55 protein-coding genes, 1 tRNA gene and 1 pseudogene (1 of these 57 running past the window's edge) are annotated in these 57,671 nt (G+C 40.8%); 8 read left to right on the top strand and 49 right to left on the bottom strand.

Annotated elements, in window-relative coordinates; all coding sequences use genetic code 11:
- Nucleotides 1-111: 111 nt before the first annotated feature.
- Genes upp through LKD41_RS12350 form a run of 3 tightly spaced genes read right to left on the bottom strand, consistent with a single transcriptional unit; the run spans nucleotide 112 to nucleotide 2,262 of the window.
- The gene (upp, locus tag LKD41_RS12340; RefSeq protein WP_227701356.1) at nucleotides 112-741 is read right to left on the bottom strand and encodes a uracil phosphoribosyltransferase; all 630 of its coding nucleotides are present in this window, start codon (nucleotides 739-741) and stop codon (nucleotides 112-114) included.
- Between the two features lies 1 nt (nucleotide 742).
- Nucleotides 743-1,201: an arsenate reductase/protein-tyrosine-phosphatase family protein gene (locus tag LKD41_RS12345; protein ID WP_022242834.1), complete on the bottom strand. Its 459-nt coding sequence runs from the start codon at nucleotides 1,199-1,201 to the stop codon at nucleotides 743-745.
- An 11-nt stretch (nucleotides 1,202-1,212) separates the two neighbouring features.
- Nucleotides 1,213-2,262, bottom strand: a complete 1,050-nt coding sequence (locus LKD41_RS12350; RefSeq protein ID WP_227701357.1) for an L-threonylcarbamoyladenylate synthase — start codon at nucleotides 2,260-2,262, stop codon at nucleotides 1,213-1,215.
- 172 nt (nucleotides 2,263-2,434) lie between these two features.
- Here LKD41_RS12350 and LKD41_RS12355 point away from each other — a divergent pair, with 172 nt between their 5' ends.
- Entirely contained in the window at nucleotides 2,435-3,475 is a 1,041-nt protein-coding gene (locus tag LKD41_RS12355; RefSeq protein ID WP_227701358.1) for an aldose epimerase family protein, read from the top strand.
- 87 nt (nucleotides 3,476-3,562) lie between these two features.
- Here the strand turns inward: LKD41_RS12355 and LKD41_RS12360 are convergent, their stop codons facing one another.
- The 4 genes from LKD41_RS12360 to LKD41_RS12375 form a co-directional block, all read right to left on the bottom strand.
- Nucleotides 3,563-4,321 carry an N-acetylmuramoyl-L-alanine amidase gene (locus LKD41_RS12360; protein WP_227701359.1) on the bottom strand — a complete coding sequence of 253 codons (759 nt, stop codon included), beginning with the start codon at nucleotides 4,319-4,321 and terminating at the stop codon, nucleotides 3,563-3,565.
- A 151-nt stretch (nucleotides 4,322-4,472) separates the two neighbouring features.
- Nucleotides 4,473-6,290, bottom strand: coding sequence for a glycosyl hydrolase family 18 protein (locus LKD41_RS12365; RefSeq protein WP_227701360.1), 1,818 nt, complete (start codon nucleotides 6,288-6,290; stop codon nucleotides 4,473-4,475).
- Between the two features lie 358 nt (nucleotides 6,291-6,648).
- Complete coding sequence (locus LKD41_RS12370) at nucleotides 6,649-7,209, bottom strand: hypothetical protein (RefSeq protein WP_117698869.1); 561 nt, start codon at nucleotides 7,207-7,209, stop codon at nucleotides 6,649-6,651.
- A 6-nt stretch (nucleotides 7,210-7,215) separates the two neighbouring features.
- Nucleotides 7,216-8,499, bottom strand: a complete 1,284-nt coding sequence (locus LKD41_RS12375; protein WP_227701361.1) for a serine/threonine protein kinase — start codon at nucleotides 8,497-8,499, stop codon at nucleotides 7,216-7,218.
- 227 nt (nucleotides 8,500-8,726) lie between these two features.
- Between LKD41_RS12375 and LKD41_RS12380 the strand changes: the two genes are divergently transcribed.
- Nucleotides 8,727-9,509, top strand: a complete 783-nt coding sequence (locus LKD41_RS12380; RefSeq protein ID WP_227701362.1) for an adaptor protein MecA — start codon at nucleotides 8,727-8,729, stop codon at nucleotides 9,507-9,509.
- Between the two features lie 90 nt (nucleotides 9,510-9,599).
- On the opposite strand, the gene LKD41_RS12385 is transcribed toward LKD41_RS12380, so the two are convergent.
- Nucleotides 9,600-9,809 (bottom strand): DUF1858 domain-containing protein, encoded by a 210-nt coding sequence (locus LKD41_RS12385; protein WP_022242565.1) that lies wholly within the window; start codon nucleotides 9,807-9,809, stop codon nucleotides 9,600-9,602.
- Nucleotides 9,810-10,027: 218 nt separating this feature from the next.
- Between LKD41_RS12385 and LKD41_RS12390 the strand changes: the two genes are divergently transcribed.
- Nucleotides 10,028-10,198 carry a DUF362 domain-containing protein gene (locus LKD41_RS12390; protein WP_022242564.1) on the top strand — a complete coding sequence of 57 codons (171 nt, stop codon included), beginning with the start codon at nucleotides 10,028-10,030 and terminating at the stop codon, nucleotides 10,196-10,198.
- 108 nt (nucleotides 10,199-10,306) lie between these two features.
- On the opposite strand, the gene LKD41_RS12395 is transcribed toward LKD41_RS12390, so the two are convergent.
- Both LKD41_RS12395 and LKD41_RS12400 read right to left on the bottom strand, forming a co-directional pair.
- Complete coding sequence (locus LKD41_RS12395; RefSeq protein ID WP_022242563.1) at nucleotides 10,307-10,888, bottom strand: MerR family transcriptional regulator; 582 nt, start codon at nucleotides 10,886-10,888, stop codon at nucleotides 10,307-10,309.
- Nucleotides 10,889-11,000: 112 nt separating this feature from the next.
- A complete protein-coding gene (locus LKD41_RS12400) occupies nucleotides 11,001-11,777 on the bottom strand; it encodes a hypothetical protein (protein ID WP_227701363.1) in 777 nt (258 codons plus the stop codon).
- A gap of 416 nt (nucleotides 11,778-12,193) precedes the next feature.
- On the opposite strand from LKD41_RS12400, the gene LKD41_RS12405 reads away from it, so the two are divergent.
- Nucleotides 12,194-12,559: a zinc ribbon domain-containing protein gene (locus LKD41_RS12405; RefSeq protein ID WP_118639457.1), complete on the top strand. Its 366-nt coding sequence runs from the start codon at nucleotides 12,194-12,196 to the stop codon at nucleotides 12,557-12,559.
- Nucleotides 12,560-12,689: 130 nt separating this feature from the next.
- On the opposite strand, the gene LKD41_RS12410 is transcribed toward LKD41_RS12405, so the two are convergent.
- The 22 genes from LKD41_RS12410 to LKD41_RS12515 all read right to left on the bottom strand — a co-directional run bounded on the left by LKD41_RS12410 (nucleotide 12,690) and on the right by LKD41_RS12515 (nucleotide 36,815).
- Nucleotides 12,690-13,505: a Fic family protein gene (locus LKD41_RS12410; RefSeq protein WP_227701364.1), complete on the bottom strand. Its 816-nt coding sequence runs from the start codon at nucleotides 13,503-13,505 to the stop codon at nucleotides 12,690-12,692.
- A gap of 152 nt (nucleotides 13,506-13,657) precedes the next feature.
- On the bottom strand, nucleotides 13,658-14,989 hold the full coding sequence (dnaB, locus tag LKD41_RS12415; RefSeq protein ID WP_117699176.1) for a replicative DNA helicase: 1,332 nt from the start codon (nucleotides 14,987-14,989) through the stop codon (nucleotides 13,658-13,660).
- A gap of 16 nt (nucleotides 14,990-15,005) precedes the next feature.
- Nucleotides 15,006-15,452, bottom strand: a complete 447-nt coding sequence (gene rplI, locus LKD41_RS12420; RefSeq protein ID WP_117699175.1) for a 50S ribosomal protein L9 — start codon at nucleotides 15,450-15,452, stop codon at nucleotides 15,006-15,008.
- Entirely contained in the window at nucleotides 15,449-17,500 is a 2,052-nt protein-coding gene (locus LKD41_RS12425) for a DHH family phosphoesterase (protein ID WP_022242557.1), read from the bottom strand. The genes rplI and LKD41_RS12425 overlap by 4 nt, the downstream gene beginning before the upstream one ends.
- A 90-nt stretch (nucleotides 17,501-17,590) precedes the next feature.
- Nucleotides 17,591-18,670: a J domain-containing protein gene (locus LKD41_RS12430; RefSeq protein WP_227701365.1), complete on the bottom strand. Its 1,080-nt coding sequence runs from the start codon at nucleotides 18,668-18,670 to the stop codon at nucleotides 17,591-17,593.
- 5 nt (nucleotides 18,671-18,675) lie between these two features.
- Nucleotides 18,676-20,070, bottom strand: a complete 1,395-nt coding sequence (locus LKD41_RS12435) for an alanine/glycine:cation symporter family protein (RefSeq protein WP_227701366.1) — start codon at nucleotides 20,068-20,070, stop codon at nucleotides 18,676-18,678.
- Between the two features lie 164 nt (nucleotides 20,071-20,234).
- Nucleotides 20,235-21,068 carry a polysaccharide deacetylase family protein gene (locus LKD41_RS12440; protein WP_227701367.1) on the bottom strand — a complete coding sequence of 278 codons (834 nt, stop codon included), beginning with the start codon at nucleotides 21,066-21,068 and terminating at the stop codon, nucleotides 20,235-20,237.
- Nucleotides 21,065-21,706, bottom strand: a complete 642-nt coding sequence (pgmB, locus tag LKD41_RS12445) for a beta-phosphoglucomutase (protein WP_227701368.1) — start codon at nucleotides 21,704-21,706, stop codon at nucleotides 21,065-21,067. The genes LKD41_RS12440 and pgmB overlap by 4 nt, the downstream gene beginning before the upstream one ends.
- 1 nt (nucleotide 21,707) lies before the next feature.
- Entirely contained in the window at nucleotides 21,708-22,529 is an 822-nt protein-coding gene (locus LKD41_RS12450) for an alpha/beta hydrolase (protein ID WP_227701369.1), read from the bottom strand.
- Nucleotides 22,530-22,555: 26 nt separating this feature from the next.
- On the bottom strand, nucleotides 22,556-24,865 hold the full coding sequence (locus LKD41_RS12455) for a glycoside hydrolase family 65 protein (RefSeq protein WP_227701370.1): 2,310 nt from the start codon (nucleotides 24,863-24,865) through the stop codon (nucleotides 22,556-22,558).
- A gap of 15 nt (nucleotides 24,866-24,880) precedes the next feature.
- Nucleotides 24,881-25,729, bottom strand: coding sequence for a carbohydrate ABC transporter permease (locus tag LKD41_RS12460; protein WP_022242550.1), 849 nt, complete (start codon nucleotides 25,727-25,729; stop codon nucleotides 24,881-24,883).
- Nucleotides 25,729-26,598 carry a carbohydrate ABC transporter permease gene (locus tag LKD41_RS12465; RefSeq protein ID WP_022242549.1) on the bottom strand — a complete coding sequence of 290 codons (870 nt, stop codon included), beginning with the start codon at nucleotides 26,596-26,598 and terminating at the stop codon, nucleotides 25,729-25,731. The genes LKD41_RS12460 and LKD41_RS12465 overlap by 1 nt, the downstream gene beginning before the upstream one ends.
- Before the next feature lie 65 nt (nucleotides 26,599-26,663).
- A complete protein-coding gene (locus LKD41_RS12470) occupies nucleotides 26,664-27,926 on the bottom strand; it encodes an ABC transporter substrate-binding protein (protein ID WP_022242548.1) in 1,263 nt (420 codons plus the stop codon).
- 327 nt (nucleotides 27,927-28,253) lie between these two features.
- Entirely contained in the window at nucleotides 28,254-29,210 is a 957-nt protein-coding gene (locus LKD41_RS12475) for a LacI family DNA-binding transcriptional regulator (RefSeq protein ID WP_022242547.1), read from the bottom strand.
- 214 nt (nucleotides 29,211-29,424) lie between these two features.
- Entirely contained in the window at nucleotides 29,425-30,720 is a 1,296-nt protein-coding gene (locus LKD41_RS12480) for an MFS transporter (RefSeq protein ID WP_227701371.1), read from the bottom strand.
- Between the two features lie 10 nt (nucleotides 30,721-30,730).
- Complete coding sequence (locus LKD41_RS12485) at nucleotides 30,731-31,516, bottom strand: zinc dependent phospholipase C family protein (RefSeq protein WP_022242545.1); 786 nt, start codon at nucleotides 31,514-31,516, stop codon at nucleotides 30,731-30,733.
- 290 nt (nucleotides 31,517-31,806) lie between these two features.
- The gene (locus LKD41_RS12490) at nucleotides 31,807-33,081 is read right to left on the bottom strand and encodes a LuxR C-terminal-related transcriptional regulator (RefSeq protein WP_227701372.1); all 1,275 of its coding nucleotides are present in this window, start codon (nucleotides 33,079-33,081) and stop codon (nucleotides 31,807-31,809) included.
- A gap of 251 nt (nucleotides 33,082-33,332) precedes the next feature.
- On the bottom strand, nucleotides 33,333-33,644 hold the full coding sequence (locus LKD41_RS12495) for a hypothetical protein (RefSeq protein ID WP_022242543.1): 312 nt from the start codon (nucleotides 33,642-33,644) through the stop codon (nucleotides 33,333-33,335).
- The gene (locus LKD41_RS12500) at nucleotides 33,644-34,042 is read right to left on the bottom strand and encodes a hypothetical protein (RefSeq protein WP_227701373.1); all 399 of its coding nucleotides are present in this window, start codon (nucleotides 34,040-34,042) and stop codon (nucleotides 33,644-33,646) included. Before LKD41_RS12500 ends, LKD41_RS12495 begins: the two co-directional genes overlap by 1 nt.
- Nucleotides 34,043-34,099: 57 nt before the next feature.
- Nucleotides 34,100-35,206, bottom strand: coding sequence for a lysylphosphatidylglycerol synthase transmembrane domain-containing protein (locus tag LKD41_RS12505; protein WP_227701374.1), 1,107 nt, complete (start codon nucleotides 35,204-35,206; stop codon nucleotides 34,100-34,102).
- A complete protein-coding gene (locus LKD41_RS12510) occupies nucleotides 35,148-35,699 on the bottom strand; it encodes a hypothetical protein (protein ID WP_227701375.1) in 552 nt (183 codons plus the stop codon). Before LKD41_RS12510 ends, LKD41_RS12505 begins: the two co-directional genes overlap by 59 nt.
- A gap of 90 nt (nucleotides 35,700-35,789) precedes the next feature.
- Nucleotides 35,790-36,815: a glycosyltransferase family 2 protein gene (locus LKD41_RS12515; RefSeq protein WP_227701376.1), complete on the bottom strand. Its 1,026-nt coding sequence runs from the start codon at nucleotides 36,813-36,815 to the stop codon at nucleotides 35,790-35,792.
- A 659-nt stretch (nucleotides 36,816-37,474) separates the two neighbouring features.
- Between LKD41_RS12515 and tyrS the strand changes: the two genes are divergently transcribed.
- On the top strand, nucleotides 37,475-38,701 hold the full coding sequence (tyrS, locus tag LKD41_RS12520; RefSeq protein ID WP_227701377.1) for a tyrosine--tRNA ligase: 1,227 nt from the start codon (nucleotides 37,475-37,477) through the stop codon (nucleotides 38,699-38,701).
- Between the two features lie 104 nt (nucleotides 38,702-38,805).
- Here the strand turns inward: tyrS and LKD41_RS12525 are convergent, their stop codons facing one another.
- The 13 genes from LKD41_RS12525 to LKD41_RS12585 form a co-directional block, all read right to left on the bottom strand.
- Complete coding sequence (locus tag LKD41_RS12525) at nucleotides 38,806-39,729, bottom strand: Rpn family recombination-promoting nuclease/putative transposase (protein ID WP_227701378.1); 924 nt, start codon at nucleotides 39,727-39,729, stop codon at nucleotides 38,806-38,808.
- A gap of 257 nt (nucleotides 39,730-39,986) precedes the next feature.
- Nucleotides 39,987-40,778 carry a putative ABC transporter permease gene (locus tag LKD41_RS12530; protein ID WP_227701379.1) on the bottom strand — a complete coding sequence of 264 codons (792 nt, stop codon included), beginning with the start codon at nucleotides 40,776-40,778 and terminating at the stop codon, nucleotides 39,987-39,989.
- Entirely contained in the window at nucleotides 40,772-41,242 is a 471-nt protein-coding gene (locus LKD41_RS12535; protein ID WP_227701380.1) for a phosphohydrolase, read from the bottom strand. The genes LKD41_RS12530 and LKD41_RS12535 overlap by 7 nt, the downstream gene beginning before the upstream one ends.
- 151 nt (nucleotides 41,243-41,393) lie before the next feature.
- Nucleotides 41,394-41,636 carry a hypothetical protein gene (locus tag LKD41_RS12540; protein WP_334302636.1) on the bottom strand — a complete coding sequence of 81 codons (243 nt, stop codon included), beginning with the start codon at nucleotides 41,634-41,636 and terminating at the stop codon, nucleotides 41,394-41,396.
- Nucleotides 41,637-41,822: 186 nt separating this feature from the next.
- A complete protein-coding gene (locus LKD41_RS12545; protein ID WP_227701381.1) occupies nucleotides 41,823-43,058 on the bottom strand; it encodes a hypothetical protein in 1,236 nt (411 codons plus the stop codon).
- A complete protein-coding gene (locus tag LKD41_RS12550; protein WP_022242534.1) occupies nucleotides 43,048-43,530 on the bottom strand; it encodes an RNA polymerase sigma factor in 483 nt (160 codons plus the stop codon). Before LKD41_RS12550 ends, LKD41_RS12545 begins: the two co-directional genes overlap by 11 nt.
- A 147-nt stretch (nucleotides 43,531-43,677) precedes the next feature.
- A complete protein-coding gene (locus LKD41_RS12555; protein WP_227701382.1) occupies nucleotides 43,678-44,646 on the bottom strand; it encodes a PfkB family carbohydrate kinase in 969 nt (322 codons plus the stop codon).
- Nucleotides 44,647-44,768: 122 nt separating this feature from the next.
- Entirely contained in the window at nucleotides 44,769-46,250 is a 1,482-nt protein-coding gene (locus tag LKD41_RS12560; RefSeq protein ID WP_227701383.1) for a glycoside hydrolase family 32 protein, read from the bottom strand.
- A 24-nt stretch (nucleotides 46,251-46,274) separates the two neighbouring features.
- Nucleotides 46,275-47,381 carry a glycoside hydrolase family 172 protein gene (locus tag LKD41_RS12565; protein WP_416390269.1) on the bottom strand — a complete coding sequence of 369 codons (1,107 nt, stop codon included), beginning with the start codon at nucleotides 47,379-47,381 and terminating at the stop codon, nucleotides 46,275-46,277.
- 20 nt (nucleotides 47,382-47,401) lie between these two features.
- Complete coding sequence (locus LKD41_RS12570; protein ID WP_227701384.1) at nucleotides 47,402-48,229, bottom strand: carbohydrate ABC transporter permease; 828 nt, start codon at nucleotides 48,227-48,229, stop codon at nucleotides 47,402-47,404.
- The gene (locus tag LKD41_RS12575) at nucleotides 48,226-49,158 is read right to left on the bottom strand and encodes a carbohydrate ABC transporter permease (protein WP_118544500.1); all 933 of its coding nucleotides are present in this window, start codon (nucleotides 49,156-49,158) and stop codon (nucleotides 48,226-48,228) included. The genes LKD41_RS12570 and LKD41_RS12575 overlap by 4 nt, the downstream gene beginning before the upstream one ends.
- A gap of 87 nt (nucleotides 49,159-49,245) precedes the next feature.
- Entirely contained in the window at nucleotides 49,246-50,535 is a 1,290-nt protein-coding gene (locus LKD41_RS12580) for an ABC transporter substrate-binding protein (protein WP_118542398.1), read from the bottom strand.
- A 1-nt stretch (nucleotide 50,536) separates the two neighbouring features.
- Entirely contained in the window at nucleotides 50,537-51,997 is a 1,461-nt protein-coding gene (locus LKD41_RS12585; RefSeq protein WP_022242527.1) for a glycoside hydrolase family 32 protein, read from the bottom strand.
- Between the two features lie 259 nt (nucleotides 51,998-52,256).
- Here LKD41_RS12585 and LKD41_RS12590 point away from each other — a divergent pair, with 259 nt between their 5' ends.
- Both LKD41_RS12590 and LKD41_RS16070 read left to right on the top strand, forming a co-directional pair.
- Nucleotides 52,257-53,306, top strand: coding sequence for a LacI family DNA-binding transcriptional regulator (locus tag LKD41_RS12590; RefSeq protein WP_227701385.1), 1,050 nt, complete (start codon nucleotides 52,257-52,259; stop codon nucleotides 53,304-53,306).
- Between the two features lie 26 nt (nucleotides 53,307-53,332).
- Nucleotides 53,333-53,599: pseudogene (locus LKD41_RS16070) on the top strand (DUF624 domain-containing protein); the annotation flags it as partial.
- 125 nt (nucleotides 53,600-53,724) lie between these two features.
- On the opposite strand, the gene LKD41_RS12600 reads toward LKD41_RS16070, so the two are convergent.
- Nucleotides 53,725-53,925 (bottom strand): hypothetical protein, encoded by a 201-nt coding sequence (locus LKD41_RS12600; protein WP_227701390.1) that lies wholly within the window; start codon nucleotides 53,923-53,925, stop codon nucleotides 53,725-53,727.
- 48 nt (nucleotides 53,926-53,973) lie between these two features.
- A tRNA-Cys gene (locus LKD41_RS12605) sits at nucleotides 53,974-54,044 on the bottom strand.
- A gap of 200 nt (nucleotides 54,045-54,244) precedes the next feature.
- On the opposite strand from LKD41_RS12605, the gene LKD41_RS12610 reads away from it, so the two are divergent.
- Nucleotides 54,245-54,835, top strand: coding sequence for a hypothetical protein (locus tag LKD41_RS12610; protein ID WP_022242524.1), 591 nt, complete (start codon nucleotides 54,245-54,247; stop codon nucleotides 54,833-54,835).
- Nucleotides 54,836-54,911: 76 nt separating this feature from the next.
- Here the strand turns inward: LKD41_RS12610 and LKD41_RS12615 are convergent, their stop codons facing one another.
- On the bottom strand, nucleotides 54,912-56,294 hold the full coding sequence (locus LKD41_RS12615) for an NCS2 family permease (protein ID WP_022242523.1): 1,383 nt from the start codon (nucleotides 56,292-56,294) through the stop codon (nucleotides 54,912-54,914).
- 26 nt (nucleotides 56,295-56,320) lie between these two features.
- A protein-coding gene (locus LKD41_RS12620; protein WP_227701386.1) for an adenine deaminase C-terminal domain-containing protein crosses the window boundary here: on the bottom strand, nucleotides 56,321-57,671 show its 3' portion. 356 nt of this gene lie beyond the right edge of the window; only the last 1,351 of its 1,707 coding nucleotides appear in the window; its start codon lies off the right edge, out of view — the gene reads right to left on this strand; the stop codon is at nucleotides 56,321-56,323.

The following is a 57,671-nucleotide window of genomic DNA, read 5'->3' on the forward strand; positions in this document are numbered from 1 at the left end:
CCATAAAAATAACCTCCAAACTGAGTAATTTTATCTTACATCAGTTTGGAGGTTTACACAAACTTTGGGATACTCCCTTAAGAACCCTTCACATTTCATATATCTTCGAACTTATTTTGTTCCGAATATCCTGTCTCCTGCATCACCAAGTCCTGGTACGATATAGCAGTGCTCATTCAATTTCTCATCTAATGCTCCGATATAAATGTCTACGTCCGGATGTGCTTCCTGCATTGCCTTTACACCTTCCGGTGCTGCAATGATGCACATAAACCGGATATTCTTTACACCTCTGTCTTTTAACATCTGGATAGCTGCTATAGAAGAACCACCGGTTGCCAGCATCGGGTCTACAACAAATACTTCACGCTCATCGCAATCCTCTGGAAGCTTGCAGTAATATTCTACCGGTTTTAATGTCTGTGGGTCACGGTAAAGTCCGATGTGTCCGACTTTTGCTGCAGGAATCATTGCAAGCATTCCGTCTACCATTCCAAGACCTGCACGCAGGATTGGTACTACTGCCAGTTTCTTTCCTTTTAACTCTTTTACAGTTGTCTTGCAGATTGGAGTCTCAATTTCGATATCGGTAAGTTTCAAATCCCTGGTTGCCTCGTAGCACATTAACATAGCGATTTCGCTGATTAATGTACGGAACTCCTTAGAACCCGTTTCTTTTCTTCTTATCCAGCCGATTTTATGCTGAATCAGTGGATGATCCATTACAAATACTTTTGACATATCATTCTCCTTCGTTTAATAATTTTACTAATTTTTTTATACTCTTATTCATGGTCTCAAAGCAAAGCCCGTATGACTGAAGTGTGCCGCCGTAAGGGTCTAGGATTTCCAGTTCATCCCCTACTAACTCTGTCAGTACCTGGACATTTTCTTCCTTCGCCTCTGGAAACATTTCCAATAATTTCTGTCTCTGCTGTGCTTCCATTGTAAGCACCAATGTATCTTCGCCAAAATCCCCTGCTGTAATCTGGCTTGACATAAAACCTTCCAAGTTAATGCCATTGCTTATCATAACAGCTTCTGCCTTCTGATTCAGTGGTTCCGGGAATAATACCACAAGACCTCTCACCAACACTTCTACCGGATGATTCAGGGAATATTCCCGAAAAATACCGGCCGCCATGGGTGCCCTGCATGTTCCGCTTTCCGCCACGAATACAATGCGATTGTATGGCTTCATAAAAACCTCCTCTAAACTGTAATCACCTGATGTCCTGCAGCCTTCAGCAGACGGTTCATAATTGCCTGCCCAATACGCGGAGTTGCAAAACTCTCAGAGTAAATAATATCTACTTCTTTCTCATCAAAGTCCCGCAACAGTTTATACAAATGCTTTGCAATTGCATCCTCATCACTGCGTGCACCAATACTTACCACTTCGCCTTCCGGATAACGGTCTATCGTTTCGTCTGTTCCGATGATTCCTACCTTCTTCCCCAGTAGAACCGCTTCCTTTGCCAAAGCATTAATCTTTGCTACTACCTTCTCTTCTTCTCCGTCTACCAGAATCAAATCTGCTTTCGGTGCATAATGCTTATATTTCATACCCGGTGCTTTCGGCTTCTGCAGCGAATCCGAAGCAATAATTCCAGGATCCATTTTCACTTCCCCGATTACCTTTTCTAACATTTTCGGTGTAATATAGCCCGGTCTTAAAATCATTGGTATGTCTTCTGTCAGATCAACAATCGTGGATTCAATTCCAATTCCCACAGGACCCCCATCCAGTATCATCGGAATTCTGCCATCCATATCAAATGCTACATGCTCTGCCAGAGTCGGACTCGGTTTACCGGATGTATTGGCACTCGGTGCTGCAATATATCCACCGCTTCTCCTGATCAGTTCCAGTGCAACCGGGTGATTAGGCATGCGGACTGCCACCGTATCCATCCCCCCTGTAGTTTCATATGGAACCTTATCATTTTTGCGCACAATCATGGTCAGCGGCCCCGGCCAGAATGCATCTGCAAGTTTCTTTGCTTCTTCCGGCATCTCCTGTGCGATTTTCTCCATGTCTGAAAATTCTGCCACATGAACAATCAAAGGATTATCAGATGGTCTTCCCTTTGCCGCATAAATTTTCTTCGATGCCTCTGCACTCAGTGCATCTGCGCCCAGTCCATATACCGTCTCAGTTGGAAATGCCACCAGCCCGCCATCCCGGATAATTGTGGCTGCACGTTCCAGTGCTTCTGTATCCATATTATTCTGATCTATTTTTATCACTTCTGTTTTCATAACGCCTATTATATCACGTTCCCTTTATGTGTTCAAGAACTGGAATTGTTTTCAAAATCCATTTTCGTCGAAAATCGAAATCACCCGAAAACCTCACTTCCTACTTGCTATGTAGACCTAAGTGTGGCATAATCAGTACGTTCACTAGAATATTATGGAAAGGAGTTTCCAGATGAAAATTACAAAAAACGAATTTGGCATGACCAAAGATAATCAGCCGATTTCCCTTTATACTATTGAAAATGCATCCGGCGCTTCCGTTACACTTTCGGATTATGGATGCCGTATTATTAAGATTATGGTTCCGAATAAAGAGGGAAAACTGACCGATGTAATTTTAGGCTTAATGAATGCCGATGAGTATCTTGCTGATGATGCCAGCCTGGGAGCTGTTGTCGGTCGATGCGCCAACCGTATCGCCAAAGGGCACTTTACCTTAAATGATAAAGAATACAATCTTGCCATTAATAATGGGCCAAACCACCTGCATGGTGGTCCTACGGGATTTGCCCAGCGTGTATGGACCGGAAAAGTTACAGACGATAAAGTTACATTTACCCGCATTTCTCCGGATGGAGAAGAAGGTTATCCGGGTAACCTTACAGTTTCCGTTACCTACGGATGGTCTGAAGACAATGAATTATCTATTGTTTACGAGGCATCCTGTGATCAGGATACCGTATTCTCTGTAACCAGCCACGGTTACTTCAATCTGAATGGGGAAGGAAACGGTACTGTATTAGATCAGGAATTACGCATTGATGCAGATGCAATTACAGAACTAGATGATACGCAGTGTCCTACCGGTGCATTTCTCTCTGTGGAGGGAAGCCCATTTGATTTCCGTGAGATGAAGAAAATCGGTGACGGCATTCACTGTGACAATGCCCAGTTAAAATTAGGCGGCACTTACGACCACAACTTTGTAATCAATGGCGACGGCTTAAGAGAGGCAGCTGTTTTACAGTCTAAGGAAAGCGGCATACGGATGACCTGCTTTACCGACCAGCCAGGTGTACAGCTCTATGTCCCTTGTTATACCCTTCATCAGAAAGGAATTGATGGCAAAGATTATCCGCCATATTCCGCAGTATGTTTAGAGACACAGCATTATCCAAATGCAATTAATATCGAACATTTCCCTTCTGTTGTTTTAAAAGCAGGCGAGAATTTCCGTTCCAAGACACTCTATCATTTTTCTGTGATGGGCTAAACCCGGGAAAAATATAAGAAAGCAAAAGATTCCAAACCATTATGGCTGGAATCTTTTTTTGTAATCTTTCTTTATTTCTGATGCATTTCAATGCTGTTTCGTTTTCTGTTTTTCTGTATCTGCAGTCTCATTACTCATGCCGGCTTCTTCCGTATCTACTGTTTCATTGCCCAGACAGTCTAGAATTCCATCCGCAATGGCCTCTGCCACTGCCTCCTGATATTCCCCGGTAGATAATTTCGCGGCCTCCTCGGAATTACTTAAGAAGCCGCATTCTACGATTACCGTAGGATATGCCGTTTTTTTCAGGAGATAGTAACTCTCATTGGCTTTTGCTTCCCGCTTATTTTCCGTATCCAGATGCGACCGCAGGCTTTCCTGCATAATCCCGGCAATTTTTCTGCCCTCCTCGGACTGTCCAAAATAGAAGCACTGGGCTCCGCTTATGGACTCTTCCGTATAACTGTTCTGATGGACACTTATGGTAAATAACGGCTTCGCCTCATCAATCAGCCGGCAGCGGTTACGCATATCTGCCACCTTTTTGCTGCCGCTCTCCCCTTTATCAAGACTTTCGTCTGTCTCCCGGGTCAGAATCACTGTTATATTTTCTTTTTCCAGACGGGCTTTTACCTTCTTTGCAATGGCAAGGTTAATGTCCTTTTCCAGTTCGCCGTGAATCCCGATTTTGCCCGGGTCATCACCGCCATGGCCTGCGTCCACAACGATACATGGCTTTTCTTCTGCCGCCCGCATGCTGCTTACCAGCACTGCTCCTTCTTTTGATAACAGGCATACTGCCACCAGTAGAAGAACTGCCATATATAATTCCATTCTTTTTTTCAAACCACACTTCCTAATTCTTTTCTTTATAATAAATATGAAAGTGCCGGCTCAATTATCCTGTTTTATCTGTTAATCTACTTTAAACTTCGCAATTTCTTCGGAAATATCCATAACAACTTTTTCATGGGCCTCTCCGTTGCGGTTTTACACTTTAGTTATTTGTATATTTTATAATGGTATCCCAGATGCTGTCTGTCTCAAAGCCAAGCTTCCAGAAAGATATTCCCGCAAGTTTATTTGACTTCATGACTTCTAACTTCTTCTCAAGGGAAGCTGCATCTTCTATCCAGACTTTATAGATAACCCCATCATTTACATATTCTGCGTAATTCTGCCCATCTTCTTCCGACCAGGTCGGCGTTGCTCCATTTAATTCCAGACGTTTCTGTACCGTATCCATACCAACAGCTTCGCTGGTCAAATCATATGGTATATAATCCTCTGCAGCTGTTGTATCTTCTTCATCATCTGCCTTTGGTGTCTCTGCCCATATTCTTGTATAGAACGGACATCCCAGAATGATCTGGTCTGCAGGTACTTCCTTTAAGGTATCGGCTACTCCGTTGGTTACAAATCCAATGGATGCAACAGATCCTTCATCTGAACCGGCATAATGCTCATCATATCCCATAATCACTACATAATCAGCAAAATTTGCCTGTTCTTCCCGGTCATAAAATGCGGTATAAGCACTCGGCACATAGTTGTCCACGGATAATACCACGCCGTTGTTTGCACATTTTAAGGAAAGTTCGCGGATAAACTGGATATAGCTGTCTCCCACTGCTTCACTGTTTAAGGATTCAAAATCCAGATTGATTCCATCCAAATCGTACTGGATTGCTGCTGAAATAATCTGATTGACCAGATACTGTCTTGTAGAGGTATGGGTCAGAACAGCAGCTGTGTCCACTTCTTTATTTTCAAGATTGCTTACCAGTCCCCAGACCTCAATATTATTCTGATGGCAGTAGTTTACATAATCCAGTGATGCAAGGTTTGCAATGTTACCGTTATTATCATTTAAGTAGAACCAGGTCGGTGCGATTACATTGATTCCTTTGGTATTCTGCAATACCGTTGCAATGGTGCTGTTGGCATCCTTTGTTGTCACCTGATGCCATGCCATTTCTATGGTAAAGTCCTTGGAAATATGGGTAAATTCCGGCTCTGTAAAATCATTGTTCAAGGTTTCAGTGGTTACTTTTCCTACGAACTTATTCTTAAGGTATCCGATAACACCATCTTCTGTCATGGCTTTGGTCCAGCTGTCACCTGCATCCAAAATTGTCAGGGTCTCACCTTTTTCTAAGTCTTTCACGATCGGACTCTTGATACCGCCCTTTAAACGAAGCTGTGTTGCCTTCTTCGCCGGTGCTGTATCCACATCCCCCCACACGGTATTGATTACGGTACGATTCGGGCCTTCATATACTTCGTGGGTAATATTGGTATACTGCTCTACGAAATCAAGTGCAAGATACATGGTATTGCTGTCATTCCGGACAATTGTATAATCTGCACTCTGATTTTCCTTCCCTACCTGATAAGTATTGCTACCTGCTGCCACGGTAACGAGATTATCCGGCAGTGTATAAAGCAATACATTTTCATTGGCATCCCAGTAAAAACGGTCATTGAAGCGGTCATGTACCGTTTCATAATCCACATATACTTCGCCATCTATATATTTGCCCGGTGTTTCTAACACTTCATGATCCACCACCAGCGAAATATCATCATCCGCCTGTAAATGATAATATTCTGTCATATCCTGATGCTCTTTACTCGGAATATATTTCTGAATGATTTTCGTTCCTACGGTAATCAGCAGCACCAGTAATATCAATACGATTACCACAATAACCGGTGCTAATTTCGTGTTTTTTCTGTTCCGTCTGCGGTTCCTGTTTCTGTTTCTATTTCTATTTCCATTTGTCGGTCTGTTCGTTCGCTGCGTTCTCTCCAAGCCTGCGTCCTCCTGTACTTTACTGTTCTATTTTCTTATGGTTTTCCATTTTTGTTTTCTTTGCCATAAGCATACGTCATTGGTGGGAAAATTTCAAGTAAAAACCACCTGGAAACACGCTTTGCGAATTTCCCGCGTAAAAAGAGGCACAGACTATAATTTTTGTCTGTGCCTCTTACCTTTCTTTTTCTTTACATTGTGCTGCATTCTGCAGCGGTGTGAGTAAGCATTCAGGGTAACCTTCTCACATCAAAAGCATATATTTCTATTTATTCATCTTTTTTGTTTTTGGTTTCTGTTAAATTTACATGCCTGCTTTCTACTTTCCTTTTCCAAAAGGATAAGCGTTCGTGATATGTTAAACTAAAGTTTTTAAAAACAGGCGCTCTGCTTCTTTTAAATGAAGCGGGTCCTCCATAAAAGGAAGGGTATGGATTGGTATGCGGTATTGTTTCTGAAAATCTTTTTTATCTTTTTTCATCCCAAACTGTGCCAGAAACGTCACGTTATCCAAACACTTTTCCTCTTCCCATATGACGGACATAAAATACTCTAATTCCTTTCGTTTCCATGGACTTAAGGAAACCAGAATCAGCTTCCGGTCACAGCGCAAGAATTCCCGACGAATCCTGTAAAACTCACTTCCGCCGTCTATGATGTAATATTCATAGCCCTGTCGGATATATTCCGGCATATTATCACTTCCCGCATTTGCAAAATAGTGTTTTCTGTCCGGCCGCCCCCATTTACCCTGCTGCTGTTTCTGCAGTTCTTCCAATTCGTGATTTCCACTTAATTCCACCAATGCCGTGTGACTTTTCAGGCAGTCCGCACAGTAATGGGTCAGCGCAGTGCACAGATGCGTCACACCCACGCCCTGCTGCACACCAAATATTCCGATACTTTTTCTTTCTTCCATGGTTTGTTATCTTCTCCCTTCTTTCGAAAGCATTTGTGTGAAGAATGCTTCCTTTTCTCTGCCACCATCAAATGGCATTGTGTCCCTCGGATAACAGTACACTTCTCTTCCGATGAAAGCTGCAAATTCTCTCGCCTCCATGGGGCTGCTGTGATTACAGATAATTTTAAGATTTGGTACACAACGTAACGTTTGCCAGGCTTTCATGGAAGCCTCCCGCTTCCACAAAGACAGATTCACTACGAGTACTGTAATCTCAGCCTCTTCCATGCAGGCTTCTTCCACTGCAGCTCCATAATCGAAAATGAGTGTGTATTCCCCGCTGCCGATTGACTCACTTCCCCGGAAATTCCGGCAGATGACGATATCTTCTTCGCACTCTGCCTCACGGCTCCGCCCAATTTGTTCCACCACATTACTTATCTTTTCCCTCTTTTCGGACTGAATTTCCCGATACAGGGCATTTGCGCCCCCTGCATTAAAAAATGAAGTCAGTGCAATGGCTATATGGGTGGTTCCGACTCCGGATTCTGCCCCCACAACAGATATGCTTTTTAAGAGATGCTCTTTCCGATTCCCCTTCTGCTTTAACGCACGGGTTAGTGCCTGTTGTAATTCCCCGGCGCTCTTGTAACGCTTGTTTGGATTTTTTCTTGTGGCTTTTTGTGCGATATGCCGGAATGCCGAGCTGCTTTTGTGGGAATGCTTCTTAATATAAAGTAAAAAAATAGCCCCGATTGCATAAATATCGCTTGCCGTATGCAGTTCATATTCCCCGTACTGCTCCGGTGCCGCAAAACCTTTTGTTCCATAGTTCTGATAATTTTTTCCACGACTGGTAATATATGATGCAATTCCAAAATCGATTAATTTTACCTGATTCCCACATACTATAATGTGCGACGGTTTTAAATCCTGATGTAATACCGGAAATGGTTTCTGGCTGTGCAGGAATGAAACGATTCCGCAAAGCTGTATGCCAATCTGTATCATATACTCCTGGGAAACTGACGTATTCCAAAGCAACTTCTCTAACGATTCCCCTTCAACATATTCCTCAATGATATAATAAAAGGCTTCATCTTCCTCTATATCATATACAATTGGAATTCCGGGATGTCGTAACTTAGCGAGAATGTTCGCTTCAGAAAGAATTGAAGACGGCATAGAACGTGTCTTTGAAATACACTTTATTGCACGATATGTCTCCAACTTCAGATGTCTGGCAAGATACACCTTTCCTGCTGCGCCGCTTCCTAACTCCGACAACAGCTCGTATCTGTCAAACAAAATTTGTGTTTCTATATGTTCCGCCCCTTCCTTCTTTCAAAGGAACCGGAACGCATCTCTTGGAATAGTTTATAGCACAAAGCAATTATGCTTTGCAATAGAAAATCTGTTTTTTTAGACTTTTTAGAAAACTTTAATATTTTTTACCGGTTTACAAGTATTTTTCATTCCATTATAATATAGGCGTAAACTTCATACAATTTTCTATAGATAAGGAAGTGATTTTTATGAAAATTGAAAAAGTGAATGACAACCAGATTCGCTGCACACTTACCAGAGCAGACTTAGATGACCGCCATCTGAAGCTGAGTGAGTTAGCATATGGCACGGAGAAAGCAAAGTCCCTGTTTCGTGACATGATGCAGCAGGCGAATTATGAATTTGGATTTGAAGCCGAGGATATGCCTCTTATGATAGAAGCCGTTCCCCTGACACAAGATACAGTATTGCTTATTATTACCAAGGTAGAATGCCCGGAAGAGTTAGACACCCGGTTTTCCAAATTTTCAGAGCCGGACGAAAATGAATATCCGGATTTTGCAGATGCAAAGAACACTCCTGCAGCTGGAGCCGATGATATTTTAGGCTTCTTCAAACAGCTTCAGGAGAAGCAGAAGAGCGAACTTGCCAAGTCAGTGAAGGCTGCTGCCCCGGCAGAAGCTCCTGTCAAGAAGGCTGCCTCTCCTGCTCCGAAGCCTGTCGTAGAACCGGTGGTAGATATTACCCGGCTGTTCGTCTTCGACAGCTTAGAGAAAATCAGCAATCTTGCCCGTATTTTAAATGGCTTTTATAACGACCGGAATTTCCTTTACAAGAATCCGAATAAGAGTGCCTTTTATCTGGTACTGCACAAGGGACACCATTCTCCGGAAGATTTCAATAAGGTCTGCAACATCTTATCGGAATACGCTTCCACTGAGAAATACAGCCGTGCTTCGCAGGCTTACTTCGATGAGCATTTCCTACCTCTGATTAAAGAGCAGGCACTACAGGTACTGGCAGAAATTTAAAAAAGATAAAAAGACCAGAACACACGATATCTTCAAGCCTTAAGGCATTCGATTATCGGACTGTTCTGGTCTTTTATTTGTCTCTATTTCTTACTTGCCGTCTTTTGCAAGGAAATCATTGATTTCATCAACTAAAGACTGTGGCTCGATTCCATGAACCATTGCTGCCTGTTCAATTGTCTCCATCTGAGAGGATGGGCATCCTAAGCAGTGCATTCCAATATTTAAAAGAATCGGTGCAATGTTCTCGTCAATCTGAAGTAATTCACCAATCATGGTATCTCCGGTTACCTGTGCCATATTCTTTTCCTCCTTCTTGTTGTCAATGGTGTTATTATAATCCCTCCCGATAAAATATGCAATTAGTTTTCCCTTTTGTCCGTAATTATATACACGATTGCTTTTTCTTTAGTACATGAGGAAGAGGTATTGTAAATCATAATTTTTTGTATTAAAATAATTGCAAGCTAGAATTCTAGCCTATACATTGTTTATTATTTTTAAAGGAGGACGATAAAATGGCATATGTAATTTCTGATTCATGTGTAAGCTGCGGTACTTGCGAAGGTGAATGCCCAGTTGGAGCTATCTCTGCAGGAGATGGAAAATACGAAATCGCTGCTGATACTTGCATCGAGTGTGGAACTTGTGCAGGTGCTTGCCCTACAGGAGCTATCAGCCAGGAATAATTTTCGTACTTAATTCAAAAGAAGCTGTTGGTTTCGCCACACAGCTTCTTTTTTTATGCGAGAAACTCGCAAAGCGTGTTTCTCGTAGTTATGCCCTCATTTGTGAGGCTATGCTTCATTTGGTTTCCATTCCTGTTTCTTATGAAACAGCTTCTTCTCTTTCTTTCCCTTTGCCTTCAGGCTCTGACGAATCAGCTCGTCCAGTTTCTTATAGCGTTCTTCCTCCGCCTCATCCTGTTCCCTCATCAGATAATTCATTTCTTTTAATACATAATCCCGCACCAGTTCGCTGACTTCTTTTCCCAGTGCATGATTGTTTTCTGCAATCGCACCTTTTACAATCTGTGCCATCATATGCTGGAACTGCTCCATCCGCCTTGTGTTGTCCTCTACCTCCGTGGAAAGAGTCTGCTTTGCCGGCTCCGATGCTGCTGTTGCCGCTAATAGCTCCGGTGCATCTTCCCTGCCGCCATTATGTATTAAAAGCTTGATTGCCTTTAACTGATAACCCTGCTCTTTCCATTCTTTTATCTTCATGAATTGCTCAATGTTTTCTTTTGTATAATAACGGTGTCCCATTTCGTTGCGGGGTACCGTAAGTTCTAACTCTTCTTCCCAGTATCTAAGTACATGGGATTCTACATTTACAAGTGCTGCAGCATCTGAAATCATATACCGTTGCTTGTCCATAATTGCTCCTCCTTTGCCACTGCTTCTTCTTTAAAATTATAACGCTGCGGCTTTTGTCAGTGCAATTATTTTCCATCGTATTATTCCGACATATTGTGCATGGTTCGCACAATTATTGACATTTCAGGAAGACTCCTGCAACATGTTTTACCACAATCTGGCTGCCTGCTGTCAATGCATTTCCATCTTCGTTCGTGGCTCCTGTCAGCTCCAGCGCATATTGCTTTCCACGTATCATCTGCTGGTCTGCACTCACCATGGTTCCATTTTCGATGGTATAAAATTTCTTATTTTTGCCGGATGCCGGATTGATTCCATTGGAACCGACCTCTACCTCTCCTGCAAGATTCAGTAAAATGTAATCATCTTCCGGCTCTGCTATCGTATCAAAATCCAATGCATTTACCATTTCCCGTACGGCATCCCACGGCATAGCCTGCATGGTATCTGCTGATTCAGACTCTTTGATTTCCTTTATCTCAACGGATTTTTCCATGCCATCCAATGAAATCTGATATTTTTTATCATTTACTTTATCAAAAATAATGAATTCCGACTTTGCATCATAGCGTCCTAACAGCTTTCCATCTTTCTCCAGATAAAAACTACCCTCTATCACCTGACACTCAGTAGAAACCGAATAACTGTCTTGCAGTATTTTATTGCATTCTTTTAAGACTTCACCAATTCCCATTTGATTTAAAGGAATAGAATCTGATGAGCCTGTTATATTATCCGCAGAACTATCTTCATCTTTACCAGCATTCTCTTCTTTCTCTATTTCTTCTGATTCTTCACCTTGTTCTTGCTGGGATTCTATTATTTGTCCAATCTGTTCCAGAAAAGAATTATTGTCTTCTATTAACCTTAGATTTGTTGTAGAAACCACTATCTTTTCTCCTAAATAGTTTTTCCCACCACAACCAGATAGAATTGAAATTAGAATAAATACTATTAAAATATTATAATTTTTCATGCACTCACCCCTTCTCTATATATAGAAAACTAATCTATATTTTAGATATAATATTTTTTATGTATTTGTCAAGCCCTATGTGGAGATTTTTTAGGTAAATTTTTATTTCTTTCGGTGCAATTATTTTCGGTATTCTTACCATCCGCTGTCCTATCTGCCACCGACAGTTACATTTAAAAGATATTACGCCGGATGATTTTTGTCCATTCTGTGGGGAAAAGCTTCATATTCCGTCTGGTAATGGGATTTTGATAAAGGAAAATGGATTTGCAGGAATCCGGAAAATGCGTTATGGTATACAAAAGATGCAGGAAGGATGGTTTTGCTTTATGTTTTTTATTATGGGAATTTCAAATGGTGAGAAAAAGCTGGCTTTTGACCAGTTAGAAATATGTAATTGCTGCGGAAAATATGGACATCTGGAAGTGTATATGACTTACATGTTCTTTTCTTTCTTTTTTATTCCGCTGTTTAAATGGAACCGACACTACTATGTGCGCATGAATTGCTGTAATGCCACCACCGAAATCAGTGCCGACTTAGGCAAGGCAATTGCCAGAGGAGAGGTTACGAAGATTCCGCTTGATACCCTGCATTTTGGTAGATATGAAAATCGTATGAAGCATTGCAGTTACTGTGGATTTACGACAGAAGAAGACTTTCAGTATTGTCCGAAATGCGGACGGGAATTGTAGCGGGGAACTGCGGCGTATAAGGTAGATGTCGCAAGCGACCGCCGCAGGCGCGAGAATGTGCCGAGGCACATTCTTTGATCCAAATACCTGACAATTATAAGAAACTTGCTTTGCTTGTTTTCTCATATTATCAGCTTTTCACATATCTTTGATTTCTGCTGTTCGGTTTATCCGGTATCGTCATCTGAATCAAATTCATTTTAAGTGATGGATGAAGATAATTTCTTCGGAATCCCTCTTTCGAACTTAATCCAAGTTTTTCCATCAACGCTTTGCTTGTATAAGGAACATCATATTCCATAGCTTCAAGCAATTTTTGTACTGCTTCCGGAAGATATTCATTTTTCTCACTAATTTGAACAGAAATATCATCCAGAATTTTATCAATTTGAGCCAGCATAAATTCAATAAAAATTGTAGACTCTCCCGCAACGTGGCACCGGAAAATGGCATCGTAATATTCATCCTGAAACTTCTCAATCTGGCTTTCAATCGGAATATATTCAAACACCGGTTTCCAGTCAGAGAGAATAGCCGTGTGCCACAGTCTTGCCATTCTGCCATTGCCATCCGAAAAAGGGTGGATAAATACAAATTCATAATGAAATACACTACTTAAAATCAGTGGATGTACATTATCCTTCGCTTCTTTCATCCAGGTAAATAACTCATCCATAAGCTGTGGTACAAGTTGTGCCGGTGGAGCCATGAAAATACATTGATTTCTATTAAAGACACCTTCTTCACCGGAACGAAATTCACCGGATTCCTCCACAAGATACTTTGTCATAATTCCATGAAATTGTTTTAACTGTCGAATGTTATAAGGATTAATTTCTGAAAGATGCTCATAAGCAGCATAGGCATTCTTTACTTCCTGAATTTCTCTTTGTTCACCAAATACAGTCTTACCGTTAATTACATCCCGAACCTGTCCAAACGTCAATGAATTGGCTTCAATTTTCAAAGAGGAATGTATCGATTTTATTCTGTTATTCTTTCTCAGGTGCGGTTTTGCTTCAAGATTACTGATTGCTGTTATACGTCCTATCTTTTCGGAAATAGATGCTACCTCTATCAGGCAACACCCGGGAATGTTTATTTCTCCATATTGGCAAATCTCGTGTACTGAGGCAGCCATACCAGGTTGACGGTTCCGATAGGACCGTTTCTTTGCTTGGCCACGATGATTTCGGAGATTCCTTTCATTTCACTGTCCTTGTTGTAATAATCATCACGGTAAATGAACATTACAACGTCGGCATCCTGCTCGATAGCTCCGGACTCTCGAAGGTCGGATAACATTGGTCGATGGTCAGGACGCTGTTCTACGGCTCGGCTCAACTGGGACAGTGCCACTACCGGCACATTCAGCTCACGGGCCAGCGCTTTTAAGGAACGGGAAATATCTGAGATTTCCTGCTGACGGGATTCGGAATGTCTGCCGGAGCCGGACATCAACTGTAAGTAGTCGATGATGATTAATTTCAAATCATGCTCTAATTTATATTTGCGGCATTTACTTCTAAGCTCGGATATGGAAATACCCGGCGTATCATCAATGATTAATTTGGAACGGCCTACGTTGCCTGCTCCTTCAATCAGCATTTCCCAGTCTGCATCTGTCAAATTACCGGAACGCAGCTTCTGGGCATCTACTCTTGATTCCAGAGAAAACATACGGTTTACCAACTGTTCCTTACTCATTTCCAGAGAGAATATTGCTGTTGTCTGCTGGGAATGAATGGCTACATACTGTGCGATATTTAATACAAACGCCGTTTTACCCATGGAAGGACGGGCTGCAATCAGAATCAAATCGGAAGGCTGCAGACCTGCCATCTGGTAATCCAGATCCACGAAGCCGGTAGCAATTCCGGTTACGGAGCCTTTTTGCTTGGATGCTTTTTCAATCTTATCCAGTGCATTGATTACGACCTGCTTAATCGGGACATAATCTCCGCCGCCACGATTCTGCACCAGATTAAAAATACTCTTCTCGGTATCTGCCAGAATGTCTTCAACACTTTCTTTTCCAAGATAACATTCATCTTCAATGGACTGGGTGGTCTTAATGAGCTTACGCAGAACTGCCTTCTCTTTGACGATATTGGCATAATATTTTACATTGGCGGATGTCGGTACGGATGTTACTAAGTCTCTTACAAATTCCAGGCTGCTGATTTCCGCCGGCACATCCTTTTCTTTTAACTTATTCTGCAATGTAATCAGGTCAACCGGTTCTCCTGCATTAAACAAATCCAGCATGGATTCAAATAGAATTCCATACTGCTTGTGATAGAAATCCTCTTCGATGAGAATCTCTCCGGCTGTCATAATTGCTTCTTTATCCATAATCATGGAACCGATAACTGACTGCTCGGCTTCCAGACTGTTTGGCATAATCCGCTTTACCAGTGCCTCTTCCATGGAGGTTCCTCCTAATCTACTCTTCCGTTACTTTTACACGTAATGTTGCAGTTACCTTTGGATGAACCTTAACCGGCACTTCATATACACCAAATGATTTGATGGCTTCTTTTAACTGCATTTTCTTCTTGTCTAACTCAAGACCCAGCTGATCATGCGTTGCCTGGGAAATCTCTTTGGTGGATACAGAACCAAAGGTTCTTCCGCCTTCTCCGGCTTTCATTTTCACTTCTACGGTCTTATCCTTTATCTCATCTGCCAGCTTTAATGCTGCCTGATAATTCTCTTCTGCAACCTTATCTGCATGTTTGTTCTGCAGCTTTAAGTCATTTAAGGTCTTGCTGTTTGCCTCAACTCCCAATTTCTTCGGAATTAACTGATTTCTTGCGTATGCATCGCTTACATTTACTACCTCACCTTTTTTTCCAAGGGATTTTACATCTGCTAATAAAATTACTTTCATTCTTCTATATCTCCTTCCTCAAGCATTTCGTCGATGGTGTCTTCTATGATGCGTTGTGCCTGGGACACGGTACAGTCACGAAGCTGGCAGCCTGCCATATTCAGATGTCCGCCGCCCCCAAGACGTTCCATGATTTTCTGCACATTGATTTCATCGATGGAACGGGAACTTACATATATTTTGCCCTGATATTCGGTTAATACAAAGGATGCTTTGATTCCGACAATATTTAACAGCTCATCTGCCGCCTGGGCTCCTACGATGGTAGGGCTTTCAATCTTATCTGCCGGACAGATGGAAATGGCAAATGCACCGCGGTATACTTCCGCATGGCGCACCACTTCTGCTCTGGCTTTGTAGGCATCCATATCATTTCGAAGCATTTTTCTTACACGGGTTACTTCCGCTCCGCAGCGTTTCAGATAAGCAGCTGCTTCAAAGGTACGGACACCGGTCTTAGTCATAAAGTTGCTGGTATCGATTAAGATTCCAGCATAAATACAGTCCGCTTCGTGGGGTGCCAGCTTGATATTTTCTGTAAAATACTGCAACACCTCTGCTACCATTTCACAGGTAGAAGATGCATACGGCTCAATATAGGAAAGTACCGGATTGGAAATGACCTCACTGCTCTGGCGGTGATGGTCAAATACTACGATACTGTCGGTCCGCTTCAAAAGGCCCGGACACTCCGTATGGCTCGGACGGTTTACATCCACCACCATAACCAGTGTGTTATAATCCGTCAGCTCCAGCGCACGTTCACTGGAAACAAACATATCCGGCGGATAACCCTTCTCTGTGGTAAAACCTTCCTTCAATGGACGAAGGGATGAAGTTACCTGGTCTAAAACAATCTGCGCTTTCTTTCCTAATACTCTTGCGGCGCAGTAAATTCCGATTGCCGCACCAAAAGCATCTGTATCGGAAATGGAATGTCCCATAATCATAACATGCTCACGGCTCTCGATAATCTCCCGCAGTGCATGGGCTTTGACTCTTGCTTTTACACGGGTGTTCTTCTCTACCTGCTTGCTGTTACCGCCATAGTAGACAACATTTTCACCCTCTTTGACTACCACCTGGTCGCCGCCCCGACCCAGTGCCAGGTCGATTGCCATACGGGAATATTCATAATTCTGATTATAAGTATCACCGCCGACACCGATTCCGATACTTAAAGTCACCGCCATTTCATTTCCGACTTTGACAGTCTTAACATCTTCAATCAGGCTGAACCGGTCGCTCTGCAGCTCCGCAAGATATTTATGCTGGAATACCACAAAGTATTTGTCCTTCTCAATCTTACGCACCAGCGCATCCATTTTCGTAAAATACTGGTTTACCTTCCGGTCAATCAATGCCACTAAAAGAGAACGTTTTACGTCTTCAATACTGTCTAACGCCTCGTCATAGTTGTCTATGTATACAAGACCTGCCACCAGCTTCTGTTCTTCATTTTCACGGATGTAATTATAAAGCTCTGTCTCATCAAAAAGGTACAGCGCTGTCAGATACTGTTCATCCTCTTCAATAGATACAATGCTGCTGTTTTCCGCCATTTCCTCAAAATAAATCTTGCTCATTTCAATACGGAAATTATGCTCCTGCCAGACCATATTTACATCTTCCACGAACTGCTCCTGCTGAATCAGCTCTCTGGTAATGCCCGGAAAAATGCTGGTGATGGATTTATGGAAATTTTTGGTCTTTCCTGTAATCTCCGTAAATTTCTCATTGACCCAGAGAACCTTTCCGTTATAGTCCAAAAGTGCATACGGTATTTCGAATTCATTGAGCAGCTTCTTCTGCACCGTTCCGTACTGAGTGGCAAAATTAATCAGCTCATTCACCAGCACCGGTTTATTAACATTATAAGATATCACCACAACAATGAGATAAATTCCAAGGAAAATGGATACCAGTAACGCTGCCCCTTCATTTACAAAATACATCGGCACGTTCATGCATGCCAGCAAAATAGTAAGCATCAGCGGCCAGTACATATAATTTTTCAGATGACCCTTCAGCTTGATTTTTTTCTTCATAAATTTCTCCTATATAAATGCGGATATTTTTACACAATTGTTACGACCACATACATATACAGAGTGTATTATAGCATTGTTTTATCTGTTTTACAATTCGCTTCCGGCATGAATCTTCTTTTCGTAGGATAAAAGCAGGTTTTCTATCTGTAATCCGATGCTTTCCGGGAAAGTTCCGGCATATTTTTTTGGCACTTTTATCCAGAAATCCAGGTTCTTATAACGCTTTCTTCCCCGCATATTTGCCCGATCCTGCTTTGCTGCCACCTGAATCTTAACCATTGCCCGCTTCTGTTCTAAGAGCGGCACCAGAATATAATAAAGCCGGTCATCCTTCAGGGAAAGGTAGCCTGCCGCCTCCCCGGACTGCTTCTTTAGAAACAGCCGGTGCTGTTTCAGTGCCGCCGGGAAAAGTGGTGTGCCTGCCCGCATATCATGGACCGTATCCATAAGCTCAAGCATTGCCGCAAAGTAAAATATTTCAGCTTCCGGCTGTCCGGCAGTCTCCGCTTTTCTATTTTGCTCTGCATCTTTCTCTTGCCCTGCATTTTCCTCCTGCTCTGTATTATTCTTCCGCTTCGTTTCTGAAAAATGCCCTAAAATTTCCGGTGCGTCAATGAACTGTTGTGCCAAGAGATAGGTAAGTTCCGCCTGTACCTTTAGCCGCTCCTCTTCTCTCACACTTTTTTCCAATTTCGCTTCTATCTCCTGCAGCAGCCGGTTGCTGCAGGCAAAAATACTCTTTAAGAAAAGAGGGAAATCCTCTTCGATAGTCCAAAGATATTTTCCCTCTGTTATCACAAATTCTCCTATGACTGCTCCGTCCGCATCTTCGACATATTGATAAATATTTCGTATACAGTATGCATGAGGATTTTCCGGTGCATTCCAGTTCTTTTTCTGTCTGTGCTGTCTCTTTGCTTCCCATTCTGCTTTTGATGTGGTGCTTTCCTTGGTCCTTCTGATAAAGGAATCTTTCGCTCCTTTGCCTTTTACCAGAATTCCATATGCCTCATTAATCTCTCTGGCGGAATAGGGATAATTTTCTTTTTCTTCTGACCGGCTGTCGGGATGCAGCTTATGCATCAACTGGCGGTAACGGCTTTTTATTTCCGCCCGGTCGGCATCCTCTGTTAGTCCCAGCACCCGGTACGCCTGCGTTCTTGTCATAATTTTTATGCATCCTCTTTGCCTGCAAAATAATCTTTTACCATCTTCACTACAACGCCGGATAATAAGAATACGGCAATGAGGTTCGGGATTACCATCAGTCCGTTAAAGGTCTCTGCGATGCTCCACATCAGTCCCAGATTCATGGTTGCGCCTACGATGGCAACCAGTGAGTAAACCAGCATAAATGGCTTATTTGCTTTGCTTCCAAAGAGGAATTCGATACAGCGGGTTCCATATAAGCCCCAGCCGATAATGGTAGAAAATGCAAAACAGCACATGGCAACTGCCGTAAATATGGACACCCAGCCGCCATAAACGGAAGTAAATCCGCTGATGGTAAGCTCTGCTCCTGCTGCTGCGCCATAACCCACCGGAACGCCACTGCAAAGGATAACCAGTGCGGTCAGGGTACAGATTACGATAGTATCTATAAATACTTCAAAGATTCCAAAGAAGCCCTGCTTTACCGGTTTTCTGGTATCGGCACAGGCATGGGCAATGGAGCCGGTACCAAGTCCTGCTTCATTGGAAAAGATTCCTCTGGAAACACCTTTTTTCATGCTCATGAAAAAGCTTCCTACTGCACCGCCGGTTACTGCTGCCGGGTCAAATGCGCCTCTTATAATAGCAGAAAATACTGCCGGAACTGCGCCTACATGCACTACAATTACGCCCAGTGCCAGTAAAATATACATGATTGCCATAAACGGAACCAGCTTCTCTGTAACCTGCCCGATTCGTTTGATTCCACCCAGCAGAATCAATGCAATCAGTCCTGCCAGTACGATCCCGATAATCAGATTTAAGGTTGCTGCTCCGTCTTCAGAAATCAGGTTGTAATTATATAATGCTGAATCAATGGCTGTGGTAATGGTATTGACCTGTGTGGCATTACCGGTTCCAAATACCGTCAGCACACCAAAGGCTGAGAAAAGGTACGCCAGCCAGTGCCAGTGTTTCTTTAATCCGTTTTTGATGTAATACATCGGGCCGCCAACGTAATCGCCATCTTTATTTCTTTCCCGGAAATGCACCGCAAGGGTTACTTCCGAGAATTTGGTACACATTCCAAGCAATGCGGAAATCCACATCCAGAATATGGCTCCCGGTCCACCGATTGCTATGGCTCCCGCTACTCCGGCTACATTTCCGGTTCCTACAGTTGCCGCCAGTGCTGTGCAGACTGCCTGAAATGGAGTCAGTGCTCCGTCTGATGCTTCTCTTTTCTTGAGCATACGCCCTAATGTAATTTTCATCGCATATGGAAATTTACGAATCTGTAAGAAGTTGGTGCGGATGCTTAAGTATAGTCCGACACCGATAATGCAGATCATGGCTGGAACGCCCCAGATGAAATTATTCACTGCACTGTTGATGGATTCAATCATTGCTAACATTGTGTGTTCCCCTTTTATCTTATTTTCCGGTGGGGTGAAGGGGTGAGATAAAATTATTCGAAGCCGGAGTTGTGAAAAGAAAACCTATTTTTTCATAACCCCGGCTTCGAATGCCTTTCCTCTAACCCTTCACTCCCACCTGTAAAGTCAGTGTAATGCAAGAATTATAGCACTATTTTTCTCAATTTACCATGACTTTCAGGGGAATGAATTCGTTGTAGTTCACCCGGACGCAGAAGAATGTTTTCTCCGTTACGGATAAGATAAATGTCCTGCCCGCTTCCGTTGAAAAGCAGCTTCTCATCTACGCTGGTGTGAACCTGTTTTACTGCCATGAGGTAATGACAGACTTCTGCATTGGTAGCATACCAGATGTCCTCTCTACCGCCAATCATTTTGCAGAATTCTTCGATGACATCCCAGTTGTTATCCCGGTCGAATTCATAGCTGTGTCCCCAGACATAGAATAAATACTGGAACTGCGGCAGGTCAAAGGATAAGAATTCTTTTGCATGGTACATAAGCCGGTTGTTATGGTGGCACGTTGGATTCCATTCATAGAAGTCCTGCGGGTGTGTATACAATCCTGTGTCGGTTGCTGTTCTGGCATAATGAATCCCAAGGGATGGCAATAACGTCTTTATCTCCGGGCTGTAGGAGCCATTGGGATAAGCATGGCCGCAGACAATTTCTCCGGTCAGTTCTTCCAATGCCTGCCTGTCCTCTAAGATTTCTTTTACCACATCCGTCATGGGACAACGGGCAAGGGTCAGATGTTTAACCCCATGGGTTGCAATTTCATGACCTTTATAAAGAGCGGGAATTTTCTCTTTTCCAATACGCCTTTCTTCTGTCATGCAGCCGGAATTCAGGTTGAAGGTTCCCCGGATTCCATAGCGGTTCAATATTTCCAGTAAATGCACATCTGACCATAAGCCATCATCGTAGCTTATGGTCAGTGCCTTATTCCGGAAGCCCGGATATGTATAGTAAATCACAGTGCAATGTCCTTTAAATCAGCAAAAGCTGTAATCGGATAATCTGTTTTCTCACAGAAAGCGGCATCCCCGATTCCGGCAGCCTTCATTCCACCGCGCTTTGCTGCTTCAATTCCGGCAACTGCATCCTCTACCACCAGACAATCCTCCGGTGCAAGAGCAATGTATTCTGCCGCTTTTAAAAATACTTCAGGATCCGGCTTTGATTTTGTAATATTTGTTCCATCGGAAACTGCATCAAATACATCATCAAGCCCCACCCGTTTTAAGATAAATTTTGTATTTTTGCTGGAAGAGCCAATGGCAATTTTAATGCCTGCTGCCTTTAACGCCGCTAAGGTTTCACGGACTTCGACGGTTACATCATCCGGTGTCATGCTCTTTAATTCTTCTTTATAGTAATTATTTTTTTCTTCTGCCAGTGCTTCCTTTTCTTTCTGGGAAAGTGCCGGTCCATGGTAGTTTCTTAAAATAATTTCAAGGCTTTCCATTCTGCTTACACCCCGCAGCAGATTGTTAATCTCTTCATTAAAGAGAATGCCGCATTCATCAGCTATTTTCTTCCATGCACGATAATGGAGCTTATCGGTATGAACCAGTACTCCATCCAGGTCAAATAAAATTCCTTTAAATTTCATCTTATCCCTCCAAATCTGCCACCCATTTTCCAGCTAATGTTATCCAGTCCTGACAACGTTTCTGAATACCGAATCCGGTCTCCGTAATCTGCGTTTCTTCATTGGCAAGCGAAAGTCCATGCAGTCCTTCCGGGAAAATGTGAGCTTCCACGGAAACCTGATTCTTTACCAGTGTTTCCGTAAACATCAGTGTATTCTGGATTGGCACCGACTGGTCCGTTAAGGTATGCCAGATAAACACCGGCGGCACCTGCTTTCCTACCTGATGCTCCAGACTTAAAAGCTCTTCTAATTCTTTGCTCTTTTTCGTTCCCATCAGGTTTTCAATGCTGCCGTGATGTGCATATGTTCCAGATGTAATTACCGGATAAGAAAGCAGTAATCCATTTGGTCGCATCTGCTCTGCGGTAAGTCCTGTTTCTTTTGCAAGCCAGTCCTTATCCCAGAAGACCCCAAGACTTGCTGCCAGATGACCGCCGGCGGAAAATCCGGATACGATAATTTTATCCGGCTTAATGCCATATTCTTTTGCATGCTCTCTTAAATATGCCACACTCCATGCCAGTTCGCAGAGGGACTGGGGAAATTCTGCAGGAGCTACGCTGTAGCGCAGGACGCAGGCATGAAATCCTCTGGCAATATACTGTACTGCAACCGCTTCTGCCTCCCGGTCGGAGGTAAATTCATAGCCTCCGCCCGGACAGATAAGTACCAGCGGGCGGGTGCGGTTACTGTCGATTTCTTCAAAATTATCTAATATATAAGTATACAATCTTGCATCCGTTGCCTTCGGCGTCTGAACCGGAATAATATTGTATTTCATAGCTTCACCTTCTTTTTATTTTTCTCTTAATTTTCCTGATATGGTACTTCCACTTTCTGATTAGCTGCTTCTAACACATACTCTTTTCCATATAATTCCACGGTAATGGCTGTGCCTTCTAACTGTTCAATACTGCAGGTCTCTTTATTTACGCTGACCTCTAAGAGGCTTCCGTGATAACGGATACGGAAATGATAACCCTGCCAGTTTTCCGGCAAAGCCGGTGCTAAGAAAAGCTTGTCCTCTTCTGCCTGCACTCTGGCAAATCCATTGACAATTGCCATATAGCTTCCACCCATATTTGCTGCATGTATTCCATCCTTGCTGTTCTTGTGGGTATTCAAAAGGTCCATCTTGGCAGAGTCGCCAAAGTAATAGTATGCCTTATCCTTTAAGCCCAGTCGGGATGCCATGATACTGAATACACAGGTGGAAAGGGATGAATCATGGGTTGTAATTTTCTCATAATAGCGGAAAGAGTTCTCTTCTGTTTCTTTGTCCTGATAATCCGGAAAAAGATAATGTGCTAACACTGTATCTGCCTGTTTACATACCTGATAACGGTATAAATGTAACGGATGATAATGCAGTAACAGAGGGAATTCTTCCTGTGGTGTGTGCTCTAAATCCCAGATTGGTTTCTGCAAGAAGGAGTCATCCTGCGGATTGATGCCAAGGGTTTCATCATATGGAAGATACATCTTTTCTTCCGCTTCCTTCATTGCCTGAATTTCTTCCTCTGTCAGGTCATTTTCTTTTACAAACTGCTGGTAAGCATCCTTTTCCTCTGCCAGGCGTTGGATAAATTTCAGACACCACTGCATGCTGTATTTTGCACTGGCATTGGTATAGTAATTGTTATTTACAATGCAGGTATACTCATCCGGTCCGGTCACACAGTTAATGACAAAACGGTCTTTATAATAATTTCCCACATCCAGCCACAGACGGTTGGTCTCTAAGAGAATCTTTAAACCCATTTCCTTGATAAATTCCCAGTCTCCGCTGGTTTTGTAATAGAGAATTACGGCATATGCAATATCTCCATCGATATGATACTGTGCCGTTCCGGATGGATAATAGCCGGAGCATTCTCTTCCGGTAATGGTACGCCACGGATACAGCGCACCCTTTTTATGTCCTAACAGAGCCGCATTTTCTTTGGCTTTTCCTAATGTCTTATAGCGGTATTCCAAGAGCTTTCTTGCGATTGTCGGATTGGTCATGGCAAAATACGGTACCATAAACATTTCCGTATCCCAGAAATAATGTCCTTCATAGCCTTCACCACTTAAGCCTTTCGCTGCAATGCTGGAATATCCGTCGTAACCGGCTGACTGCAGAAGCTGATACATATTAAAACAGAGAGATTCATTTAAATCTCTGTCTCCCACGATTTCCATGGAAGAGTTGTTCCAGAACTCTTTTAAATATTCCTGCTGTTTTTTATAATAAGAAGCAATTCCCTGCTCCACTACTTTGGAAAGCTTCTCGTCTGCGACATTTCTGCAATCCTCTTCCCGGATAGAATCTGTAAAAATGCTGTATTTTATGATTCTTACTTCATCTCCCGGCCGTATATCAAAGCGGTAGCTTACGTCCATTGCATGTGCGGTCTCATCATAGGTTACTACTTCTGATGGCTGGCGCTTCTGGTTAACAGTGACTATGTTTGCCACTGCACTTGCCACCTTAAGATGGCTCTCTACGGTAGAACTTACGAGGCATGCACCGGATTCACATATGTGAACATCTTCTTTTTTCAAATGATTGTGGCTTTCCCCTGCCAGTCTTGGGTCCTTTGGATTAAAATAATTTCTGACCAGTCCTAAATGTCTGGAATGTATTTCTACTGTTCCGGAAAAATCAATGGACTGGAAGCAGTAATCAATGGTAAAAAGGGAACGTTCTTCAAAGGAAGCCATTCTTGTAATATTAAAATGAAGCTGCTTTCCTTCCTTGTTGCTCCAGTCTACTTCACGTCTGGTAATTCCTTTTTCCATATCCAGCGTTCTTACATAACGGCAGTCTGCATCATCCGCCATGGAAAATTTCTGCCCGTCAAAGGACACCTCTATGGTCTGGGTATCTGCCACATTTAACATACTCTCTTTGTCTTCCACGAGATTACAAAGTTTTTCTGCCTGCTTCATAGGTGCAATATCATAAAAGCCGTTAATATACATTCCCCGCATGGTGTCGAAATCTGCCGGAACGCCTTCTTCCAGGGTGCCGCGTACTCCGATATAGCCATTGGCATTATGAAAAATGGTTTCCTGCAGCTGCAGGTTCTTCTCATTTAATCCAATTCCTGTTACCTGATAAATTTTACTCATATACGCTCCCTCTCTTTAACCCTTTACTGCACCGGCTGCTACACCTTTGATAATATGTTTCTGGCAAAGCAGATAGAAAATGATAACCGGAATAATGGTAAATGTCAGTGCCGCCATTGCCATATTCCACTCGATGGTATACTGTCCAAAGAACAGTGACATTGCCAGCGGAATGGTCTTATTTTTGATACTGGTCAGTGTCAGTGATGGTAATAAGTAGTCGTTCCAGATCCAGATAACATCCAGAATAATTACAGTTACGGTAATGGATTTTAAAATTGGGAATACAATTCTCCAGAATAGCTGCCAGGTATTACATCCATCAATAATTGCGGCTTCCTCTAAGGATACCGGAACGGAGGATTTGATAAATCCATGGAATAAGAACACACCCATGCCGGCGCCAAAGCCTACATACATAAAGATTAATCCACCTAAGGAATCTTTAAACGGAATACCGAAGAATTTCCCAAACTGATTCATTTCCTGCATCAATGGCATCATAATGGTCTGGAACGGAATCAGCATGGTAAGAATCAGAAGTCCGTATAAGAATTTACTTAATTTATTATTAGAGCGGACAAACATCCACGCTGTCATAGCACTCAGTAATACGATAATTCCTACTGCAATTACTGTTACGATGATGGAATTCTTAAATGCCATTAAAAAATCCATTTTCTTTAAAGCGCCCTGGAAATATTCCAGTGTAAAATGTTTTGGAAAGGCGAAGATATTTTCATATAATTCTGCACGGCTCTTGAAGGCATTTACGATTACCATATATACCGGAACCAACCATACGCAGCACAACAATATTACCAGAATATTTACGATTATTTTTCCAACTGGTTTTCTCTTCATTATGCTGACACCTCCTTATCGCCAGTAATCTTAACCTGAATTAATGTAATCAATGCAATGATGACAAAGAATACGATTGCTTTTGCCTGTCCATATCCGAAATGGCTCTTGGTAAAGATTTCATTAAAAATATTCATGGACACCATTTCTGTTGAGTTGTTTGGTCCACCGCCTGTCAGTGAAACGTTTACATCATAAATCTTGAAACAGTTGGATAATGTTAAGAACAGACATATTGTAATGGATGACATAATCAGCGGAAGCTTAATGTTGATTAAAGTTCTCCAGAAGCCTGCCCCGTCAACCTCTGCAGCTTCGATTACATCATCGGAAATTGCTTCTAATCCTGCGATATATACAATCATCATATATCCTGCCATCTGCCATGTAGATACTACAATCATGGCACAGAAAGCCATTTTCTTATTTACAAGCCAGTTAAAAAATATGTTTGTTAATCCGGTCATATCTCCGATTGTACTCATTGCGTCTCCAAGAACGTACTGCCAGATATAACCTAAAATCAATCCACCAATCAGGTATGGTAAGAATAACATGGTTCTTGCCACATTACGCACCTTCAGTTTGGTTGTTACCAATACTGCAAATGCCAGTGCCAGTACATTGACAATTACTACGGTAATTAATGTAAATAATGTTGTTCTTACTAATGATGTCAGAAATTGTTTATCCGAAAAAATCTTTGCATAGTTGGACAATCCTACAAATACCTTTTCACTTTTTGCCAGTCCATCCCAGGATACAAGGGAATAACCCATTCCCGTGAAAAACGGAATGATTACTATAATGCAAAACATAATCATCAATGGAGCGGTAAATAATGCATACCAGCCTTTTTTTATCTTCATCTTTATCCCTCATTCCTTTTCTAAAGTGAACAGGTGCTGCCAAAGGCAACACCTGCAATTAATGTTTACTCATTTGCTGCTGTTACGAATGAATCATTTAATGCTCTTAAGAATTCATCGGTTGTCATATCCGAGGAGAAGTATTCCTCTGCGTTCTGTACCAGGTAAGTTGTGATGATACCTGCAGGCCACTCCTCATTGAATGTCCAAGGAATGATGTTGCCTTCTGCGATTGCATCAGATACTGCCTGTGATAATGGGTCTAAGTTATCAGCTTCCATACCGTCTACTACCGGAATGAATCCAAATTTGTTGGTAAGGTAATCAGCTCCTGTTTCACTTGTATATAACCAGTTTAAGAAATCTTTTGCTAACTGTTTGTCACTGTCACTTGCGTCTGTATTTACACACCATACAGATGGAACACCGACTGCGATGGATTTGTTGCCTGCGATTGGTAATGGAGCAATTCCCATATCAAAGTCTACATCATAGGATGAAAACAGGGAGTAGCACCAGTTACCCTGATGAATCATTTCTGTTTTACCGGTTGCAAAGTCACCACAGTTGTCATCATAAGATACTTCCAGTGGATTCTTCTGGTTCTCTTTGATTGCTTCGAAAATCTGTCCAAGTTCCTGGAACTCTTTTACGTCAGCGATGTTTACCTTTCCATCGTATACATCCTGACAGAACTGTGCTGGATCATCCTGTAATGCGAATGGAGTATTTAAAATCTGTCCGATTAAGAAGTACGCTTCCTGTGAAAGTCCAAGTCCTGTCTCCCCATCGGCTGTTGCATCTTTGATAGTCTGAACCAATGCATCGGTTGTATTAATCTGGTCTTCACTGATTAAGTTTTTGTTATAAACCAGTCCGAAGCCTTCTGCTGTCATCGGAACACCGACTGTCTTATCATCGCTCTTTGCAATAAGGTCATCATTAATCTTGTCTAAGAAACTCAAATCACTTAAATCCTCTAAGTAAGCGGACATCTCCGCAATCTCTGTGCTGGAAGAAAGTGAAAATACGGTAGGACCGGATTCACTTGACATATAAGTCTTTAAGTTCTGGTAATAATCATCTCCGGAAATCTGCCAGACTTCTACTTCTACACCGGTCTCTTTTTCATAGTCTTTAGCAAGTTCTTTCAACTGATCATAAATCTCTGTTTTCTGCTGGAAGATGGTAATCTTTCCTTTACTCTCTCCGCTTGCGCCCTCTGTATTGGAAGCATCAGATCCTCCCTTAGAACCGCATCCTCCTAATACCATGGAAGCACCTAAAACTGTTGCCAATACTAATGATACGATTTTTCTCTTCTTCATTTTGCACCCTCCTTGTGTTGCTTTGTTTTGATAACTATACTTTACATAAATTTTACTAATTCGTCAATCCTCTTCGTTATCTTTCTACCTTTTTCACTGTTTTTACATGGTTTTATTGTGCAAAACAACCGTTTCAAGACTTATTTTTAGTAAATTTAGTAAATATTTACCTTTTCTTTAGTAAAACAAGTAATATTATTATAGTAAATTTTCGCTACTCTCACAAACTACACGAAACACGCTTTGCGAATTTCTCGCTACTCGCGAAAAAAAGAAGAACCCTCTGTACCAGAAGATTCTTCCATGTCCTATTTTTTATCTTATTTTCTATCGTGTGGTCTTTCTCCAGTGAACCTTTGCGGCAATCTTAAAGGTGTCAAAGCTGCAGCTTCCCGCAATATTCTGAAGCAGAAACTGGGCCGCCAGATAGCCTCTCTCATAATCCGGGATATCTACCGTGGTAAGTCCCATCAGTTCTGACATCTCGGTTCCATCGAATCCGGTTACTGCTATATCATCCGGAATCTTAAGGCCTTCCTGCCGCAGTGCCTTCATTGCTCCAATTGCCATATTGTCGTTCGCACAGACTAACACTTCCGGAATATTATCTGATAAAAGCATCAGTCTTGCTGACTGATAACCGCTCTTTTCATAATAATCTCCCAAGAAATAATTTTCCCGGCTGAATGTAATTCCATTTTTCTGCAATACATCTTTTAATGCCCGGTAACGTTCCTGGTTATCCAGCGTATCTATTCCTGCAATATATCCAAAGCGGCGATAGCCTTTATCCACCAGCCCCTGCACCAGCTCTGCCATTGGCGCATAGTTATTGACTACCACACTCTTGATATTCGGCACATCCATAATCCGGTCCAGTGCCACAATGGGATAACCTTCATTTGCCTTCTGGATTAAAGTGGAATTCTTACATTTCATATCCAGCATGATGGTTCCGCAAGTCAATGCCGGGTCCATAAATTTTTCACAGGATTTATTGGTACATATCATTAAATCATATCCTCTGGAATACACATAATCGCTGATTCCATGAATGATTTTCAGATAAAAGTTACGCTCATAATCACTGAAATTAAAAAGAATGGTATTGGTATCTTCTGCCGGCTTCTTATTTTTCCCCTTGTTAATATCATAGCCATTTTCCTTGCAAATCTCTAAGATCCGCTGTCTTGTCTCTTTTCCCACATTATTCCGGTGATTCAGTACATTGGATACGGTTGCCGGTGATACATTCGCCAGCTTTGCAATTTCTTTTACTGTCATACGCTTCCTCACTTTATTTTCTGCTCCCAAAGTAAATAATTACCTTTGTTTAACACCTCTTCAGTAAACGTATCACAGATTTTATATAAATTCAACTGAATGTTAGTTTTTCCTTCTATTGAAGTAACAATTCCAATGCTTTGCTATAAAAAGACCGGGGGTCGCCGGATGGGGATACGAACGCCTCCACCTGTCTTCCATTACCAACATTTCTTTATAGATTCTGCGTCTGCAATTTCTGCTGTGCCGGATTTACCGACTGTGTCTGTGCTCCCTTCTGTGCCTGCCGCCCCTGCAAGCAAAAGGTCACAAAGCCCAGTACAAACAACGCTGCTATCATAACCACGCCTGCTTTGGAGGTGTGAAACAGCTGGGTGGAAATTCCCATCAGCATTGTGCCAAGGAAGGAAGCTCCTTTTCCAAAGATGTCAAACACGCCGAAGTATTCGCTTGCTTTTTCTTTTGGAATAATCTTCGCATAATAAGACCGGGAGAGTGCCTGGATGGCACCCTGGAAGACACCGACGCAGGTCGCTAAGAACCAGAATTTCCATGCGGTATCAAGCTGCAGTGCAAACAGTGCGATGAGAAAATACGCTCCGATGCAGACTAAAATCAATTTCTCAGATTCAAATCTGCGGGCAAGCTTTCCAAAAAGAATGGAGCAAGGGAATGCTACCACCTGTGTTAAAAGCAGTGCCAAGAGCATGCTGCTGTCACCGATTCCCACATCTTTGCCATATGCGGTGGACATTTCGATAATGGTATACACACCGTCTATGTAGAAAAAGAACGAGATGAGGAACAGGAGAACCTTCTTATTAGCTTTTAACTCGGAAAAAATATTTCCCAGACGGACAACAGTTTCTTTTACGGACACTTTTGTCTCTGCATAATAATTCTGTTTATAATTTAACAACAACGGAATGGTCACTGCCACCCACCAGATGGCGGTAATGCCAAATGCCAGCATCATTGCCATGGCAGCAGAAATTCCGATTCTGTCTGACATCAGCACCAGAATCAGGCTTCCTACAAACGGAATACAGCTTCCGATATAGCCCCAGGCATATCCATGGGAAGAAACTTCATCCATCCGCTCGTCTGTGGTCACATCTACCAGCATGGAATCATAGAAAATCAGGCTGCCGGAAAATCCCACTTTTGCAATGACAAATACCACCAGAAATGCCAGCCAGGTTTTCGGAATTCCCATGGCTGCACAGGCGATTACGCCAATCATCATAAATGCGGTAAACAACGGCTTTTTAAAGCCTTTATTGTCCGCTGCCGCTCCACAGACTGGTCCTAACAGTGCCACCAGAATCGTGGAAATTGAAATGGCATAGCTTAAATATGCCGTTGAATTTGCGGCGGAAATACCACTTGCGGTTGCCATATTTTTAAAATAAATCGGAATAATGGTGGACACCAGCATGACAAATGCTGAATTTCCCACATCATAAAGTACCCATTGTTTTTCTAATTTTGTCATCTTTTCTTTTCCCATTTTCCTACTCCTATTCCACTCCAAAGGTATGCTGATATTCGCTGTCCGCCGCGCCGTTTTCCCGGTATTCACAGATGAGTCGCACCGCCAGTGAAATGGCATCATGATATAACTGGCTCAGCCGGATATTACTGTCTGCACATTTCGGGTTCGGCTTGTAATTGACAATTAGTCCATGCATTTCCTTATAGTTTCCGGTCATTGCCAGCAATGCATAAATGAACCCGCGTTTTAGGTGCCCCGGTGCAACCAGAAGATTGTTATAATGCTTCATGCTCTTGAGTGCCTGCTGCACTTCCTCTGCTGTAACCTCTGGGAAAAATTCCGCAATTGTTCCCGCACTGGTCATATCTGTTGGGATATGGCCTGCAAGCCTGTGGGTAAGCGGATTGTGTCCCCGCTTTGCTAAAAGCATCCGGTCAAATTCCACCTCGATTTCTGCATGGGTTACACCACTTTCCTTTATCTTCTTTTCAATATATGGATGACAGCTATGGTCCAGTGCAAAATGGCAGATAAATCCATAGAGATATGCAAATCCACCTCTTCCTTCCGGCAGCTCCCTTGCCCGCATCCAGGCTTTTTTAAAAAATTCATCTGCCGGTCTGCCATGCATTCCATAACCTATCCGGTTGATGGCATTTGACTTTAAAGGCTTATAATAAAAGAGAATATCCGGTCCGTGTAATCCAGTCATATAGAGCGGGCTATATGCTTTTATCTCCTCCTGTATTTCCTGTGGTAACCGTCTATATACCGCTTTTCCAAAACAATAATGTGCATAAGTTGATGGCACTGTACTTCCTCCCTGCTATGTATGCAGTATTTTTCTGCTTTCTTCTGTTTTTCAGCATAGTATGTGTGAAAAAAGCTTTCTATCATATTTTGGAGTAACTTCTGTAAAAAAAATGTAAATTTATGGGATATAAAACTTGCGCAAATAAGAATTGAAATGTTTCTTTGAAATGAAGCCGCCTGCAGAATCTGGCAGTGGCAGTTAAGATGTCTGGCAGCCTGCAAAACCTGCATAACGAACTGCGAAAAAAACGGGAAGCCAGCTAAGCGTACTTCCCCCAATATGACTATTTATCTCAACGAGACCAGGCGGTTCTCTTTTGCTACCCGTACTGCCTGTCTTCTCGTCCTGACCCGGAGCTTCGCAAATATATTTTTTCCGTGAAACTTTACGGTATTGATGCTGATTCCCATGAAATCTGCAATTTCCTGATTAGAACGCTCATCTGCTATCAGCCGGTCAAATCGTCTTTCTTTTACAATCGGAAGCAGCTCATCCAAAAGCTGAAATGCTTCCTCTTTCCGGTCACATAAGAAATAGCTGACTGCGCATAAAAGATTCATTTCACATAAATCCATGACACGGTCACCTTTTTGCAGCGGCTCCCTCAAATACTCTGCCAGCGAAAGCATTGCCAGATATTTTTCTTCCAGAATATATGCCCGCATCTTTATCATATATTTATAGGTATCCAGCATGTTCAGTTCTCCAAATTCGCTGGACGCCTCATTTTCCATCCATTCCGTTACTGTATCCACATCACCATCATACATCAGTCCCCAGGCTTTCATTGCTCCGAAATTCTCTAAAAGCCATCTGCTCTGTTCCTTATGAAGCCTCTGATATATCTCTTCCAGAATCGGATATACCACCGCTATCTGTCCGGTTGCTATCATAATCCGCATCTGAAGGCTCAAAGCAATAAACAAAACAGCAATTTCGCCTTCTTTTTCTATAAATGGAATAATTCCAACTAATGTAGTAATTGCTTCAAAACATTCATCTCTCTGATAGCATACTTCTGCATAAGTTATTTCTGCAATTCCAAGGAAACTGTCTCCATAGAAGCTTTTTACCCAGCCCTTTAACTGCTCCTTCCGGTCATGCACATAATTTCCATACATGGTCATATCCCGGAATCCGTTTATCATGGTAATTCTGCCTGCTGCCAGAGGAAGATTCGGCAAAATGCCATAATTATTATATATTTCAGCCAGCTTAAGCAATGCAGCTCTTGCCCTCTCCCGGTCAGTTCCCGGAATAATTACATCAAGATGCAGCTTCATCAGACGTTCATCCCCTACATATGAAGCATATTTCTCCGCCTTTTCCAGATTCCCGTAAATAGCCTGAATAACAGCTTCTGCTGCCGCAAGTGTTGGTGTTTTCCTGATTTCCTCTTTTGAAAAAACTTCGAGATATTTTCTACAATGCTTAAATCCATTCAGACAGCACGGACAGGCAAAAATCCTGCTCATCTTATCCCGAAGAGTTTCATAGTCTCTCTTTTCTACCAGTTCATCCAGTTCTTCTTCTCTGAAAAATTCATTATCCCGGTTTTTCATACATTCCCCTCCGACACAATTCGACACTTTTTATCTGTTTTTATAATAATTACGAATAACCTGCCTGTAAACTACCCGAAAGTGTAGGTTTTTCATTTACCCGGGATTTTTTTAAAACAGGGAATTTAAAACACTTGACCTGAAGATAAGTTCAAGTGCAAGAATTGCACTGCACAGTAAAACAGCAAGAGTCAGCTATTGCAAACTCTTGCTGTTTGAATATACCTTTAAAAAAGGGACTATTAATATTTCTATTTTCTCTGTAACCGTTTCTGCAGCACGCCCTTTGGATCTTTGATTAAAAACATTACCAGCCAGATGATTAATCCTAAAACCACTACGGATATCCCCAGGAAAAAATCATTCAGCATGTCCACCGGTTCCGGTGTAAAATACGCTGCCTTTAATTCTATGTACTCAACTACCGCATCTACCAGCCACATCAGTGTGGCGCCCCAGTACATAAGACTTAAGGTTCCTATTCGCATCTCGTTGGTGCCGTCCTTAAAATACCATACCAAAGTTACAATCACTGCCGCAATGGCTGCTGTAAGTAAAGTCATTACTGTATCTCCTTACCTGTTCCGATAAGCGGACGTTTCTCGATTACATTGGATACTGCTACCATACCAGCCCACACTGCCGTAACAAGTACTGCCATGGCAACACCGGTTGTTGCCATCTCATGGAGCATTGCCATCGCATCCTCCGGATTTCCTGCTGCTGTTAAAAATGGGAACCACGGTGTCACTTCGCCATGCCAGATATGCTCAAATGCCAGCAGTGCAGAACCGCCCCAAAGCATATGATTTAACCATTTTAATTTATGAGAAAATGGTGTCTTGCTGTTCTCACTTAAGGTAAGTTCCTCTTTATTTGCGCGTTCCTCTTTCCCCTTTACCACATGCTCTGCAATTGTGGTAACTGCAGCTTCCGTTGCCGGAACTAAAAAACATGCCATATTTATATCCTCCTTATAAAACTGATACTTTTATTATATGAGGGAATTTTCTCAAAGTCAATTGTATTCGGCTGTTTCTGCGGGTTTCTTTCTGCTGCACTTCCATTCCAGGATATATACAATCACCGTAAGAATTGCGGAAGTTATCAACAAAAAGTAGAAATTTATTCCACGGGACACACACATGGATGCCGTAAGAAAAGTTCCCGGAAATACCCCGGCGAAAATGCTCTTATACATCAGCTCCGTAATTCCCTGTGCCCCCGGCAATGGCAGCATATCCACGGCGATATAGACGGATGCCTGGAGCATCATGACCGTAAGCGCATCTGTGCCCTTTAAATGAAAGCCAAGATATACAAGATAAGTCAGGAAAAATACACTGCATCTTTGCAGCACCGTAAATAATGTGACCGCCACGATTTTTCCCTTATGTCCGGCAAAAAACTGCACCGTCTCCCGGTATTTTTCCGCAAAGCCGGAGAGTTTTTCAATTCGTTCCTCTGAGTGTTTCAGCAGGTGAAACCGTACGCAGAACCGCTCTACTCCTGTCACAATATTGTGAAACAGCTTTGGCCCGAACATCACGATTAAAAGAAAAATCACCAGCACTGTATTTAACAGTAGTCCCAGATAAAAAAGCCACATATAGCTTCCCAGATAATTCTTTAGCGGATGATAGCCAAACAGCAGCATGAAAATTCCAATCACCACCAGCACAAATTTGTAAAGCACTGCTACCGTCATTAAGACCACAGTACTTTCCGATATCTTTAACCCATCCTTTTTCATATGATAGAGCTGCATCGGCTGTCCGCCTGTGGCGGACGGTGTGATTCCCGAATAGAAAAATCCGATAAAGGAATATTTGATGCACCTGCCTGCTGCAATGGGATTTCCCAGTGCCCGCAGAAGATAGCAGATCATCAGCCCTTCTGCCGATACGAAGAAAATCCCCAGACCCATGGCCCCAAAGAGATACCACGCATCCATTTTTCTTACTGCCTTTGCCACCTCTGTCATATCATTTCCCTTACAGATAGCAGAGAAGGTCAGTGCCGCCAGTAAGAGAAACAGCAGGACACTGATGAGATTCTTTTTATTCTTATGCAATTTCTGTCCGATACTGCTCCATACGGATGAGCTGCTTAAGTTCTCCTTCATAGATGACCTCTTTCTGCTCTAATTCATAAAAATCTTTCGGCGTTACCAGTGAAAAATGCTTCAAAAAAAGCTTTAATCCATTCTCCTCAAGCACCCGGGCAATAAATGAAGAACAGGTATAGCGTTTCTCCCGGAAGAATTCCTTCTGCAATAAAATAAAAGGCAGCCCCGCGATGCAGTAATGGTATTTGTAACGGTTTTCATAGCATTTTTTCAACTGCTTTCTGATATTTTCCTTCTGCTCTTTTGTGCAGTCTATGGCAAATATCATGTAACGCGCCGTTGGAAATGCCCGTATGATTTTCTCCTTTTCTTCCCGCTCGAAACCCGCCAGAAGCGGTATCGAAGGAAATCTTCTTCCCACGCTGTAGCACTCATCCAGCATTTCGTCCATGCCAAGCACCACATGTATATAATCCTGCTGGATGGCTTTGCGGATCATCCACGCAAACAGCCCCGGTGTATCTACTAATCCGATGTATAATTTTTCCATTTTCTTATCCTCTTGTGCGATTCCTGCTGTTTCTTATATTGCTTTCATGCTGCCTTACGTTGCAATTTCTCATTGTCTCTGTCCTGTTTCTTACTGGAACTGGTACATCTTCCGTGCCAGACGATAACCGGTCAGGGTTACAAAACCGCCTGCCGTACCCCCCGGCAGATAAGTAAATCCGCTTAATCTCCGGTATTTTAGAATGCTATAAAGCTTTGGATTCAACGCCTTTATATGCTCCCAGAGATTCTCCCGTTTCGCATAAGCTTCCTTATCTCCAATCAGCAGCAGATGGATGGAAGAAATTGCCATCATGATAGAGATATTTCTTGTCATATAGGCTGCCAGCTTCGGATAAGTTTTCGATACCTCACCAAGGTTCACGCAGTCTGACACCAGTTTGGTCACCTTAATCTGCTGGTCAATCCGCTTCATTAAGACCTTTTCATTCACGGACTGGTCATCTCTTCCCAGAAAATAATGATACAAATCCAGATTCAGATAACAGATATTTTTCACATAAGGCAATGGTTTATATGCAAATATGTTGTCCACATAAAAGGTGTGCTTCGGCAATTGCAGCCTGCAATCCCGCAATATCTGGGTGCGGTAAAGCAACGCATGCATCACAAGGTACTGGGACGGCTTGAAATTACCCATGTCATTCCATGTACAAATCTTCTTCTCCGGAAATACATTGGTATAGCGCATTGGCTTTGTCTTATTTTCATAAAAGTGGTCATAGACATAATTGCAGACTACCAGATCCACTTCTTTTTCCTGCCACTCCCATTCCCGAAGTTCTGAAAGAAGCTCCTTTAAGCTTTCCTCATCCAGCCAGTCATCGGAATCCACCACTTTAAAATAAGTTCCTGTGGCTGCCTCAAGTCCTGCATTTACGCCGGAACCATGTCCACCGTTTTCTTTATGTATGACTTTCACAATATCCGGATATTCCTTTGCATACTCGTCGGCAATCTCTCCGGTTCTGTCGGTAGAGCCGTCATCTACAATGATAATTTCCCCTTCCTCCTTGCATACCAGAAGAGAATCTATGCAACGTTTCATATAATCCTGTGAATTATAACAAGGTACTGTAAATGTGATTTTCTTCATTTTCCTAACCTCCTGTATCTCTGTTTACTAAAACGAATGAACTTTCCTTTTATCTTCAATTTTCTTTTTGTGTATTACTTCATTAATACAATTACACAATTAAAGCAATTTGTCAATTTACATTTCCTTAAGATTTGTTAAACAATAAATAACAAATTTTTAAATCCGGCTTTTAAAATCTTATGTTTGACAAATTTTAAGTTACCCCCTATAATGGGGATAATTAAGGCAGTTACAGGCTTTGATGGGAACGAGTAATAGCAAAGGAAACCTACAGAGAGTCACCGGTTGCTGAGAGGTACAGGGGCAGCTTGTTATGAATACATCCCGGAGCTTCGCACCAAATATTCAATATTTGTCAAATCAAAATTAAACTTTACAAATGAATGGTTTGTGCAAATTGGAATGAGTAGGCTGCGACGGATTAGCACACGTTATCGATGCGTAAGTTGCCAGATATCCTTAAGGCACTGCAGATGGCAGTCCTGTCGGTGACGGACACTTACTGAGGCAGGTTATGCGAATAATCTGTGAAAAAAGGTGGTAACACGAGACTTCGCCCTCGTCCTTTCATAGGACGGGGGCTTTTTTATGCGGGAAACAGGATAAAAACATTTCCCAAAATTTTAAAAAATATATTTTCAGAAAGGATTTTTATTATGACATTATATGATGAATTAGTTGCCCGTGGCCTGATTGCCCAGGTAACTGATGAAGCCGAGATTAGAGAGCTCATCAACAATGGAAAAGCTACTTTTTATATTGGATTTGACCCAACCGCAGACAGCCTTCATGTTGGACATTTCATGGCACTTTGCTTAATGAAACGTCTCCAGATGGCTGGCAACAAGCCAATCGCCCTGATTGGTGGCGGAACCGCCATGGTCGGAGACCCATCCGGACGTACTGACATGCGTCAGATGATGACACCGGAAACCATTCAGCACAACTGTGACTGCTTTAAGAAACAGATGAGCCGCTTTATTGATTTCTCCGATAACAAAGCTCTTATGGTAAATAACTCTGACTGGCTCATGGACTTAAATTACATTGAAGTATTGCGTGAAGTTGGTGCTCATTTTTCTGTAAACCGTATGCTGACCGCAGAATGCTACAAACAGCGTATGGAAAAGGGCTTAAGCTTCTTAGAGTTTAACTACATGATTATGCAGAGCTACGACTTCTATACCTTATACCAGAAATATGGCTGTAATATGCAGTTTGGTGGCGATGACCAGTGGAGCAACATGTTAGGCGGAACCGAGCTGATTCGTCGTAAACTTGGAAAAGATGCTTACGCGATGACTATCAACCTTCTTCTGAATTCCGAAGGTAAGAAAATGGGCAAAACACAGTCCGGTGCCGTATGGCTTGACCCGAATAAGACTTCTCCATTTGACTTCTATCAGTACTGGAGAAATGTTTCCGATGCAGATGTATTAAAATGTCTGCGTATGTTAACCTTCCTGCCATTAGAGCAGATTGACGAAATGGATAAATGGGAAGGCAGCCAGTTGAACCAGGCAAAAGAAATCTTAGCTTACGAACTGACCAATCTGGTTCACGGCGAAGAGGAAGCCAAAAAAGCACAGGAGAGTGCAAGAGCATTATTCTCCGGCGGCAATCATGCAGATATGCCTGCTGCTGAAATTGCAGAGGCAGACCTTCGCGATGGCGTTATCGATATCATGGGACTTCTTGTTTCTGCCGGACTTTGTGCTTCCCGTTCCGAGGCACGTCGTGCCGTAGAGCAGGGTGGTGTTACCGTCAACGGCGAAAAAGTAACCGACATCAAGACCACATATACTCCGGATGATATCAAAAATGCAGAAGAATTTGTTCTGAAACGTGGAAAGAAGAAATTCTGTAAAATTGTAATGAAATAATCTATAAAAAAACCAAAAGAGTTGTACCGATTTATCCTGATGGACGTTCCGATACAACTCTTTTTTGTCCTATAACTCGCTATTTCTTTCTGAATCTTATCGCTTTATAAATCCAAAGTCTTTCCATACTTTTCTAATACCTGTTTTGCCTGCTCTTCCGTTATCTGTAATTCTTCCTGCAGCAATGCCAGGATTTCGGCATCTGATTTTCCAAATTTACGACCGAGCTTTATGATTTCTACTTCTTTTCCCTCCTGCAAGCCTTCTTCTAAACCAGCTTTCTTACCTTCTTCCAACCCAGCTTTCTTACCTTCTTCCAGTCCGGCTTTTCTTCCTTCTGCTTCGCCTTGTTTTCGAATCCGCTCTTCTCTCTCAAAACTCTTCATATATGCAAGACCTACCTCTCCATCCCGCTTAACTGCCGTTACCATCCGATGTAACTTTTTCAAGTTTTCAGATGGAGCATTCTCTATGGATGAATGCTCCATGTAATGCAGTAGCTGTTTTAATTCCTCCGGCGGGTTTCCTTCCCTTCCCCTTGTATACAAGAATATCGTCTGTGCGCCATCCTCATATTCTAATTCCGGTACTTCGATACATCCATTTTTGATTGTATACACCATACGATTCAGTCCAAAGGGATCATAAGTTGTAATAAAGATTACGATGACATTCCGAAGACTCCCATAGGTATCCCCTGCTGTCAGATTTCCTGCGTCAATCTTCGCATGGTAAAACCGGACTCTTCGGGGCAGTGATACGATTTCTTCTTTTCCATCATTCTGGTCTGGTTCTATATCAAAGATTTCTCCGTTCTCTTCATCCAGATATACATCCAGCCGAATGCCGTGAGTCTCTGTATTCTCTCCGCAGAAGAAACGTTGTGGCACTACCGTAAGCTTTCCTATCTGCCGATGCAGAATACATTCCAAAATGTATCTCGCCGACTGTTCCCCATAAATTTTGTGGCTGGTCAGGCTGTTTACCAGAAAGTCATCCACCAGATTCAGTTCTTCTAAAGTTTTCATGTTTCCTCCTTTTCCCATAGTGCAAGGAAAAGCAGGATTGCATATCTCATTTCCGATTCTGAAATTCCACCTATCCAATGCACTATGCGTTCGTAAATTGTAATTAGAATTTAAAAGCATAGAATTCATTGAATTGATACCAGAAATTTAGATTGGCTTCCGCCACTCGAAAATCAGAATATATGCTTTGTGTTGATTGTAACAAATGCCCTTGAAGAAAACAAGTAAAATATTTATAAAACCGGTACCGAAGGCTTCTACCCCCGGAACCGGTCTTTCACTTTCTCCACATATTGAACACACAGTTCTTTCCGTTCTTCCACAAAACTGCTACAACGTTCTTTTTTCTCTTCCACAAAGCTGCTGCAACGCTCCTTCTTCTCTTCGAAGTAAATTTTACAGTACTCCTTCTGCTCCCCTGCCATATAAAGGTAACATTCTTTCCGGTCCCGCATCTGCCGTGCCAGCTTTTCCATTCTTGCACGGACGGTTTCCATATGTACGGTCGTATAAACCACATCAACTACAAAGAGAATATATAGGAAAAGTACCACTCTGGTGAGCACCAGCTCCGGAATTGCTGCGGTAAGCTGCATGATTACCGGATGAACGAAGCGGAGCAGTATCACGTTTCCGATTCCAAATATGATGCAGCCATAAAGACAGATTCTTCCGTTCAGATTATATCTGTATCTGGTATAATCCCACCAGCGTTTGTGGAACATACGCTCCATCGCATAAGAAGTAATATACTCTACTACGCCGGAGGTAAACATGGCTGCCACAAAGATTGCCGGCACATTTCCAATCCAGCCGATGAGCCAGTAATTAAGCACTGCTCCCGCTCCATAAATCGGAATCCACGGACCTCTTAAGTAGCCACGGTTGATAAATTTATGATATTTTATCTGGGAGCAAATGGTAGCTTCATAAAGCCATCCTGCTGCACTGTAAATCACAAACCAAAGGAAATAAATTCTGCCGGCTACCAAAAAATGCAGGAACACATTTCCGCATGTGCCCATAAATTCTCTTACCTGTACTAACATACTTCCTCCCTGCATCTGCGCTGTAAGGTCTCTCTGGTAGAACATTTCTTATCAATCCAGCAGACAATCCAGCTTTCCAAGTATTTCGGCGGCACCAGTGTCAGCGGAAACATATGCTTCTTGATAATGTCATGCTCTATCGGAGTTAATTCCACATCCATGCTGGCATTCCGCAATGCTATACCCGGATGGAAAAATCCATGCAGATGATGCGGCGTCAGCTGGTTATGCCAGTCATATAAGAAATAATCGTGAAGCAATGCACCCCGGATCAGCTGCTCCATTTCTACCTGAAGCTGATGTTCTTTTGCAAAAAGGTAACTTTCATATGCCACCTGAACACAATGCTCATATACCGTGGTGGTTCCATGCTGGATATGCTCCTTGGACTGCAAAATTCTGGTTTCTGCCTCAACCTGTTTTAATATATTCATGAAATAGGTATCTTTACTATAAGCTTCCATTTTCTTTAACTTCCTTACTTCTCATCTTATTCCATCTTAATTAATATCATGTATTACGTCAATGTCCGAATTCTTACGATTTCCTTAACCTGTAACCATGAGTGTTTTCTATAAATACCTGAAAGCTATAAAAACACCTTTTCACAGCTTATCATTGCCCGCTTTGGCTGCTTGGAATGCATGGAAAGCGCAACTGTTGCCATCTGGTCTGAATCATTTTTTTAATAAGATGGTTGCCTGCTCGTCTGAACCAGTTGGTGATACCTTTCTCTGGCTCACAACCTCTTCCGGCTTTCATAAATTCATAATGGGTATTATGAGGTGTTGTAATATAAATAATATCCACTTCATCATCCACAAAAACTTCATCTATGGAATCATAGACCTTTGCAATGCCATATTTTTCCGCAAACGCTACTGCTTTTCCATATTATCTCTTCCTTTTTTCTTAACTGATTTCTCATTTTTGCCATAATCTTATCATAAGAAAATGCCTTTTAAAAGAGGCTGCCACAGCCGGATTTTGGTAAAAAATCTATCCGGTGTAACAACCTCTTTTTATGTCATATCTTTACTAAATTTACTTTATCAAATCGACGCAGTCTGGTTTTATCTGATACAATGCTTCTGTAAGACTTCCGTCTTCATTGCGGAAAACAACGGAAATCCGAAGTGTGGAAGCATCTTCTTTTCCATCGTTTCCTGACATGGTAATTGCATTGACGCTAAAATATTCATCCTCTGCAAGCCAGTTGGAAACTTCGCCGCTTCCGCCATTTGCAACATAATCTTCTTTTTCAATATACTGTGTTCCAAAATCTACCCAGCCATTTTCGTCCGGTGTAGCAGAAAATACCGGATAATCCTTTACGATTTCAAAATAATCCGATAAATTATCTGCTGTAATTCCATCCACGAAATCTCTGACCTGCTGATTCATATAGCCTGCTGCAGCTTTACTTTCTGCTCCGGTAATTACGCTGACTTCTGCTCTGCCGGCAGTTCCTTCCGTATCTGCTGCCTCAGCTCCTGCCTCAGCTCCTGCCTCAGCTTCTTCAAGCTTCTTAAGGTACTCCTCCGCTGCCGCCTGGTCTGCCTTAGTGCTATCTAATGGCAGGGTGAAAAGTGCAATTGTGCCAGCATAGTCTTCCACTTTACGGTAAGAGCCACTTTCATTGTCCATTCGAAATGCAGCCGTTTCGCTCCCGAAGCTGTCCACAATTCCCAACTGTACACCGCGGTCTGCAAATATTTCCAAATCATCACATTCTATCAGCTCATAAAGAACTCCATCTTTACAGAACCAGGTAAGTGTCTCATCCATGGTTGCTGCATTGGCATCCAAAACAGACACGCCATTGATTAACGGTGCCACAAAAAAATTACGGTATTCCATATCGGTTCCATCACTTTTTGCAATTGCAACAGCTGCATAAGTATGTGATTTGCTGACATTTTCCCGAGTTTCCTGTGGTACACAAAGCTCTAATTTTTCTCCGGACACCAGTCCTAATAAGGTAATATCATAGCCATTGCTCTGCTGTGTCTCATTGACGCTTACCGCATCCTCTCCGGCAAATGCCCGGCTCAATGCTCCATTGTCCGCTACTTCATCCGCAATCTGTGACGGACTTAGGAAATGATACGCTGCATAGGCACTGCTGCCACCTAACAACAATATGGCGCAGGCACTTGCTGCGATTAATTTACGTGTTGGATGAAATTTTCTATTATGATTCATATTGACCTCCAAAGAAATATGTCCGGAGGCATGCAAAGAAGAAAAAGCCTGTTTATATCTTTCTTTATCTGTCATTTTCCCATTCCTCCTTTAATACATTTCTGAGCAGTCTGCGACCACGCGTCAACCTGACCTTCACGTTGCTTTCTGTCACATTCATAATCTTCGCGATTTCCCGGATGGTGTAATCCTCATAATAAAATAAATGTATGACGATTCGATACTTCTCTGGAAGCTTCATGACTTCTGTAAACAGTATCTGGGCTTCTGGTGTCTCAAATGTCAGTGTCTCCATATATTCTTCTAACGGCACACCCTTCTGCCGCCAGAAAGAAAGATTGATGTTCTTTGCTTTATTGATTGCCACCCGAATGAGCCATGCTCTGATATGCTGCTCATTTTCAAATTGTCTGTTGGTTGTATGATATTGAAGAAAAGTATCCTGCACCACATCATCGGCATCTGCTGCATTTTTACAGACATTGAATGCCGCTGCAAATAAATGGTCTTTATACTTTTCCACTAATACCTCAGTTGCTATTCTCATGAGTGATCCCTCATATTTCTTTTCTGTTTAAAAGGCCTTTCACTATATATACAAGTGAAGATGGGAAAAGGTTACAAAAAAAAGAGCTGACCGACCCAACCTCTGACTGTGCCACAGCTCTTTTTATTGTCCAAATCTTTTTATAAATTATAACATATTCCTTTGAAGCAGTTCTTCTATTTCACTCTTTTTTGGTATTGCACGGATAACACCTTTTCTGGTTGTCACTATAGCTGCCGCTGCATTTGCCAGCTTTAAAAGTTCCTCCAACTGCTTTTCTGTCAAATTATTAAAATCATGTTCCAGAAGATAATTCAGCACACTTCCCGTAAACGTATCTCCTGCACCTGTTGTCTCGATTGTCTTTACAGAAAATCCACTACATTCCACACGCATTCCCTTATAATAAGCGCGGCTTCCTTCTTTTCCCATTGTTAAGAGAATGAGTGGTATCTGATATTTTTCCTGAAGGCATCTGATTCCCTCATCATAATCTTCTTTTCCAGTAACAAACTGAATCTCATTATCAGAGATTTTCAATATATCACATTGACTAAATCCATAATTCATCTGTTCTTTGGCTAATTCTAATGAACTCCACAAAGGTTCCCTTAAATTTGGATCAAATGAAATGAGTGCTCCACTCTCCTTTGCCGCTTTAACCGCTTTCTTTGTTGCAGCTCTTACACTATCCTGTGTCATAGATAACGTTCCAAAATGGAAAATTTTTGCCTGGGAAATAAATGTTGTATTAATTTCATCTTCTGTCAGCATCATATCAGCACCCGGATTACGATAAAAAGAGAACTCACGGTCACCATCCGGAAATGTATGTACAAATGCAAGTGTTGTATTTACAGTACTGTCTGTAAAAAGATTGGAGGTATCAATTCCAATATCATTTAACGTATTTCGAAGCAATTTTCCAAACTGGTCTTTTCCAACTTTGCCAATAAATGCTGTTTTCTTTCCCATTTCATTTAACATTGCCAGAACATTACATGGCGCTCCACCAGGGCATGCTTCAAACAAATCATTCCCCTGTTCACTCTGTCCATTCATCGTAAAATCAATTAATAATTCTCCCAATGCAATAACATCAAAGCTCTTTTTCATATTACGATTCCTCCTATATTTCTTCCTTTTGTTTTTATAGAAATGAAACCAGTTCTTTTCCGAACTGGTTTATCATTTCCTTTTCTTCTATATCATCATACCATGAAATGAAATTCATTTTTTCACGGTTCAATTCCATACACTTCTACATTTTCCAGCACAACACTTCCTTCTACTGCCTGAAAATATATTTTATTTTGTTCATTTCCCGCAAATACATTCATAGAATGATTATTTTGATAATTATCAGTAAATAATTCTAAGGAACTTTGATCAGATAAAATATGAACATCTAATACATCTTTTTCTTTTAAAAAGAGTATACTGTGTGATATCCCTTTACTCCATCCATCTGCCTTATTACGATTTACTTTTAATTCCCCATTCTTCAAATCAAATATACAAACTGTTTGATTTATTTCATCGCATCTTAATTTTACAAGTAATTGCTGTGCATTGCTCGCTCGTAAATTTATATTAAATTTCAGCTCAAATGCTATTCCATCATCTGATTTTAACTCTTGTTGCGAATCACAAATCACCAACTTGTCCTGAACATATTTACCAGTTTTTTTTCTACATTTTTTTAACTCCCGTATCGGAACAAAACTCAATCTTCCACTTTTGGTCATATTAACTTCGCGCGGAAAATTAAAGAATCCGCACCAGTCTTCCCTGTAAGTCGGTCCCCAGTCTTTAAAAAACGGCATCCATTCCCATTCATTTGCCCATGCAACCATAATTCTTCTTCCATCAGGTGCCTGAAATGATTGTGGTGCATAATAATCAAAACCCCAATCAATTTCTCCTGAAACATCATAATCAAACTTGCCGGTATCATAATCAAACGAACCGGTTAAATACACACAAGTCCTCTCTCCTGCATCAATAGGTGAAAAAGTTAAAACATACCGGTTTCCTATACGGAAGAAATCAGGACATTCCCACATGGTTCCCCATTCTCCCCTGCTTTCTGCTAATACATTTATAAATGTCCAATGTATCAAATCTTCCGAGCGATACAATAACGCCTGTCCTTTTTGATTTTTTGAAGCTCCGCATACCATATAATAGCTTTCTTCGTGTTTCCATACCTTGGGATCCCGGAAGGAATCTGACGAAATCCCTTCCGGTGCTGTTAAAACTGGATTTTTTTCATATTTTTCAAAATGAATACCATCTTCACTATAAGCAACACACTGTGTCTGGACAAATCCATTTCCATGATTCGTTGCTGCTGTGTATATTAAATATAGCTTTCCGTCAAATTCAATTGCACTTCCGGAAAAACATCCACCCTTCAAATGATCTTCATAAGGTTCACTTGGTGCTAATGCAACCGGAAGATACTCCCAATGAATCAAATCATCACTGACAGCATGTCCCCAGTGCATATTTTCCCAAAAACTCTGATATGGATTATACTGATAGAAAAAATGATACTTTCCTTTGAAATATATCAATCCATTTGGATCATTAATCCATCCCGTTTCTGCCATAAAGTGGTATTTCTGCCTCATTTTTCCCTGTGAAACTTTTTCTTTATTCTGATTAATTACTATTTGTGCCCGTTCAATTTCCTGAAGCATTTTTTCCTTTGACATCAATTGACCTTTCTGCTCCCTTTTCTATCTTGGCCATCTTTTTTCTTTCTCAGGAAGCTTTGAAAAAACATTATGTGGTTCCTTCTGATACCAGTATGCAACACTTGACAAATCATCCTGACGTTCAAATAAACCTTTATGTCCAACACCAATCTGTTGCACAGTAACCTTAAGCTCCTCATCAAAAAATACTGGATCCATGACATGCCAGCGATAAAAACCGCGCATTGGTGGACAATCATCATTATGGTATAAATTATTTACCAGATCATCATGCCTTGAATAATATGGATATCCAAGAAAAGGAGTTGTATATGTCTGTTCTATCGTTTTTCCGTTTTCATGTTTGGCAAAACTCCAGGAACCTCCAAAATAATCTTCCATTCCGGTTCCACAGATTGTTGGATATTGTTCATCTCCATCAATATAAAACTTTACTTCTCCTTCACCCCACCAATATCTTTGAAGTGTAGACAATGCTATATATGTACCGATATAATGACCACTACCTTTTATTCCATCTGCAATAACATAATCTTTTCCCAGCTCGGTAAGAGCTTCTCTCCTCCAGCTTGCGTGAAAATATTCCGTTTCTTCTGGCAGATAATTGTATAAATTATAATCAATCTGATAAAAAAAAGCCGGAATTGCATTTGCATGCTGATTTTCTAATGTAATAACTGCTCTCTTTTTAAATGGCATCTGAATATAAGAATTTAACCCTCTGGATGGGACAACTGTTATAAGACTGGAATTAATATAACACTCTTTTCCAAATCCACAACAGAAAAAATCCCCTAACGGTGCTTCTACGGATGGATTTTCCTCGCCATCCCAATACATTCTGAGAACCAGGTCCCTAAGAACAAAGCAATCTCCTTCTGACGTTTTATTATCCGTTGTTATCCATATATGATGAATAATTCCCGGACCATCTATTTCTCCTAAAACGACCGTCTCTCCCGGCTGGATATCATTCAAACAAGGACTGCCTTTTCTTGATTTTCCGAGACCGCTGGCTGCCATACCACCTTTTCCCTTTTCTCCCGTCCTGTTTTCAGCATTAATCGCCCTGCTTTTTCCATGTGTCAGATAGGGAAGCATTGCTGCTGTTCCTGGCAGCATAATCATATTTTTATCCATTTTATACCTTATCCTTTCGTTGCACCCATAGTCATTCCAGCTGTTACCCATTTATTTAACGCAAAATAGATTACCAGTGGAGGAAGAATTGAAATTGCTATTGCAGCAAATGTTGAACCCCAGTCCACATTTCCAAATGCTCCGACATAATCTTTTAATCCCATTGCCACTGTCTTGGCTGAAGTATCACTAATAAATGTATTTGCAAAAATAAAGTCATTCCAAATCAGAATACTATACATGGAAGCAATTGTAATAACGGTATTTCTTGCTAATGGGAACACAATCTGAATAAAAGTCCGAAGCGGTGAACACCCATCAACAACCGCTGCCTCTATCAATTCATTCGGAACAAATTCGTAAAAACTTACAAACATCATAACTGATAAAGGTAATGCAAATCCTACCTGTGGTAATATTAAAGAAAAACTTGTATTTAAAATACCTAGTTTACTATAAAAAATAAATAATGGTATTAATGTAATCTGTACTGGAACCATAATTCCAAATGTAAAGAAAGAATAAATTGTTTTTGTTCCTCTTACTTTAAATTTTGACAATGCATATCCTGCAGTAGAACTTAATACTACAATCAGAATCAGCGAAATAGCGGTCACCTTTAAACTATTCCACATATACATACCGATTTTACCATCTGATAAAACCTTAGAAAAATTTTCCAGCGTAATACTCTTTGGAAATGCAAATGGAGCTGCTGACAACTCTACGGTTGGTTTCACACTTGCAACAAACAACCATATGACCGGATATATCTGAATGATTAAGAAGAGAATAATCAATACTGCAAATATTATTTTTATTATTTTTTTCTTCAATGATTTCCCCTCCTATTCCTTCTGATGCGTTCTTTTTCAATTCTTTTTTCTTCTTTTTGTTCCTTTGAAGTAAAAATTTTTCTTAAAATATAAACAACTAAAATACTTTCAATAATAATAAACACCGCTAAAGTACTGCCATAACCATACTGGTTACTTGAAAACGCCTTTTTATACATATATGTAGACATTAATTCGCTGGCATTTCCCGGTCCACCACTTGTCAATAAAAATGGAATATCAAATCCTCTTAATGCTCCTGTCAAACACATCGTCAAAGTCAGAAGTATAATATCTTTTATCAATGGCATTTTAATTTTAAATAATATCTGCATTTCAGAAGCGCCATCTATTTTGGCAGCCTCATATACAGAAGGATCTAATGAAACCAGTGCAGCATAAAATATAACCATATACATTCCAGTAAATCTCCATCCTTCCGGTATGGATACAGCTGGTAATACAGTACTTACTTTCGCAAGCCAGGACGTTACCATTCCACCTAAACCTACTTTTTGTAATATCTGATTCAATAATCCCATAGGCTCTGTTGAGTACATACTTCTAAAAAGCTGTGTGATAGCAACTGTTGTAATAATACATGGTACATAATACAACGTTTTAACCAGTGTCACATGCTTTGTCATATATGTCAGCAATATTGCAAAAAACAGTCCAATTAATAATTGCATGGAAACTACAATAACAAGGTAAATCAGATTGTTAAAAAATGCCTTATAAAAAACTTCGTCGTGAAACATAGTCACATAATTTTGCAATCCGACAAACTGCTTTTTTCCTATTCCTCCCCATTTCATAAAACTTAATCGAATAGACTCTTCTATTGGATAAAATACTGCCAAAATATAGAACAATAATCCTGGAAGTAAAAATGCCAGAAAGGCCTTTTTGTTTCTTATAACGCCCATTATAACTCCTTCCTTTTCATTTATATAAATCTGTTACGAGATATGTATTACCAATCATGATAATACATATCTCGATATGTCATTTACTTATTTTGTATATTCTGCAATAGAATCATCTACCAGTTTACAAAAATCGTCTACTGATAAATCACCGGATGCCAGCAATAATAAATTATCCTGCATAACGGTATTGGTATTGGAATCAAGGTATGTATCCCAAGGCTTCAGGAAGTTTTCACCTGTAGACTGCATATCTTCCTGAATTTTCAGATAAAGATCTGAGTATTCAACATCATCCGGTAAATCGGTTTTAATTGGAGACATCTGCTGTTTTCCAGCATATAATTTACCATAATTATCAATTACATATAAGATAAAATCTTTTGTTTTTTCATCAAATGTTTCTGCATTAAATGCCATACCAATTCCAGAATTTATACAAAATTCATTTGGCTGTGTTTTTGCACCTTCAATAGTAGGAAGATAAAAATAATCAATTTTACCCTGCTTATATGCATCCTGCATAGCGCCGATTTCCCAGTCACCAATATAATACATTGCAGATTTTCCATCTAAAAACATTGATTGTGCTGTTGCATAGTCTGTTGCAGCAAATCCATCATTAAAATACTGACCCATTTCTTTCATAAATTCTGCTGCTTCTCTTCCGGTTTCACTGTCCATTTTCTCTTTTCCATCTCTTAAATTAATGATAAAATCATTTCCGGTTTCTCTAAATGGAAGCATTGCTAAGTATCTCTGTACCGGCCATCTGTCAACACCATCTACCGAAATCGGTGTAATTCCATTATCTTTTAAGGTTTTACATACATTCAGCCACTCATCCATGGTAGTTGGTGGTGTCAGATTATACTGTTCAAAAATTTCTTTGTTATACCATGTCATTTCCACATGATATTCTAATGGTAAAGTATACATGGAACCATCTGTAAATTCCTGATATTTTAATGCAATCGGATAGAAATCATCATATCTGTCATTATCTTTTAAAAATTGTTTTACATCTACTAACATTCCTGCATCTACCAGCTCCTGACAATATGGATCGGCATCAATATCAATTATATCCGGCATATTGCCTCCGGCAATTAATGTCTTTAATTTCTGTAAATAGGAAGGTCTGTCCGCTGTTGTTTCAAATTCAATTTTCCACTTTCCGCCTTTTTCTTTACTGTACTGATCTGCAATTTCATGCATTACCTGATCTATTTCACCATCCACAGGTCTTGATGTCATCCACGTAACAGTTACCACATCATCATCATTTTTTGCTTCTTTTTTTGTAGAACCACAGCCTGCAATCAACCCTGTTACCATTGTTGCTAACAATAAAATACTCATCATTCTCTTTTTCATTTTAATCCCTCTCTTTTCTTGTTTTTATCACAAAATTGTTTAATTCCACTTCTCCCTGTACCACATAAACACCGGCATAGCCACCTTTGTGATCATACATTCTGGTAGATAATACAATTTCATCATTAATATACACAATACAGATATCATCTTCTCTTATTATCAGTAAATGATATTCATCTGCATCCGGAAGCCTTCTGGATGTTTCTATCTGGTATGGTATATCACCTTTTATCTGCCACTGATAGATTCCCTTTTCTGAACGTGGCCACATATCCCATGCTACTTCCTTTTTCCGTTGATTCATTCTTAAAAAATAACCCTTTTCCATTTCAGAATCAACATGTAACGCTATTCCGAATTCATGTCCCCGCTTCACACAGACATCCATTTCAATCGAAAAGCAATCTTCCGGAATTTCATAGACACCGGAGCCTAAGGTATCACTTATTACATGAATTCCTTTTTCTGTCTTTGTTATCCGGCTATTATAGCCTGCTGCTGGTTTCAAATCCTGTACTTCATCATAGAACTCTTTCACACCTGGAATAACCCGGACTTTTAATGTTCCATCTTCCGGATTCTGAATCAATTCATGGAACACCATTGTTCCACCCCATTCCCATGGTCCAAAATCTTTATTTCCATATTTGCTTGCAATCCATCCAAATGCAAATCTTCGCTGTCCATCTGATGCGGTTTTGATTGCATAATCTGATCTGGTGTCAAAGACATCATCTTCAGGAATTTCCCATGGTCCGTTTGGACTTTTTGAAATTCTATAATGTGTAGTAAATTGATCCGAAAAAGTGGAGAAAACCAGATACCAGTAATTTCCCATCTTGAAAATTTCAGGACATTCCATGGTGATATACATGCCAGGGGCATAAAACGGTTTTTCATAGGTCCATTGTTTCAAATCCTTTGACTTACACAATGCAATACAGCCTCCCCTTAATTCACCTCCTCCTTTAATTCTTGAAGCCAGAAGCATGTCATAACATTCATCTTCTTCGTTCCAGTATACAAATGGATCCCGCCAGTCAAATTCTTCATATTGCTTTCCATCAGAAACAAACAAAAATTCTTCTACCGTATTAAGATGTTCTAAATCTGTTCCTACTGCCTGCATTACAGACTGTACACTTTTTCCATTAATTTTTATATCTTCATTATACGCAGTAAAAAATGCATGATAAAGATTTTCTTTGTCTTTTATTACGGAACCAGTGTAAGCATTCTTATTTGGCTTGTCATCTCCTCCTCTCTTGATTGCTTCCCCTTTGTATTCCACATTTACAAAGTCTTTTGTTGTTACAAGATGCCAGGTAGTTTCTTCTGCATACTCCTTGTCCCTGATTCTTGGATCATGCAGATAATAACCATAAAAAGTTCCATTTTCATAATATGGTATTAAATCTCCAACCCATGCATCTTTTGGTCTGTACAATAATTTTTTCATACGCACCTCTCTTTGCACTATTTGCACGTTTTTTTCGTTCTTTTTATGCTTAAATTGTAGCATATGCACTATTTATTTTCAACATAGCTTTCTCAATTTTATCATTTTCTATTTTTTTTACATAATAAAAACTGTTGTTTTATACATGTTATACATCTTTTCATTGTTATTTTGTGCATTTCGTGCATTTTTATTTTTCGCACATTTTCTTCTTCCTTTATTTTTAATAAAGTGTTACAATAAATCTGGAGGTAGAAGTATGAAATGCACGATTAAACAATTAGCCGAAGAATTAAACTTATCCAGAAATACTGTTGCTAAAGCTTTAAAAAACAGTAATGAAGTTTCTTCGAAAACAAAACAGCGGGTTTTAAATAAAGCCAGAGAACTGAATTACAATAACATAAACAAAGAACTTTTTTCCGAATCGGGAGATGTTACTTCTCCATCTAATGTGAATAATGGTTCTATCCTGTTTCTTACCAAAACCTATGCACCAGACTCTGAATTCTGGACTGCGGTTTTAACAGGTATTGAATCCATCTTATCTAATGCACATTATCATCTTGTAATTGGAATCATGTCTGAAAGTGATTTGAAAACAATGGATTTTCCTACTGCATTAAAAGATCCTTCCATTAAAGGTATTATTCTAGTGGAAATTTGTGATGGGGCTATCTGCAATGCATTGTCACAATATAATCTTCCAATTATTACTGTTGATTTACCAAAGGATTATAATCCTGTTTTAGATATGATAGATATTGTTACTATGGAGAACAAAAAAAATATTCACCGGATTGTAAATTATTTAATTTCCAAGGGTGCCGAGCGTTTTGCCTTTGTTGGAGATATTTATTCCGCAAATGTAGGACGAGGTTTTCAGGAACGTTTTGATGCATTACAAGAATGTCTTTCTGATAATCACCTGGAACTAGACCGGAAACATTGCTTATTAACAGAAACTTCTGATGAATTTCAGGACTTTCAAACAGTCGTTAAAAAATTACAAAAGATGGCTTCTGTTCCGGATGTATTTATTTGCGGGAATGACCATATATCAATCCAATTAATATATGCTCTTCAATTTTTGGGTTATCAGATTCCAAAAGATGTAAGTGTAGTAGGATTTGATGATATTCCTGCTTCTGAAAGGATTACGCCTTCTCTCACTACAATACAGACTCCAAAAAAATACCTTGGTATTGCTGCAGCCCGCCAGATGTTAGAGCGGATACAATATCCAAACTCTCCTCATTCATATATGGAATATAAAACAAAACTTATTATCCGGGATTCCACAATATAGAATTAATTTTGAAAGGATATTATACTATGGAAAACTTCTTTTCACTTGATGGTAAATTTTTTCGATTTATCAACAAATTTACCAGTTTAATTGCTTTAAATTTTTTATTCATTATTACATCCCTTCCTATCATTACAATCGGGGTATCCTTTTACGCCCTTTATCAAACAAATTTAAAACTTTCACAAAATACAGAATCCTATATTGCAAGAACTTATTTTTTCTTTTGGAGAAAAAATTTAAAGCAGAATATTCTTCTTTGGCTACCTGTAATGATTTTATTTATATTTTGTCTGATTAACTTATACATTTTACCTTTTATGCCAGAAACCTTTTTCAGGTCTCTCACTCTCTGTATACAATTTCTTATTTTGTTGTTATTGCAGGGTTTTCTTATTTATGCATTTTTTCTTCCGGATCAATACAGAACTACTTTAAAATATACCGTAAAAAATGCAGTTATATTGACTTTTAAATATCTTCCAGCTACTTTTTTATGTATTTGCATAAATGCACTACCAGTTTCTATTCCCATATTGTTACCAAAAATAACCGGATATGTGTTAGCAGCTTTTATTATAATAGGCTTTTCCGGGATTTCATTTCTGCATACTTTCATATTACAACTACTATTAAAAAAAGAGAACCTCTTCGGTTCTCTTTAAAAAGGCGTCTGCCGGATTTGAACCGGCGATAAGGGTGTTGCAGACCCGTGCCTTACCACTTGGCTAAGACGCCACATATTTAATTGTGTCAATTCACACTCATATAGTTTACCAAAGCTGTGCGTATCCGTCAAGAGAGAATTCACAGTTTTTTTCTCCTGCATTTTACCTCTTTTTTGCTTATTCTTTCCTGAATCCATTTGCTTTTTTCTCATAAGAACAGTATACTTATATATTGTAAAATATTAAACCATTTCAGGAGGAACAAATATAATGGAAAAAGGTAAATTAGGTATCAGATTATCATTTTATGCAGTAGCAGCTTTTATCCTTGCATTCTTAGGATACAGCACCGTTCTTGCATTACTGGCTGGCTTTGTTCTCATTGTTGAGAAAAATGAGTGGGCTTCCCGTCAGGTAATTCAGGCATTTTTCTTATGTATCTTTGCAGATATCGTAAATGGTATTTTAAACATTTTCGATTTCTTATACCAGATACCTCTTATGGGTTCTGTATGGGGAACAGCAATTTCTGTCATTGATGGTATTGTAAGCCTTGTAGTTCTGATTTTCTGTATCATGGCTCTTGTAAACACAGCCAAAGGAAACGAAGCAAACGTTCCTGGATTAAACGGACTTGCAAACTGGGCTTACGGCATTGTAGCTCCAAAGGTAAATCAGGCACAGCAGGCTTATTATGGACAGCAGCAGTTTAACGGACAGCAGCAGTTTAACGGACAGCAGCAGTTTAATGGACAGCAGCAGTTCAACGGACAGCCACAGTTCAATGGACAGTCACAGCAGTTCAATGGTCAGCAGCAGTATCAGCAGCCAGAACAGCAGAATCCAAATCAGCCACAGTAGAATTATTACATAGCTAAAAAGTTTAAGCGCAGAGCATTCATTGCCCTGCGCTTTTCTTATGCAGTTCTTCAAAAGATTATAAGGAAATCATCAGATAACGGATAACAAAGAGTGCGGATAATACCACGGTGATAATGTTTAACTCCTTGAACTTTCCGGTAAAGATTTTAATTAATGTATAAGCAATCAATCCAACGGCAATTCCGTTTGCGATGGAGTAGGTAAGCGGCATCATGATTAATGCCAGGTATGCCGGAATTGCTTCAGATACATCATCAAATTCCATATCTTTGATGGCACTTAACAAAAGACCACCTACGAAGATTAATGCCGGTGCTGTTGCACAGGATGGGATGATGCTTACAAACGGAGCAAAGATGATTGCCGCTAAGAACATGATTGCTGTAAATACAGAAGTCAGTCCGGTTCTTCCTCCTACGCTGATTCCGGAGATACATTCACCATAAGTGGTAACGGTGGAAGTACCAAATATAGAACCGCCTACCGTTGCGATTGCATCACAGAGAAGGCTCTTCTTTGCATTTGGGATATTTCCATCTTCATCTAACATATTTGCGGATTTTGCAGTTCCGATTAAGGTTCCGATCGTATCAAACATGTCAACCATGGAGAAGGTGATAATCAGCATGATTAAAGTTAAAATTGCCTGTCCTACCGAGCTTCCCATAAATAATTCCCGGAAACCGCGGAAGCATGCGAATAAGGAAACATCTGCGAAATCTTTTACCTGGGCACCGAAGTTAATCTGGAAACCATCAAATACCGTATTTCCGGTGAAAATTCCAAGAATAGTTACTACAAAAATACTGATTAAAATAGAACCGGTTACTTTTTTCTTATAAAGAACGGTGGTAAGTACGATTCCAAAGAAGGCTAAAATTGCGCCCCAGCAAGCCACCGGATTTTCAGAGAAAGTAGAGAAATCCACCAAAGATACCATGGTGCTTTCATTTCCTACAATAAGACCGGCATCCTGGAAGCCGATAAATGCAAGGAATAATCCGATACCCACTGATATGGCAACTTTTATATTTTTCGGAATTGCCATTACAATTTTTTCCCGGAAGGAACATAAAGTAATCAGAATAAATAATGCACCGGAAATGAATACCATTGCCAGTGATGCTTCATAGGAATAACCCATGCCAAGCATTACGGTGTAAGTAAAGAATGCGTTCATTCCCATACCAGGTGCCTGGGCAAACGGTAATTTGGCAAGAACTCCCATTAAGAAGGTTCCTAAAAATGCGGACAGACAGGTGGCAAAAAATACGCCGTTGAATACCTTATCATACATATCGGTTCCTTCAAAAGGTGTGGCAAGCATTGCCGGATTTACCATGATGATGTAAGCCATGGTAACAAATGTTGTGATACCTGCAATAAACTCGATTTTTACGCTGGTACCATTTTCTTTCAGTTTGAAAAACTTTTCCATAATAAACGTCCTTTCTTTTGTTTTATCTAAACCAGTTCACAAACTGGAATAAATCGATTATTTATAATATCCAATAATCCCCGGTTGGTAATTGCCATCTCCGGAATAACAGCAAGGGAAATCTGAAGACTCATAGTGAGGATTGGATTCTTAAGAATACAGCCATGTTCCCACAAATCAGCTAAAAGTCTATCTGTTTCCTTTACAAATACATCCATTGGCTTCTGACTTAAAATGCCAAGTACCGGAAGTCCCACAAATTGTTTCTCTTCTCCATCCCTTACATAAGAAAGACCACCCTGTTTTACAATGACCTGATTAAATGCCAGCGTCATATCTGAAAGAGAAGTTCCAAATGCAATCAGATTCTGGGTATCCTGTCCTACCGAACCGGCAAATGCTCCCTGCAGTGCTCCTGCCTGGCTGATGATGCCGATTCCGATGGAACCATCTTTCCGGTAGCGGTCTACTACTGCACAATACATTAAGTCATCCTCTAAAATGAGTGCACCGTTCTTTACCGGAAGCTTTCTCTCTTCGTGAATTGTCTCTAAGGTTCCGTCCACGATTTTTACAATATTGACTTTTACTTCGCCATCTATGCAGCCTTCCGGCAATGGAATCGTAAGTTCTCCTTCTTTTAAATCATCCCGCTTTATGGAATGGATCACTTCTTTCGGATAATCCATTCGCGGATAAGAAGCCTTTGCAATTTCTCCGTTTACAATAACATCCTGCACCTTAAAGTCTGTTAAATTCTTCACAAGTATCATGTCTGCACGATATCCTTCTGCAATGACACCTCTATCCTTTAATCCATAGGCTGCTGCCGGATAAACCGTAGCAAGCTTGATTGCCTGAAGCGGCTCCACACCTTCTTTCACAATCTGCGCCAGTGCATAGTTCATATGTCCATGCTCTGCCATATCTTTTGCTGTAATACAGCCATCGGTAGAAAGTAAAATATGGTCGCTGTCTCCTGCTTTATCTAAGAATTCTTTTGCACTTGCAGGCTCTTTTAAGGAGCCACGGCGGATAATGACATACATTCCTTTTCTGAATTTTTCTAACATTTCCTCCACCGTTACACTCTCATGATCAGAGCTTACGCCTGCTGCAATATAGGTATCTAAGTCAGCTCCCAATACACCCGGCGCATGTCCGTCTATTTTTAAACCTTTTTCTTTTCCATAATCCAAGATTTCTTTTAAAGAAGCTTCCTTTGCAATGACCCGGTTATAATCCATGGCTTCTGCAATTCCATACATGCCATATTCTTCCACCATCACTTTGACATCAGAAAGCATCACCTGTCCATAACAGTCTTCATATCCCGGTGCTGACGGAACACAGGGAGATGCCATCCAGACTGGTGTA

Source organism: Roseburia sp. CLA-AA-H209, assembly GCF_020687575.1.
Lineage (GTDB): Bacteria > Bacillota > Clostridia > Lachnospirales > Lachnospiraceae > Roseburia_C > Roseburia_C amylophila.

Bases quoted from the DNA above. Each gene is read 5' to 3' on its own strand.
- tyrS (WP_227701377.1), top strand. From the start codon at position 37,475: ATGACATTATATGATGAATTAGTTGCCCGTGGCCTGATTGCCCAGGTA.
- LKD41_RS12490 (WP_227701372.1), bottom strand. From the start codon at position 33,081: ATGAAAAACCGGGATAATGAATTTTTCAGAGAAGAAGAACTGGATGAA.
- LKD41_RS12545 (WP_227701381.1), bottom strand. From the start codon at position 43,058: ATGACAGATAAAGAAAGATATAAACAGGCTTTTTCTTCTTTGCATGCC.
- LKD41_RS12350 (WP_227701357.1), bottom strand. From the start codon at position 2,262: ATGAAAACAGAAGTGATAAAAATAGATCAGAATAATATGGATACAGAA.
- LKD41_RS12600 (WP_227701390.1), bottom strand. From the start codon at position 53,925: ATGAAAGTATGCAGAAATGAAATCCCGGAAAAGCCTATTATAATAAAA.
- LKD41_RS12585 (WP_022242527.1), bottom strand. From the start codon at position 51,997: ATGAAAAAATTATTGTACAGACCAAAAGATGCATGGGTTGGAGATTTA.
- LKD41_RS12500 (WP_227701373.1), bottom strand. From the start codon at position 34,042: ATGGCATGTTTTTTAGTTCCGGCAACGGAAGCTGCAGTTACCACAATT.
- LKD41_RS12610 (WP_022242524.1), top strand. From the start codon at position 54,245: ATGGAAAAAGGTAAATTAGGTATCAGATTATCATTTTATGCAGTAGCA.
- LKD41_RS12470 (WP_022242548.1), bottom strand. From the start codon at position 27,926: ATGAAGAAGAGAAAAATCGTATCATTAGTATTGGCAACAGTTTTAGGT.
- LKD41_RS12380 (WP_227701362.1), top strand. From the start codon at position 8,727: ATGAAAATTGAAAAAGTGAATGACAACCAGATTCGCTGCACACTTACC.
- LKD41_RS12480 (WP_227701371.1), bottom strand. From the start codon at position 30,720: ATGGGAAAAGAAAAGATGACAAAATTAGAAAAACAATGGGTACTTTAT.
- LKD41_RS12515 (WP_227701376.1), bottom strand. From the start codon at position 36,815: ATGAAGAAAATCACATTTACAGTACCTTGTTATAATTCACAGGATTAT.
- LKD41_RS12560 (WP_227701383.1), bottom strand. From the start codon at position 46,250: ATGTCAAAGGAAAAAATGCTTCAGGAAATTGAACGGGCACAAATAGTA.
- upp (WP_227701356.1), bottom strand. From the start codon at position 741: ATGTCAAAAGTATTTGTAATGGATCATCCACTGATTCAGCATAAAATC.
- LKD41_RS12455 (WP_227701370.1), bottom strand. From the start codon at position 24,865: ATGAGTAAAATTTATCAGGTAACAGGAATTGGATTAAATGAGAAGAAC.
- LKD41_RS12510 (WP_227701375.1), bottom strand. From the start codon at position 35,699: ATGGAAAAATTATACATCGGATTAGTAGATACACCGGGGCTGTTTGCG.
- LKD41_RS12555 (WP_227701382.1), bottom strand. From the start codon at position 44,646: ATGAAAAAGAGCTTTGATGTTATTGCATTGGGAGAATTATTAATTGAT.
- LKD41_RS12580 (WP_118542398.1), bottom strand. From the start codon at position 50,535: ATGAAAAAGAGAATGATGAGTATTTTATTGTTAGCAACAATGGTAACA.
- LKD41_RS12565 (WP_416390269.1), bottom strand. From the start codon at position 47,381: ATGATTATGCTGCCAGGAACAGCAGCAATGCTTCCCTATCTGACACAT.
- dnaB (WP_117699176.1), bottom strand. From the start codon at position 14,989: ATGGAAGAGGCACTGGTAAAGCGGATTATGCCAAACAGTCTGGAAGCC.
- LKD41_RS12475 (WP_022242547.1), bottom strand. From the start codon at position 29,210: ATGACAGTAAAAGAAATTGCAAAGCTGGCGAATGTATCACCGGCAACC.
- LKD41_RS12505 (WP_227701374.1), bottom strand. From the start codon at position 35,206: ATGAAGGAGAACTTAAGCAGCTCATCCGTATGGAGCAGTATCGGACAG.
- LKD41_RS12355 (WP_227701358.1), top strand. From the start codon at position 2,435: ATGAAAATTACAAAAAACGAATTTGGCATGACCAAAGATAATCAGCCG.
- LKD41_RS12390 (WP_022242564.1), top strand. From the start codon at position 10,028: ATGGCATATGTAATTTCTGATTCATGTGTAAGCTGCGGTACTTGCGAA.
- LKD41_RS12450 (WP_227701369.1), bottom strand. From the start codon at position 22,529: ATGAAATACAATATTATTCCGGTTCAGACGCCGAAGGCAACGGATGCA.
- LKD41_RS12425 (WP_022242557.1), bottom strand. From the start codon at position 17,500: ATGAAGAAAAAAATCAAGCTGAAGGGTCATCTGAAAAATTATATGTAC.
- LKD41_RS12575 (WP_118544500.1), bottom strand. From the start codon at position 49,158: ATGGGCGTTATAAGAAACAAAAAGGCCTTTCTGGCATTTTTACTTCCA.
- LKD41_RS12495 (WP_022242543.1), bottom strand. From the start codon at position 33,644: ATGACTTTACTTACAGCAGCCATTGCGGCAGTGATTGTAACTTTGGTA.
- LKD41_RS12345 (WP_022242834.1), bottom strand. From the start codon at position 1,201: ATGAAGCCATACAATCGCATTGTATTCGTGGCGGAAAGCGGAACATGC.
- LKD41_RS12370 (WP_117698869.1), bottom strand. From the start codon at position 7,209: ATGGAAGAAAGAAAAAGTATCGGAATATTTGGTGTGCAGCAGGGCGTG.
- LKD41_RS12615 (WP_022242523.1), bottom strand. From the start codon at position 56,294: ATGGAAAAGTTTTTCAAACTGAAAGAAAATGGTACCAGCGTAAAAATC.
- rplI (WP_117699175.1), bottom strand. From the start codon at position 15,452: ATGAAAGTAATTTTATTAGCAGATGTAAAATCCCTTGGAAAAAAAGGT.
- LKD41_RS12405 (WP_118639457.1), top strand. From the start codon at position 12,194: ATGTTTTTTATTATGGGAATTTCAAATGGTGAGAAAAAGCTGGCTTTT.
- LKD41_RS12535 (WP_227701380.1), bottom strand. From the start codon at position 41,242: ATGGAAGCTTATAGTAAAGATACCTATTTCATGAATATATTAAAACAG.
- LKD41_RS12550 (WP_022242534.1), bottom strand. From the start codon at position 43,530: ATGAGAATAGCAACTGAGGTATTAGTGGAAAAGTATAAAGACCATTTA.
- LKD41_RS12430 (WP_227701365.1), bottom strand. From the start codon at position 18,670: ATGACAAGAACGCAGGCGTACCGGGTGCTGGGACTAACAGAGGATGCC.
- LKD41_RS12395 (WP_022242563.1), bottom strand. From the start codon at position 10,888: ATGGACAAGCAACGGTATATGATTTCAGATGCTGCAGCACTTGTAAAT.
- pgmB (WP_227701368.1), bottom strand. From the start codon at position 21,706: ATGAAATTTAAAGGAATTTTATTTGACCTGGATGGAGTACTGGTTCAT.
- LKD41_RS12530 (WP_227701379.1), bottom strand. From the start codon at position 40,778: ATGTTAGTACAGGTAAGAGAATTTATGGGCACATGCGGAAATGTGTTC.
- LKD41_RS12525 (WP_227701378.1), bottom strand. From the start codon at position 39,729: ATGAAAACTTTAGAAGAACTGAATCTGGTGGATGACTTTCTGGTAAAC.
- LKD41_RS12465 (WP_022242549.1), bottom strand. From the start codon at position 26,598: ATGAAGATAAAAAAAGGCTGGTATGCATTATTTACCGCTCCATTGATG.
- LKD41_RS12385 (WP_022242565.1), bottom strand. From the start codon at position 9,809: ATGGCACAGGTAACCGGAGATACCATGATTGGTGAATTACTTCAGATT.
- LKD41_RS12435 (WP_227701366.1), bottom strand. From the start codon at position 20,070: ATGTTAGCAATGATTGAATCCATCAACAGTGCAGTGAATAATTTCATC.
- LKD41_RS12460 (WP_022242550.1), bottom strand. From the start codon at position 25,729: ATGAAGAGAAAACCAGTTGGAAAAATAATCGTAAATATTCTGGTAATA.
- LKD41_RS12590 (WP_227701385.1), top strand. From the start codon at position 52,257: ATGAAATGCACGATTAAACAATTAGCCGAAGAATTAAACTTATCCAGA.